At 60.0% G+C, this 57,671-nt stretch carries 42 protein-coding genes and 1 tRNA gene (1 of these 43 only partly in view); 10 read left to right on the forward strand and 33 right to left on the reverse strand.

What is annotated here, in order from left to right:
* Nucleotides 1–26 precede the first annotated feature (26 nt).
* From C1N84_RS17875 to trxA, 15 genes are all read right to left on the reverse strand, one after another.
* Nucleotides 27–103 (reverse strand) — tRNA-Arg (locus C1N84_RS17875).
* Between the two features lie 159 nt (nt 104–262).
* Nucleotides 263–997 (reverse strand): lipopolysaccharide N-acetylmannosaminouronosyltransferase, encoded by a 735-nt coding sequence (gene wecG, locus C1N84_RS17880; protein ID WP_021506979.1) that lies wholly within the window; start codon nt 995–997, stop codon nt 263–265.
* Nucleotides 998–1,025: 28 nt separating this feature from the next.
* Nucleotides 1,026–2,369, reverse strand: a complete 1,344-nt coding sequence (wzyE, locus tag C1N84_RS17885) for an ECA oligosaccharide polymerase (protein WP_394541683.1) — start codon at nt 2,367–2,369, stop codon at nt 1,026–1,028.
* Nucleotides 2,366–3,436, reverse strand: coding sequence for a TDP-N-acetylfucosamine:lipid II N-acetylfucosaminyltransferase (locus C1N84_RS17890; RefSeq protein WP_058771061.1), 1,071 nt, complete (start codon nt 3,434–3,436; stop codon nt 2,366–2,368). The genes wzyE and C1N84_RS17890 overlap by 4 nt, the downstream gene beginning before the upstream one ends.
* Nucleotides 3,433–4,686: a lipid III flippase WzxE gene (gene wzxE, locus C1N84_RS17895; RefSeq protein WP_394541684.1), complete on the reverse strand. Its 1,254-nt coding sequence runs from the start codon at nt 4,684–4,686 to the stop codon at nt 3,433–3,435. Before wzxE ends, C1N84_RS17890 begins: the two co-directional genes overlap by 4 nt.
* A complete protein-coding gene (gene rffA, locus C1N84_RS17900; RefSeq protein WP_058771059.1) occupies nt 4,686–5,816 on the reverse strand; it encodes a dTDP-4-amino-4,6-dideoxygalactose transaminase in 1,131 nt (376 codons plus the stop codon). The genes wzxE and rffA overlap by 1 nt, the downstream gene beginning before the upstream one ends.
* Nucleotides 5,816–6,511, reverse strand: a complete 696-nt coding sequence (rffC, locus tag C1N84_RS17905) for a dTDP-4-amino-4,6-dideoxy-D-galactose acyltransferase (RefSeq protein ID WP_211727041.1) — start codon at nt 6,509–6,511, stop codon at nt 5,816–5,818. Before rffC ends, rffA begins: the two co-directional genes overlap by 1 nt.
* Complete coding sequence (gene rfbA / locus C1N84_RS17910) at nt 6,489–7,370, reverse strand: glucose-1-phosphate thymidylyltransferase RfbA (RefSeq protein ID WP_021506985.1); 882 nt, start codon at nt 7,368–7,370, stop codon at nt 6,489–6,491. The genes rffC and rfbA overlap by 23 nt, the downstream gene beginning before the upstream one ends.
* Nucleotides 7,371–7,393: 23 nt before the next feature.
* Nucleotides 7,394–8,470: a dTDP-glucose 4,6-dehydratase gene (gene rfbB / locus C1N84_RS17915; RefSeq protein ID WP_264441789.1), complete on the reverse strand. Its 1,077-nt coding sequence runs from the start codon at nt 8,468–8,470 to the stop codon at nt 7,394–7,396.
* Entirely contained in the window at nt 8,467–9,726 is a 1,260-nt protein-coding gene (gene wecC, locus C1N84_RS17920; protein ID WP_264441790.1) for a UDP-N-acetyl-D-mannosamine dehydrogenase, read from the reverse strand. Before wecC ends, rfbB begins: the two co-directional genes overlap by 4 nt.
* A 2-nt stretch (nt 9,727–9,728) precedes the next feature.
* The gene (wecB, locus tag C1N84_RS17925; protein ID WP_058771055.1) at nt 9,729–10,853 is read right to left on the reverse strand and encodes a non-hydrolyzing UDP-N-acetylglucosamine 2-epimerase; all 1,125 of its coding nucleotides are present in this window, start codon (nt 10,851–10,853) and stop codon (nt 9,729–9,731) included.
* 10 nt (nt 10,854–10,863) lie between these two features.
* Nucleotides 10,864–11,913, reverse strand: coding sequence for an ECA polysaccharide chain length modulation protein (wzzE, locus tag C1N84_RS17930; protein WP_021506989.1), 1,050 nt, complete (start codon nt 11,911–11,913; stop codon nt 10,864–10,866).
* Between the two features lie 37 nt (nt 11,914–11,950).
* On the reverse strand, nt 11,951–13,027 hold the full coding sequence (gene wecA, locus C1N84_RS17935; RefSeq protein WP_021506990.1) for a UDP-N-acetylglucosamine--undecaprenyl-phosphate N-acetylglucosaminephosphotransferase: 1,077 nt from the start codon (nt 13,025–13,027) through the stop codon (nt 11,951–11,953).
* A gap of 280 nt (nt 13,028–13,307) precedes the next feature.
* Complete coding sequence (gene rho, locus C1N84_RS17940; RefSeq protein ID WP_021506991.1) at nt 13,308–14,567, reverse strand: transcription termination factor Rho; 1,260 nt, start codon at nt 14,565–14,567, stop codon at nt 13,308–13,310.
* A gap of 346 nt (nt 14,568–14,913) precedes the next feature.
* Entirely contained in the window at nt 14,914–15,246 is a 333-nt protein-coding gene (gene trxA, locus C1N84_RS17945) for a thioredoxin TrxA (protein ID WP_021313352.1), read from the reverse strand.
* Nucleotides 15,247–15,362: 116 nt separating this feature from the next.
* Here trxA and rhlB point away from each other — a divergent pair, with 116 nt between their 5' ends.
* Nucleotides 15,363–16,658 carry an ATP-dependent RNA helicase RhlB gene (gene rhlB / locus C1N84_RS17950; protein ID WP_031279615.1) on the forward strand — a complete coding sequence of 432 codons (1,296 nt, stop codon included), beginning with the start codon at nt 15,363–15,365 and terminating at the stop codon, nt 16,656–16,658.
* 6 nt (nt 16,659–16,664) lie between these two features.
* Nucleotides 16,665–18,149 carry an exopolyphosphatase gene (gene ppx / locus C1N84_RS17955; RefSeq protein WP_059010791.1) on the forward strand — a complete coding sequence of 495 codons (1,485 nt, stop codon included), beginning with the start codon at nt 16,665–16,667 and terminating at the stop codon, nt 18,147–18,149.
* 141 nt (nt 18,150–18,290) lie between these two features.
* Here ppx and rep read toward each other — a convergent pair whose 3' ends face one another.
* On the reverse strand, nt 18,291–20,312 hold the full coding sequence (gene rep / locus C1N84_RS17960; RefSeq protein WP_264441791.1) for a DNA helicase Rep: 2,022 nt from the start codon (nt 20,310–20,312) through the stop codon (nt 18,291–18,293).
* A gap of 166 nt (nt 20,313–20,478) precedes the next feature.
* On the opposite strand from rep, the gene ppiC reads away from it, so the two are divergent.
* Entirely contained in the window at nt 20,479–20,760 is a 282-nt protein-coding gene (gene ppiC, locus C1N84_RS17965) for a peptidylprolyl isomerase PpiC (protein ID WP_058758095.1), read from the forward strand.
* Here the strand turns inward: ppiC and C1N84_RS17970 are convergent, their stop codons facing one another.
* Both C1N84_RS17970 and pdeH read right to left on the reverse strand, forming a co-directional pair.
* Nucleotides 20,761–22,821: an AsmA family protein gene (locus tag C1N84_RS17970; protein ID WP_264441792.1), complete on the reverse strand. Its 2,061-nt coding sequence runs from the start codon at nt 22,819–22,821 to the stop codon at nt 20,761–20,763.
* Nucleotides 22,822–22,882: 61 nt separating this feature from the next.
* The gene (pdeH, locus tag C1N84_RS17975) at nt 22,883–23,656 is read right to left on the reverse strand and encodes a cyclic-guanylate-specific phosphodiesterase (protein ID WP_021506997.1); all 774 of its coding nucleotides are present in this window, start codon (nt 23,654–23,656) and stop codon (nt 22,883–22,885) included.
* 283 nt (nt 23,657–23,939) lie between these two features.
* Here pdeH and C1N84_RS17980 point away from each other — a divergent pair, with 283 nt between their 5' ends.
* Nucleotides 23,940–24,878 carry a 2-dehydro-3-deoxygluconokinase gene (locus C1N84_RS17980; protein ID WP_394541685.1) on the forward strand — a complete coding sequence of 313 codons (939 nt, stop codon included), beginning with the start codon at nt 23,940–23,942 and terminating at the stop codon, nt 24,876–24,878.
* A 396-nt stretch (nt 24,879–25,274) separates the two neighbouring features.
* Nucleotides 25,275–26,147: an alpha/beta hydrolase gene (locus tag C1N84_RS17985; protein ID WP_058758092.1), complete on the forward strand. Its 873-nt coding sequence runs from the start codon at nt 25,275–25,277 to the stop codon at nt 26,145–26,147.
* A 135-nt stretch (nt 26,148–26,282) separates the two neighbouring features.
* Here the strand turns inward: C1N84_RS17985 and C1N84_RS17990 are convergent, their stop codons facing one another.
* The 6 genes from C1N84_RS17990 to bcsE form a co-directional block, all read right to left on the reverse strand.
* On the reverse strand, nt 26,283–27,797 hold the full coding sequence (locus tag C1N84_RS17990) for a M16 family metallopeptidase (RefSeq protein ID WP_058771050.1): 1,515 nt from the start codon (nt 27,795–27,797) through the stop codon (nt 26,283–26,285).
* Nucleotides 27,798–28,039: 242 nt separating this feature from the next.
* The gene (locus C1N84_RS17995) at nt 28,040–29,320 is read right to left on the reverse strand and encodes a dicarboxylate/amino acid:cation symporter (protein WP_031279619.1); all 1,281 of its coding nucleotides are present in this window, start codon (nt 29,318–29,320) and stop codon (nt 28,040–28,042) included.
* Nucleotides 29,321–29,552: 232 nt separating this feature from the next.
* On the reverse strand, nt 29,553–31,565 hold the full coding sequence (hmsP, locus tag C1N84_RS18000) for a biofilm formation regulator HmsP (RefSeq protein ID WP_021507002.1): 2,013 nt from the start codon (nt 31,563–31,565) through the stop codon (nt 29,553–29,555).
* A gap of 204 nt (nt 31,566–31,769) precedes the next feature.
* Nucleotides 31,770–33,407 carry a cellulose biosynthesis protein BcsG gene (bcsG, locus tag C1N84_RS18005; protein ID WP_264441793.1) on the reverse strand — a complete coding sequence of 546 codons (1,638 nt, stop codon included), beginning with the start codon at nt 33,405–33,407 and terminating at the stop codon, nt 31,770–31,772.
* Nucleotides 33,400–33,588: a cellulose biosynthesis protein BcsF gene (gene bcsF, locus C1N84_RS18010; protein ID WP_010617915.1), complete on the reverse strand. Its 189-nt coding sequence runs from the start codon at nt 33,586–33,588 to the stop codon at nt 33,400–33,402. The genes bcsG and bcsF overlap by 8 nt, the downstream gene beginning before the upstream one ends.
* Nucleotides 33,585–35,129: a cellulose biosynthesis protein BcsE gene (bcsE, locus tag C1N84_RS18015; protein WP_211727036.1), complete on the reverse strand. Its 1,545-nt coding sequence runs from the start codon at nt 35,127–35,129 to the stop codon at nt 33,585–33,587. The genes bcsF and bcsE overlap by 4 nt, the downstream gene beginning before the upstream one ends.
* Before the next feature lie 198 nt (nt 35,130–35,327).
* Here bcsE and bcsR point away from each other — a divergent pair, with 198 nt between their 5' ends.
* From bcsR to bcsC, 5 genes are read left to right on the forward strand one after another with little or no spacing between them, the layout of a single operon-like run.
* Complete coding sequence (bcsR, locus tag C1N84_RS18020) at nt 35,328–35,522, forward strand: cellulose biosynthesis protein BcsR (RefSeq protein ID WP_021507005.1); 195 nt, start codon at nt 35,328–35,330, stop codon at nt 35,520–35,522.
* Entirely contained in the window at nt 35,522–36,253 is a 732-nt protein-coding gene (gene bcsQ, locus C1N84_RS18025) for a cellulose biosynthesis protein BcsQ (RefSeq protein WP_264441794.1), read from the forward strand. The genes bcsR and bcsQ (C1N84_RS18025) overlap by 1 nt, the downstream gene beginning before the upstream one ends.
* Entirely contained in the window at nt 36,250–38,865 is a 2,616-nt protein-coding gene (bcsA, locus tag C1N84_RS18030; protein ID WP_264441795.1) for a UDP-forming cellulose synthase catalytic subunit, read from the forward strand. Before bcsQ (C1N84_RS18025) ends, bcsA (C1N84_RS18030) begins: the two co-directional genes overlap by 4 nt.
* 15 nt (nt 38,866–38,880) lie before the next feature.
* Nucleotides 38,881–41,178, forward strand: a complete 2,298-nt coding sequence (gene bcsB, locus C1N84_RS18035; protein WP_394541686.1) for a cellulose biosynthesis cyclic di-GMP-binding regulatory protein BcsB — start codon at nt 38,881–38,883, stop codon at nt 41,176–41,178.
* Nucleotides 41,171–44,551, forward strand: a complete 3,381-nt coding sequence (bcsC, locus tag C1N84_RS18040; protein ID WP_264441797.1) for a cellulose synthase complex outer membrane protein BcsC — start codon at nt 41,171–41,173, stop codon at nt 44,549–44,551. The genes bcsB (C1N84_RS18035) and bcsC overlap by 8 nt, the downstream gene beginning before the upstream one ends.
* A 119-nt stretch (nt 44,552–44,670) precedes the next feature.
* On the opposite strand, the gene C1N84_RS18045 is transcribed toward bcsC, so the two are convergent.
* The 9 genes from C1N84_RS18045 to dppD form a co-directional block, all read right to left on the reverse strand.
* Complete coding sequence (locus C1N84_RS18045; RefSeq protein ID WP_031279620.1) at nt 44,671–45,675, reverse strand: glycosyl hydrolase family 8; 1,005 nt, start codon at nt 45,673–45,675, stop codon at nt 44,671–44,673.
* Between the two features lie 9 nt (nt 45,676–45,684).
* Nucleotides 45,685–46,131 carry a cellulose biosynthesis protein BcsD gene (bcsD, locus tag C1N84_RS18050; protein ID WP_264441798.1) on the reverse strand — a complete coding sequence of 149 codons (447 nt, stop codon included), beginning with the start codon at nt 46,129–46,131 and terminating at the stop codon, nt 45,685–45,687.
* Nucleotides 46,131–49,934: a cellulose biosynthesis protein BcsC gene (locus C1N84_RS18055; RefSeq protein WP_264441799.1), complete on the reverse strand. Its 3,804-nt coding sequence runs from the start codon at nt 49,932–49,934 to the stop codon at nt 46,131–46,133. The genes bcsD and C1N84_RS18055 overlap by 1 nt, the downstream gene beginning before the upstream one ends.
* Nucleotides 49,935–49,945: 11 nt before the next feature.
* The gene (gene bcsB, locus C1N84_RS18060) at nt 49,946–52,465 is read right to left on the reverse strand and encodes a cellulose biosynthesis cyclic di-GMP-binding regulatory protein BcsB (protein WP_264441800.1); all 2,520 of its coding nucleotides are present in this window, start codon (nt 52,463–52,465) and stop codon (nt 49,946–49,948) included.
* Nucleotides 52,462–54,567, reverse strand: coding sequence for a UDP-forming cellulose synthase catalytic subunit (gene bcsA, locus C1N84_RS18065; RefSeq protein WP_021507015.1), 2,106 nt, complete (start codon nt 54,565–54,567; stop codon nt 52,462–52,464). Before bcsA (C1N84_RS18065) ends, bcsB (C1N84_RS18060) begins: the two co-directional genes overlap by 4 nt.
* A gap of 61 nt (nt 54,568–54,628) precedes the next feature.
* Complete coding sequence (gene bcsQ / locus C1N84_RS18070; RefSeq protein ID WP_031279622.1) at nt 54,629–55,429, reverse strand: cellulose biosynthesis protein BcsQ; 801 nt, start codon at nt 55,427–55,429, stop codon at nt 54,629–54,631.
* Complete coding sequence (gene bcsO / locus C1N84_RS18075) at nt 55,420–56,052, reverse strand: cellulose biosynthesis protein BcsO (RefSeq protein WP_150059530.1); 633 nt, start codon at nt 56,050–56,052, stop codon at nt 55,420–55,422. The genes bcsQ (C1N84_RS18070) and bcsO overlap by 10 nt, the downstream gene beginning before the upstream one ends.
* Before the next feature lie 474 nt (nt 56,053–56,526).
* Nucleotides 56,527–57,537, reverse strand: coding sequence for a dipeptide ABC transporter ATP-binding subunit DppF (dppF, locus tag C1N84_RS18080; protein WP_159378045.1), 1,011 nt, complete (start codon nt 57,535–57,537; stop codon nt 56,527–56,529).
* Nucleotides 57,527–57,671: the 3' end of a dipeptide ABC transporter ATP-binding protein gene (gene dppD / locus C1N84_RS18085; RefSeq protein WP_021507019.1), read on the reverse strand. Its footprint extends 842 nt past the window's final position; only the last 145 of its 987 coding nucleotides appear in the window; its start codon lies off the right edge, out of view; its stop codon occupies nt 57,527–57,529. Before dppD ends, dppF begins: the two co-directional genes overlap by 11 nt.

Consider the following 57,671-nt stretch of genomic DNA (forward strand, 5'->3'; position numbering starts at 1 on the left):
ACCGAAGCTCTTGCGCACAAACTAAATGGCGCGCCCGACAGGATTCGAACCTGAGACCTCTGCCTCCGGAGGGCAGCGCTCTATCCAGCTGAGCTACGGGCGCGTAGCGCCGTTGCGGATGGGCATACTACGTATTTGACTCCAGGCTGTCCAGTGCTTTTTCATAAAAAAATCGCGTTTGCTTACGCTTTGTGCATTCCGTCGATAAATAACGCAATTTGCCTGCTTAACCTGCCGGAATTACAGCACTATTCCTGACGCGTTACAGATCGCCGCGCCAGTGATAGCGTAAATATTTCAGCAGTTTTAACTGACGACGCCAGCGTGATGGCTGACGTATCAGGCGATACAGCCACTCCAGCCCTAATTGCTGCCAGATGCGCGGCGCACGCGTGACGTGGCCGGTAAAGACATCATAGGTGCCGCCGACGCCCATATACAGCGCGTGCGGCCAGTGTTCGCGACAGTCGCGCATCAGCAGCTCCTGGCGCGGCGATCCCTGCGCCACGGTCACAATCTGTGCCCCGCTGGCGGCAATGCGCGCAAATAGCGCCTCGCGTTCGGCAGGGGCGAAGTAGCCGTTCTGGCTGCCCACTATGTTGACATTCCACTGACGGCGTAATTTATCGCAGGTTTCCTGCAGCACCTGCTCACGCCCGCCGATTAAAAACACCGGAATACCGCTGCGGCCCGCCTGTTCCATCAGCGCTTCCCACAGATCGGCGCCGGCGATGCGGTTCACCGTCAGCTGCGGGTATTTTTTTCGCAGCGAACGCACAATGCTGATGCCGTCCGGGTATTTGATCTCCGCTGCGGCGATCAGCGCGCGCAGCTGGGCATCCTCTTCCAGCGTCAGCATCTTTTCGGCGTTGATCGCCACCAGCGTGCCGCTGCGCGGCTTGCCGTCCGGCAGCAGAAAGTGAAGAAAGCTCGCCATATCGGCGAAAGCGTGTAAATCGATGCCGCGCAGGGTATAACGCGGATGATCGGTTTCCATGGTCGGTATTTCCCGTCAGGCCCGGAGGTTAAGCAGAGCGCGATAAAACTGGCTCCGCGCGCGGACGAATCAGCCCGGCACGCGCTAACAGCCAGAAAAGTAACTTCGCCAGCCCAACGCAGGCGGCGAAAATCAGGCAAAAGAACACTACGCGCGAGCCGAATGCATCCAGCCCTTCGCGCGCCAGCACGATCATATTGAACACCGCGCCAAAGCAGAAGCTTTGCAAAATGGCACCGCTGTAGCGGTTGACGGCTTCGCGCCCCTGCTGGTAGAGAGAATCAAACCCTTTCATCAACAGCCCGACCGCTATCGCCCCAAGGGGAATAAAGCCTGCGCCGCCCATGATCAGCAGCGAACCGAGCAACGTGGGCGAAATCGCCAGCCCGGAGTGGTTATTCAGCACTTCCCAGGTGAAATAGTTGGCGCTGTTGAGCACCATTGAGGGCCGATCCGGCCACAGCCAGCCCGGGATAAACACGTAGAAATCACGCCAGATCGGTGCCAGCCCCTGAAAATCGATTTTGTCGTAATTCTGCAGCAGCAGCGCAAGGTTTTCCCACGGCGAAAAGGTGTCGCGCGTCAGATAGAGAAACGTGTAAAACGCTTCATCACCCACCACGTCGAGATTGTAACGACGCAGCGCCAGCCAGAACATGCCGCCAATCGCCATCACGCCGGCCCCCACCAGCATCCACAGCGTAATCCAGCCGCGCGTAATGCCGATGAACAGGAACAGCGCAAAGGCGATGATGATATTGGCGCGCGTCCCGCCCACCAGCGCATAGGTCAGCAGACCAAACGCCACCGTGATCAGCAAAAACAGCAGCCACTGGCGCTGGGTAGGATTAAGGAAATAGCGGATCAGCATCGCCGGAATGAAGAAGTAGAAAAAACGCTTGAGCGCCACGCCGGACACTTCGCTGGAGAAGATCTGGTTATAGGCCGACAGCCGGAACAGCAGCAGGCCGTTATGCATAAAGAACACCGTGACGGTTCCCACCGCCACCAGCGCCAGCAGCAGGCAGGTCAGATGGGTTTCCACCCGGTTCATCGTCAGCCAGGGTTTGCGCGGCGCCGCCTGCGCAGGCCGCAGCCGCACTTTGTAGCTGACGTAATAGATGGCGTAGAAACTGGTGGCGGCCAGCAGCGCCTGCAGCAGATAGTCTGCCGGCACCACGCTGACGTTAAAGCGGAATACCAGCACGCTGGTCAGCGGGAAGCCAAAGTAAAAGGTCAGTAAAAACAGCAGGGTAAAGAACAGGTGGAAATTAAAACGCACCCGTTTAAATTCGCGCCAGGTCAGCTTCAGAATGAAGCCCAGCGAAAACAGATACACCACCAGCAGACCACTAAACTGCAGCAGGCTCATGTTGACTCCCTTTCACTCTCCGCCAGCGCGTGGCGCCATCCCGCCAGATAGCCCGGGGCAAAAAAGGCGATAGCGGAACGATCGCACTGTGCCAGCTGACGCTGCGCCTCCGCCACGCGCGTGCGATCCAGCGCATCAGCGCTAAATAACACCGGCAGCCCCTGCTCGCTCAGATCACGCCAGAACGGATTCTTGCGGTTAACCACAAACGGAATGCCGGCCTGAATCAGCAGGCACAGCGTACCGATGCCCTGCTGACGCTCGAACATAAAATAACCGAGCTGACAGCGACTCAGCAATTGCAGATAGGCAGTGAAGTCGATTTTGTCGCGCAGCAGCGTTACCTGGCCGCGCGGAAACAGGCGCTGCGCGGCGGCATCAATCTCATCGATGTACTCATAGTTGCTGGCCGGATAACCGAGCGGGATCACCACGTTAACCTGCTCACCAAACTGGCGGCGAATCGCCTGCAATCCTTCAATGTGCCGGTTGCTGCGATCGCCCGAGTTGCCGAGCAGAATGGTAAAGCTGTCGCTGGCGGCAGGTGCGGGTATCGCGGCCTCCGGCATACGCGTTGGAAAATAGAGCAGCGAAGTGGGCACGCGCGGATGGCGCTGCTGGAAAAAGTGCAGATCGCCGCGCGTGGCAAACACCTGCGCCATGCGCCCCTGGGCGATACGCCGCAGCAGATAAAACAGGCGGTACTTCAGCCCGGCGCCCTCTTCGTAGAGATCGGCGCCCCAGATGTGCCAGAACGCCTGCTGTCGCCGCAGCTTGCCGCTGAGCAGCGCCAGCCACAGGCGCGGATTGAACTGGCCGTGAAAGAAGAAGCGCTGACGGCGATCGGCGGCGCGAGCGATCACCGCCTGCGCCAGCGCGCGCTTGCTGGGATACACGTCTATCTGCAGCTGAGGATAGGCCAGCAGGGTATCCGGCGCGGCCGATACCACCATAAACTGACGCGGCGCGTCGGCTGGCGCTTCAACGCTCATGACGTCGTTAAAGAAGCGCAGCAGCGTGTGATTGTGATGCGGGATATCGGAGCCCAGCACGTGAAATAGCGTCATTTTTTCCGGCAATAAATCAAGAAAGCGCCACAGCAAAGGGCAAAGTAGAGCACGTAGGTCGCCATGTAAGCCTGCGCCGCGCCCGCCGTTCCGTGCAGTGGGATCAGCCAGTGCGCAAAGGCGGTCAGCAGCACAAACTGGCTGATTTCCGTGAGAATATAAAAGCGCAGTGAGGCTTTGGCGATCACCAGGTATCCGAAAACATAGGCGCCTACTTTAAAGACGTCACCGCACAACTGCCAGACAAAAAGATCGCGCATGGCGCTGAACTGCGGGGAAAACAGCAGCCAGATGGCGACATCGCGCAGCAGCCAGACGCAAAAGCTGGCCGCCGCCACCGCCGGCAGCACAAAGCGCAGCGCACGGCCAATTTCGCGCGCGATGTCAGCTTTATGCTCCAGCCGTGCCAGCGTTGGCAGCAGCCAGACGCTGAACGTGGCGGTGATAAATTGCAGATACGCATCGGAGATGCTGGTGACACCCTGCCACAGCCCGACCTGCGCCCAGCCCTGCTGCTGCGCCAGCAGATTACGCATCATCACCCAGGCTACCGGCAGGGTCACGGCCGTCATCAGCGCCATCAGGGTAAATTTGGCCAGATTACGCGCCAGCGCCGGCTGCCACTGCGGCATCAGCCAGCGCAGCGGCAGTTCCTCGCGGTGGCGTCGCAGCATCCACAGCGCCGGCCCGACCAGCAGCGCCGGCACCAGCGCCAGCCCGACCAGCGCACCGGCATAGCCACCCAGCCACCAGCACAGCACATAACCCACCACGCCGATCAGGCTGCCGGCGATCAGCGCCAGCGCGTTACCGCGCGCATCGCGAAAACCTTTCAGCAGCGCCAGTGTCAGGTTGGCCCAGGCAATGCCCAGCTGCAAAAAGGCGACGATACGCACCACGTTTTGCCAGGCCGTGTGGCCAAACAGCGTCCGGCTGATGGGCTCCGCCGCCAGCAGAAACAGCAGCGCCAGCAGCGTGGAAAACCCCAGCACCATTGCCGACGCGGTGCCGGTCACGGCGCGCAGCTGTGCCGGCTGCTGGCGGAACTGCGCGACATAGGTGGTTACGCCGTTGAAGATACCCGCGCCGGCCAGCACGCCGAGCACGGTAATCAGCTGGCGAAAGTTACCCGCCTGGCCGACGCCCTCGGGGCCGAAGCTCACCGCCAGCAGTTTCACCACCAGCAGACCAGCGACAATTTTTACCAGCGTGGACGAGGCAGTCCACACTGAGGCTCTGGCTAACGACATCAGGCAAAGAAGCTCAGCAGCGAACTGATTACCGTACGCTGGTTGTTGTCCGACAGGTTGTAGAACAGCGGCAGCCGCAGCAGGCGCTCGCTCTCGCGCGTAGTGAACGCATCCGTACCGTGGAAGCGGCCAAAACGCGCGCCGGCTGGTGAGGAGTGCAGCGGGATATAGTGGAACACGGTGAGGATCTCCGCTTCCTTCATCCAGTTAATCAGCGCCTGGCGATCCTCACTGTCGCGCAATTTGAGATAGAACATGTGGGCGTTGTGACGGCAACTGGCCGGCACCGCCGGTAACGCAATGCGCCCGCTGGCCGCCAGCGGCTGCAGCGCGTCGTAATAGTTCTGCCACAGGCGCAGACGCTGCTGATTGATGCGTTCCGCCGCTTCCAGCTGTGCCCACAGATAAGCCGCCTGCAAATCCGCCATCAGGTAGCTGGAACCAATATCGCGCCAGGTATATTTATCCACCTGTCCACGGAAGAACTGGCTGCGGTTGGTGCCTTTTTCGCGGATGATCTCCGCACGCTCGATCAGTTTCGCCTCGTTGATCAGCGTGGCGCCGCCTTCACCGCCAGCGGTGTAGTTTTTCGTCTCATGGAAGCTAAAGCAGCCAATATGGCCGATGGTGCCCAGCGCGCGCCCTTTGTACTGCGACATCACGCCCTGCGCCGCATCCTCAATCACATACAGCTGATGCTTCGCCGCCAGCGCCATGATGGTATCCATCTCGCACGCCACGCCCGCGTAATGTACCGGCACGATGGCGCGCGTTTTCGGCGTGATTGCTGCTTCAATCTGCGTTTCGTCGATATTCAGCGTATCCGGACGCACGTCGACGAACACAATGGTGGCACCGCGCAGCACGAAGGCGTTGGCGGTGGAAACAAAGGTGTAGCTCGGCATGATCACTTCATCGCCGGGCTGAATATCGATCAGCAGCGCGGCCATCTCCAGCGAAGCGGTGCACGAGGGCGTCAGCAGCACTTTTTTGCTGCCAAAGTGCTGCTCCATCCATTGCTGACAGCGCCGGGTAAAGCCACCGTCGCCGCACAGCTTGCCGCTGGCCATCGCCGACTGCATATAGTCAACTTCGGTGCCCACAACCGGGGGCGCGTTAAATGGGATCATCAGGCTTTCCTGTAAAACCAGTAAGCGGTGCTTTCCAGCCGGGCACCGCTGCGTAAATAGAGGCGCATCGCCGTAAGATTGCTGAGCTGGGTCGCGATCCGCAGACGTTCGAGCTGGCGCACCCGGCCCCAGTCGGCTGCCGCCAGCAGCAAACGCTGACCGACGCCGTTGCCCTGCGCCGCCGGCAGCACCGCCAGCAGACCGATACGCGCATCACCGGCGACTTCGCGCATGGAGACGAAACCCTGCAGCGCGCCCTGCTCGTCGCAGGCGATCAGACACTGGTGATCAAAAGTGCCGCGCACCGCGTTCTCAATCCACTGTGCGTAGAAGCGACCGCTGTCTTCAGCGTCAAACCAGGGAGCACGAAAACGGCTCTGGCTAAACGCCTGGGCCGCTGCCGCGCGCAGCTGCGGGATCTGCGCTTCGCGCGCGATGCGCACGCCGGTCTGCCGTTCGGTGCGTTTGATATTGATCGCCAGATCCGCTTCGCCTTCCACCAGCTGAAAACCGTGATGGCTCAGCGCATCTATCGCCGCGCTGTCCTGCGCCGGCACCTTAACCTGCCACAGCGTGTAAGGCTGCTGCAGCGCCTCGGCCAGCGGCACATCGCCGTCCAGCGTCAGCCGCGCCGTGGCGCAGCGGAAGAAGTCGCTCTCCCACGCGAGGGGATCAATACTGACGCGGACGGGCATGCAGAATATCCAGCAGATACTGGCCGTAGCCGGTTTTGGTCAACGCCTGTGCCGCTGCCAGCAGCTGCTCATCGCTCAGCCAGCCGTTGCGCCAGGCAATCTCTTCGAGGCAGGCAATTTTAAAGCCCTGGCGTTTCTCCACCGTTTGCACGAACACGCTGGCCTCAATCAGGCTGTCGTGGGTGCCGGTGTCCAGCCAGGCAAAGCCGCGCCCCAGCAGCTCCACCGCCAGTTCGCCCTGCTCCAGATACATCTGGTTGATGGCGGTAATTTCCAGCTCGCCGCGCGCCGAAGGCTGCACCTGCTTCGCAAACTCCACCACGCGGTTGTCGTAAAAGTAGAGGCCGGTGACTGCCCAGCGCGATTTCGGCTGCTGCGGCTTCTCTTCAATCGACAGCGCGTTGAAGTCGTCATCAAATTCCACCACGCCAAAACGTTCCGGATCCATGACCTGATAGGCAAAGACCGTGGCACCGTGGCTGCGCGCGGCCACCTTTTTCAGTTTCGGACTGAAGCCCTGGCCGAAGTAGAGATTGTCGCCCAGCACCAGACAACAGCTGTCGTCACCAATGAAGGATTCACCGATGATAAAGGCCTGCGCCAGGCCATCCGGGCTCGGCTGCTCGGCATACTGCAGCTGCAGGCCAAATTCACTGCCATCCCCCAGCAGCCGCTCAAAATGGGCGCGATCGTCCGGCGTGGTAATAATAAGAATGTCGCGAATCCCCGCCAGCATCAGCACCGACAGCGGATAGTAGATCATCGGTTTGTCGTACACCGGCAGCAACTGCTTGGATATCGCCCGGGTTATCGGGTGCAGGCGCGTGCCCGAGCCACCGGCTAAGATGATACCTTTCATCGTTGCTCCTCCTGCATGCGCGCTTAACGCGGGGTAGCCAAGCCCAGACGCTCGCCGCGATAACTGCCGTTGAGAATCGCCTGCCACCACTGCGGATTGGCCAGATACCACTGCACGGTTTTGCGGATGCCGCTGTCGAATGTCTCCTGCGGCGTCCAGCCCAGTTCACGGGAGATTTTACTGGCATCAATGGCATAGCGCAGGTCGTGGCCAGGACGATCGTGGACAAAGGTGATCAGTTCCCGGTAGCTGCTCAGCCCGGCAGCGCGCTGTTGCGGTGCCAGCTCATCCAGCAAATCACACAGCGTCTCCACCACCTCAATATTGCGCCGCTCGTTGTGGCCGCCAATGTTGTAGGTCTCACCCACTTTGCCGCTGCTGACCACGGTGTACAGCGCGCGGGCGTGATCTTCCACATAAAGCCAGTCACGAATCTGGCTGCCGTTGCCGTACACCGGCAGCGGCTTACCGGCCAGCGCATTGATAATGGTGAGGGGAATCAGTTTTTCCGGGAAATGGTAAGGCCCGTAGTTGTTGGAACAGTTGGTGACCACCACAGGCAGCCCATAGGTGCGCAGCCACGCGCGTACCAGATGGTCGCTGCTGGCTTTGGTCGCCGAGTAAGGGCTGCTCGGGGCGTACGGCGTGGTTTCGGTAAAGAAATCTTCCGTGCCGTGCAGATCGCCAAACACTTCGTCGGTGGAGATATGGTGCAGGATGAAGCCCTTCTTGCGCTCATCCGTCATGCCGTTCCAGTAATGGCGCGTCGCCTCCAGCAGCTGGTAGGTGCCGACAATGTTGGTTTCGACAAAGGCGATTGGCCCGTCAATCGAGCGGTCCACGTGACTCTCTGCCGCCAGATGCATGATGCAGTCCGGCTGATACTGCGCCAGCACGCGATCCAGCGCGGCGCGGTCGCAGATATCGACCTGCTCAAAAGCAAAGCGCGCATCCTGCTCAACCGGTGCCAGCGACGCCAGATTGCCGGCATAGCTCAGCTTATCCACCACCACCACCCGGTGGTCGGTATTGGCAATCAGGAAGCGCACCAGCGCAGAGCCAATAAAACCGGCACCGCCGGTGACTAAAAACTGTTTCATCGCCAGACTCCTTTGGTATCCACAATCCACGGCTGCGTCACCTGTTCAGGGGTGACGGCGCGGAACTGCGCATGATCGACCAGCATTACCAGGATGTCGGCGTGTTGCAGGGCATCAGCCAGCGACACCAGCGTAGCGCGTTCGGCGAGCTGCGGCGGAATATCCGCCACATGCGGCTCGACCACCCAGGTGCGGCCGCTGTGCCAGGCCGCAATACGCTGCGCCACCGACATCGCCGGGCTTTCACGCAGGTCATCGATATTAGGTTTGAATGCCAGACCGAAGCAGGCGATGGTCACGTCCGTGGCACGCTTGCCGCTGGTCGTCAGGCACTCGGCCAGCGCCTGTTTAACCTGATCCAGCACCCAGCCCGGCTTGGCATCGTTAACCTCACGCGCGGTCCGGATCAGCCGTGCCTGCTGCGGGTTTTGCGCCACGATAAACCACGGGTCGACCGCAATGCAGTGCCCGCCAACGCCCGGTCCCGGCTGCAGGATATTGACGCGCGGATGGCGGTTCGCCAGCGCAATCAGTTCCCATACGTTGATCCCCTGTTCGGCGCAGATCAGCGACAGTTCGTTGGCAAAGGCGATGTTCACATCTCGGAAACTGTTTTCCGTCAGCTTGCACATCTCTGCGGTGCGCGCGTTAGTTTCCACACACTCGCCGCGCAGGAAAATGCGATACAGTTCGCTGGCGCGCGCTGAACAGGCCGGCGTCATGCCGCCAATCACGCGGTCATTTTCCAGCAACTCGACCATCACTTTCCCCGGCAGCACGCGCTCCGGGCAATAAGCGATAAACACGTCAGGTTGCTCGCCGTGCTGCGGGAAGCGCAGATCCGGGCGCGCCGCCGCCAGCCATTGCGCCATCTGTTCAGTAGCGCCCACCGGCGAGGTTGATTCGAGGATCACCAGATCGCCGGCCTTCAGCACCGGCGCAATCGACAGCGCAGCCGCCTGTACGTAGCTGAGATCCGGCTGATGATCGCCGACAAACGGCGTCGGCACGGCAATCAGAAAGGCGTCGGCAGCTGCAGGCTGGGTGGTGGCGCGCAGGTTGCCGTTGTGCACCGCTGCACGTACTACGTCGCCCAGCTCAGGCTCGACGATATGAATTTCGCCGCGATTAATGGTTTCCACCGCGCGCGCATTGATATCCACGCCGATGACCTGTTTCCCGTGCGAAGCAAAAACGGCTGCCGTCGGCAGCCCAATGTAGCCCAGTCCGATAACGGAAATGGTTGAAAAACGCATAGTTAAACTCTGTGTTGTTTAAGTGCCTGCAGGATGCGCGCGCAGGCATGGCCGTCGCCATACGGATTGTGCGCGCGGCTCATCGCCTGCCACGCCTCGTCGTCCTGCAATAGCAGGCTGACTTCAGCAACAATTTTATCCACGTCGGTGCCGACCAGCTTCACCGTACCGGCCGCGACCGCTTCCGGCCGCTCGGTGGTTTCGCGCATCACCAGCACCGGTTTGCCCAGCGACGGCGCCTCTTCCTGGATGCCACCGGAATCGGTAAGAATCAGCCAGGCGCGATTCATCAGCCAGACAAACGGCAGGTACTCCTGCGGCTCAATCAGAATGATATTGTTGATACCGCTCAGAATTCGGTTCACCGGCTCGCTGACGTTAGGGTTGAGGTGCACCGGATAGACAATTTGCAGCTGCGGATGCTGACGCGCCAGCTGCGCCAGCGCGCTGCAGATGCGTTCAAAGCCTTCACCAAAGCTTTCGCGCCGATGGCCGGTAACCAGAATCAGCTTTTTACCGGCCTCAAGGAACGGGTAACGTGCCGCCAGGCGGGCATTGAGATCGGCATCATCCAGCACGCGATCGCGTACCCACAGCAGCGCATCGATCACCGTATTGCCGGTGACGAAAATGCGCGCATCGGGCAGATTTTCGCGCAGCAGGTTTTGCCGGGAATTTTCTGTCGGCGTGAAGTGATAGCTGGCGAGATGGCCGGTCAGGGTGCGGTTGGCCTCCTCCGGCCACGGTGACATCAGGTTACCGGTCCGCAGACCCGCCTCAACGTGGCCCACCGGAATCTGATGGTAAAACGCGGCCAGGCTGGCGGCAAAGGTGGTAGTGGTATCGCCGTGCACCAGTACGACATCCGGCTGGAAGTCTGCCAGCACGGTCTTCATACCCTGCAAAATGCGGCTGGTGATCTCGGTCAGTCCCTGTTCGGGCCGCATAATATTGAGATCATAGTCGGGCTGCAGCCGGAACAGGCGCAGTACCTGGTCAAGCATTTCACGATGCTGTGCCGTCACGCACAGGCGCGATTCGAAGGCAGCATCCTGCGCCAGTGCCTGCACCAGCGGAGCCATTTTGATCGCTTCAGGGCGCGTGCCAAATACAGTCAGAACTTTCACGCGGATTCTCTTAGTGACGGTTGGCGAATGTTGCACGCGGACGACGCACCAGCGCTACGCCGGCACCCACCAGCGCACCGATCGCGCCCCACATCACCATCATAAACAGGCGACGTGGGCTATCGCGGCTGACCGGCTCTTCCGGCGTGCGCAGGTAACGGTAGGTCTGGAACGGTTTATCCAGACGCGGTCCGGCCTGCAGTGTGTTGAGCATCGCCCTGTTTTGATCATAGCTTAAATCGTAAGCAGGTCCGCTGGCTTGCAGGGTATCCAGCTGCGCCTGCAGCATCTGCTGCCCCAGCAGGAAGCGATCGCTGTCCGGCAGCGCTTCACCGCTGACCGGCGCGCGGTTCTCTTTAATGCCCTGCTGGCTGGCCACTTTCAGCGCCTGCTCGATGCGCTGGCGACGGCGATCAAACACCGCCTGTGCCACTTCCTGCTGACGGCTGACCTGCGCCTGCAGCTGCACGCTGCGCGCCTGCCACGCACCTTTGAGCTCATCATTGAGATGGCGCGCGGCGCGTTCGCTGGCATAGGCAATGTACTGCCGCAGCAGATTGTTAGCGTCGCCGGCGGTCTCCGCAATCAGCTTAATGTTATCCAGCGTATTGTGGGTGGCATCGGCCGGGGTGAACTGAATGTTGGTGATCAGATCGTCGAGCAGCGCGGCATCGTTGTGTGCATTACCGCTTTTGCGGCTCTTATAGTAATCAGTCTGCAGCCAGAAATCGCGACGCGTATCCCACGACGCCAGCTGCATGGTGAACTCCTGATAGACCTCATCCATCACCGTCGGTGCTGGCGTATTCAGGCTGACGGTCTCGTTGCGCACATCCAGATTATTGAGAAACTGCTGCTGCACAAAGAATGCGCCCAGCATATTCACCGTCGGCCGATCGGTCACCGCCGTGGCGCTCCAGGATTGCTTCATTAACATGGAAGCCAGCCACGCCAGCAGCGCAAACAGCAGCGCCAGGCCAATAATCCAGCCTTTGCCGCGCCACAGCGTGCAGCCGAGGCCGCGTACATCCAGTTCGTTCTCCACAACGACAGAGGTCATAACAAAAGTGTCCTTATCCGGGTACTTATCTGGGTAATTATTTTTTCTCTTCGCCGCTGCTTTGCCAGCGACGTTTGATACGACGGATTTTGCGCGCGACGCGCCATGCATGTTTCAGGCAATAACCGTAAAGGAGGAAAGCAGCGAGGAACAGCGCCAGCATGACCCACTCGGGAATAAATGCCAGATATTCGCCCAGCACGCCGATCCCGGCCAGCAGCGCGGCGGCCACGGTAATCAATAAAAAGGCCTGGCGGGAGGTAAAACCGGCCCGCATGATCAGGTGATGGATATGCTGACGATCGGCCGAGAACGGGCTCATGCCCTTGCGCAGGCGACGATACATGATCGCCACCATGTCCATCAGCGGAATAGCAATCAGCCACAGGGCGGTGACTGGCGTGATGGGATGGCTGAGGCCCTGCGTCGTTTCCAGCAGAATCCAGATGATGGTGAAGCCGATCATGGTACTGCCGGCATCACCCATAAACACTTTATAACGGCGGCCTAAAAAGCCGAGATTAAGCAGAATGTAGGGAATAGTGGCGGCGATCATCGCGAAGCACCACATCGCCAGGCTGGTCTGTCCGTCAAAATAGAGGATGATGCCCATCGCGGCGAAGGTGACGCAGGATAATCCACCCAGCAGACCATCAATACCGTCCACCATATTGAAAGCATTGATCGCTGCCCATACCGCGAACAGCGTCAGCACATAGCCGAAAGGCCCGACGATCAGCTCGACCGGACCAATGATAAACCCCAGGCTCAGTAAATAGAGTTTTGCCCCGACCATCATCACGATGGCGATCGCCGCCTGAACCACGGCACGGATTTTGACGCTGATATCAAAGCGGTCATCGAGCGCGCCGACCAGCACCAGTACCCCGGCGCAGAAGAGGTACAGCACGGCGTGCGGCAGATAATAATTTGAGATGGCAAAGGCGAAGCAAATCCCCGCATACACGGAGATACCGCCGACTAACGGAATGGCACCATGGTGTCGTTTTCTGGAATTCGGCGTGTCCACAAGCCCAATTTTTTTAGCCGCTTTACGAGCAAAAAACAGGAACGCTAAAGAAAAAAGAAAAACTAAACCAAGCTCAGTACTCATAGTGAGTAAATTCACGTTAACGCTCTCAGCTAAAATCATGGACAACAATAAGCAATTTTCCCGCCATTGCTGTATATCCCTGGTCTGAATTCTGTCGCAGCGCGTGCGTTTGCTGAAAAAACCGCCGCTTTGCTGCCTCAGTCAATATGTCTGCTTCCTGACAGGCATAATCCTAATGCCCACAAATGAAAAACGCCACGTTAAGACGTGGCGTTAGTCATAAATCCTGGCAATTTGTGCCGTTAGCCGGCTGGCTCAGGCCGTTACCGACGGCAACAGATTACGAGCGTTTCATCATATCGAAGAATTCGTCGTTGGTTTTGGTCATTGCCAGTTTATTGATGAGGAACTCCATTGCATCAATTTCACCCATCGGATGGATGATTTTGCGCAGGATCCACATCTTCTGCAGCTCTTCCTGAGAGGTGAGCAGCTCTTCTTTACGCGTACCGGAACGGTTGTAATCGATAGCCGGGAACACGCGCTTCTCAGCGATTTTACGTGACAGGTGCAGTTCCATGTTACCTGTACCTTTAAACTCTTCGTAAATCACTTCGTCCATCTTCGAACCGGTATCAACCAGCGCGGTGGCGATGATGGTCAGGCTGCCGCCCTCTTCCACGTTACGTGCCGCACCGAAGAAACGCTTCGGACGATGCAGGGCGTTGGCGTCAACACCACCGGTCAGGACTTTACCCGACGCCGGCACTACGGTGTTGTAGGCGCGCGCCAGACGGGTGATGGAGTCCAGCAGGATGATAACGTCTTTTTTGTGCTCGACCAGGCGCTTAGCCTTCTCGATCACCATCTCTGCAACCTGCACGTGACGCGAGGCCGGTTCGTCAAAGGTAGACGCGATAACTTCGCCTTTCACCAGACGCTGCATTTCGGTTACTTCTTCCGGACGCTCGTCAATCAGCAGCACCATCAGCACGCAGTCAGGATAGTTGTACGCGATGCTCTGCGCGATGTTCTGCAGCAGCATGGTTTTACCGGCTTTCGGCGGTGCGACGATCAGACCACGCTGACCACGACCGATTGGCGATGCCAGATCCAGCACGCGCGCCGTCAGGTCTTCGGTCGAACCGTTACCACGCTCCATGCGCAGACGGTTGTTCGCGTGCAGCGGCGTCAGGTTTTCAAACAGAATCTTGCTACGGGCGTTTTCTGGCTTGTCGTAGTTAACTTCGTTAACTTTCAGCAGCGCAAAATAGCGTTCACCTTCTTTCGGTGGGCGGATTTTGCCAGAAATGGTGTCACCAGTGCGGAGGTTGAAGCGGCGGATTTGGCTGGGAGAAACGTAGATATCATCGGGACCGGCGAGGTAGGAGCTGTCTCCGGAGCGGAGGAAACCAAATCCATCCTGCAGTATCTCCAGCACACCATCACCGAAGATGTCTTCGCCGCTCTTCGCGTGTTGTTTCAGGATGGCGAAAATAATGTCCTGTTTGCGCATACGCGCCAGGTTTTCCAGCCCCATATTTTCGCCGAGAGTAATCAGCTCAGAAACCGGCGTATTCTTTAATTCGGTAAGATTCATAGTGATGGGTTCTTAAACTCGGGGTAATTCTCGAAATGTTTGTCGTGAATGGTATGGCAAAAATTCCATGCCTGTTAATGGCTCTTTTTCAACGCTGCTCGACGGTTATCGTCAGATGTGGCGATAGGAAGCGAGGAGACGGTCGAAAGGTGATGCCGAATGTGCTAGCCGTCAGATTGCCAAACCACGAAAACGTTCAATGCGAGCTGGGTCTGACAAGGGAAAACTTTAGATGCAAACTACAAGGTAAGTGCGTAATGCAGTGAGGTCAACTTAACACGCCTGAAGGGAGACGTCCAGCAGTGGCGAAAAAATTCACCACTGCCGAACAAACACCGCGCCGGGCTTAGGCCAGGTTAGCGTTCAGGAACTCTTTCAGCTGACCTTTAGACAGCGCACCCACTTTGGTCGCCGCCACTTCGCCGTTCTTGAACAGCAGCAGGGTCGGGATACCGCGAATACCGTATTTTGGCGCAGTACCTGGGTTTTCATCAATGTTCAGCTTGGCGATGGTAAGCTTACCGTCGTACTCTTCTGCGACTTCGTCGAGAATCGGGGCGATCATTTTGCAAGGACCACACCATTCAGCCCAGAAATCTACCAGCGTCACACCGTCGGCTTTCAGCACGTCAGTGTCGAAACTGTCATCGGTCAGGTGAACGATTTTATCGCTGCTCATGTTTAACTCCAAAGATTATGCCTGGCGAATTGGCGTAAAATATACCAACGTAGGTTGACTTTATTTCATCGGATACGCTTTCGTAAAGCGATAGTAAGCTGATATTCTACCACACTATGAGCAAAACACACTTAACAGAACAGAAGTTTTCCGACTTCGCCCTGCACCCACAGGTAGTGGAAGCCCTTGATAAGAAAGGCTTTCATAACTGCACGCCGATTCAGGCGCTCGCGTTGCCTTTTGCGCTTTCAGGGCGTGATGTCGCGGGTCAGGCGCAAACCGGTACCGGCAAAACGATGGCGTTCCTGACGTCAACGTTTCATTATCTTCTTTCTCATCCTGCTGCTGAAGGCCGCCAGGTTAATCAACCACGCGCGCTGATCATGGCACCGACGCGTGAGCTTGCGGTGCAGATTCATGCCGATGCCGAGCCGCTGGCACAGGCCACCGGCCTGAAGCTGGGCCTGGCCTATGGTGGCGATGGCTATGACAAGCAGCTGAAAGTGCTGGCAGACGGTGTCGATATTCTGGTGGGCACCACCGGACGCCTGATTGACTACGCCAAACAAAATCACATCAACCTCGGCGCCATTCAGGTCGTGGTATTGGATGAAGCGGATCGCATGTTCGATCTCGGCTTCATTAAAGACATTCGCTGGCTGTTCCGCCGCATGCCGCCGGCCACCCAGCGCCTGAGTATGCTGTTCTCGGCCACGCTTTCTTATCGCGTACGTGAACTGGCGTTCGAGCACATGAACAACGCCGAATACGTTGAAGTTGAGCCCGAGCAGAAAACCGGCCACCGCATTAAAGAAGAGCTGTTCTACCCTTCGAACGAAGAGAAGATGCGTCTGCTGCAGACCCTGCTGGAAGAAGAGTGGCCGGACCGCGCCATCGTCTTCGCCAACACCAAGCACCGCTGTGAAGATATCTGGGGCCACCTGGCTGCCGATGGCCACCGCGTGGGCCTGCTGACCGGCGACGTGGCGCAGAAAAAACGTCTGCGCATTCTGGACGACTTCACCAAAGGTGATGTGGATATCCTCGTTGCCACCGACGTCGCCGCGCGCGGCCTGCACATCCCGGCAGTTACGCACGTCTTCAACTACGACCTGCCGGACGATCGCGAAGATTACGTGCACCGCATTGGCCGTACCGGTCGTGCTGGCGCCAGCGGTCACTCCATCAGCCTGGCCTGTGAAGAGTACGCGCTCAACCTGCCGGCGATTGAAGAGTACATCGGTCACGGTATTCCGGTGAGCAAGTACAACAGCGACGCCCTGCTGAGCGACCTGCCGCCACCGAAACGCCTGCAGCGTAACCGCTCGGGCAACGGTCCACGTCGCGGTGGCAACAACAGCAACCGTCGCGGCGGTGCCCCGCGCAACAACAACCGTAAACGTTCGGGTTAAGCACACATGCTAAGCGCATCGTCACTTTATGCTGCGATTGATTTAGGTTCTAACAGCTTTCATATGTTGGTGGTGCGCGAAGTGTCCGGCAGTATTCAGACCGTCGCGCGAATTAAACGCAAGGTGCGTCTGGCGGCAGGTCTTGATGCGGCCAACCATCTCTCGGCTGAGGCGATGCAGCGCGGCTGGCAGTGCCTGCGTCTGTTCTCCGAGCAGTTGCAGGACATTCCCCCGGAACAAATCCGCGTGGTGGCAACCGCCACGCTGCGCATTGCCAGCAACGCGCAGGATTTCCTGACTCAGGCGGAACAGATTCTCGGCTGCGCGGTGAACGTCATCAGCGGTGAGGAAGAAGCGCGCCTGATCTATCAGGGGGTTGCGCACACCACCGGCGGCTCTGACCAGCGGCTGGTGGTCGATATCGGCGGCGGCAGCACCGAGCTGGTGACCGGCGAAGGTGCGCACGCCACGACGCTGTTTAGCCTGTCGATGGGCTGTGTGACCTGGCTGGAGCGCTTCTTCAGCGATCGTCATCTCGCCAAAGAGAACTTTACCCAGGCCGAACAGGCCGCACGTGAAATGATCCGTCCGATTGCGCCGGCACTGCGAGAGAAAGGCTGGCAGATTTGCGTGGGCGCGTCCGGCACCGTCCAGGCGCTGCAGGAGATCATGGTGGCGCAGGGCATGGATGAGCGCATCACCCTGAGCAAACTGCAGCAGCTCAAGCAGCGTGCCATTCAGTGCGGCAAGCTGGAGGAGCTGGAGATTGAAGGGCTGACGCTGGAGCGTGCGCTGGTGTTTCCCAGCGGCCTGTCGATCCTGATCGCCATTTTCCACGAGCTGAGCATTGAGAGCATGACGCTGGCCGGCGGCGCACTGCGCGAAGGGCTGGTGTACGGCATGCTGCATCTGCCGATTGACCGCGATATTCGCAGCCGCACGCTGCAGAACGTTCAGCGTCGTTTCGCCATTGATGTTGAGCAGGCGGGCCGCGTGCGCCAGCTGGCAGAGAGCTTTTTCCGTCAGGTGAGCAGCAGCTGGAAGCTGGATCAGCGATGTCGCGATTTACTCCTCAGCGCCTGTTCAATCCACGAAATTGGCCTGAGCGTCGATTTCCGCCAGGCACCACAGCACGCCGCGTATCTGATTCGCCATCTCGATCTTCCTGGTTTCACCCCCGCACAGAAAAAAATGCTGGCCTGCCTGCTGCAGAACCAGAGCGGCAGCATCGATCTGGCGCTGCTGACGCAGCAAAACGCCGTGCCACCGCGCATGGCAGAGCGGCTGAGCCGTCTGCTGCGGCTGGCAATCATCTTCTCCAGCCGGCGACGCGACGACACGCTGCCGGCGGTGCGTCTGCAGGCGGATGATGATGCGCTGCATCTGACGCTGCCGGCAGGCTGGCTGGCTGCGCATCCGCTGCGCGCCGAGCTGCTGGAGCAGGAGAGCCATTACCAGTCGTATGTGCACTGGCTGCTGACGATTTCCTGATCGAACCTGCTGCTGCTGCATTGAAAAACGCCCGGCAACTGCGCTTTTACGCGAGTGAAGTTTGCTTTGCCGGGCGCTTTGCCTCTGCGGCGCGCGCAACGATTTTCGCCAGAGGCCAGGCTTGCGGCTGTGACGAAATAATCACCCCTTCTTCGCGTTCTCCAGCATCGCACGTAAGCCGGCGACGCGCGTTTGCCCGGTTTTCACCCGCTCTTCGGCGCTGATCACCTTTTTCTCACGCTCCCACGCCACATCATCCTGCGGCAACTCCAGCAGGAAGCGGCTTGGTTCCGGACGCACCAGCTCGCCGTACTGACGGCGCTCGCGGCACAGGGTAAAAGTCAGCTCTTTCTGCGCGCGGGTGATGCCCACGTAGGCCAGGCGACGCTCCTCTTCGATGTTGTTCTCATCGATACTGCTCTGATGCGGCAGCAGCCCCTCTTCCATGCCCACCAGATAGACATAGGGGAACTCCAGCCCTTTCGAGGCGTGCAGCGTCATCAGCTGGACCTGATCGAGCTCTTCATCGCTCTCGCCGCGCTCCATCATGTCGCGCAGGGTAAAACGCGTCACCACCTGCGCCAGCGTCATCGGCTCGTTAAGTTCGTCGCCCTTCAGCATTTCGGTCATCCACTGAAACAGCGTATTGACGTTCTTCATGCGCATTTCCGCCGCTTTCGGGCTGGGGGAGGTTTCGAACAGCCAGCTTTCGTAGTCGATGCCGCGAATCAGGTCGCGCACCGCATTCACCGGTTCACGCTCGGTGAGCTGAACGATGTCATTCAGCCAGTGGGTAAAGCGCTGCAGATGCTCCAGCCCGCGCCCGGAAAGCGTCTGTTCCAGCCCCATATCAAAGCTGGCGTTAAACAGGCTTTTGTTGCGCAGATTGGCCCACTCACCCAGCTTCTGCAGCGTCGCGGGGCCGATCTCGCGGCGTGGCGTGTTCACGATGCGCAGAAACGCGCTGTCATCTTCCGGATTGGTCAGCACGCGCAGATAGGCCAGCAAGTCCTTGATTTCCGGCCGCGAGAAGAACGACGTGCCGCCGGAGATGCGATAAGGAATACGGTTCTGCATCAGCAGCTTTTCAAACACGCGCGACTGATGGTTACCGCGATAAAGAATCGCGTAATCTTTGTACTGGGTTTTATTAATAAAGTGATGGGCAATCAGCTCGCCCGCCACGCGCTCGGCTTCGTGATCTTCGTTGTTGGCGCTCAGCACTTTCAGCTCGCTGCCCTCGCCCAGCTCAGAGAACAGCCGCTTTTCAAACACGTGCGGATTGTTGGCGATGAGGATATTGGCGCATTTAAGAATACGCTGCGTCGAGCGGTAGTTCTGCTCCAGCTTCACCACTTCCAGCGCCGGAAAATCCTCTTTCAGCAGCACCAGGTTCTGCGGCCGCGCGCCGCGCCACGAGTAGATAGACTGATCGTCATCGCCGACCACGGTAAAGCGCGCCCTAGCACCGACCAGCAACTTCACCAGCTCATACTGGCTGGTGTTGGTGTCCTGATACTCATCCACCAGCAGATAGCGGATGCGCTGTTGCCAGCGTTCGCGCACCTCCTGATTCCGCTGCAGCAGCAGGGTCGGCAGCAGAATCAGATCGTCGAAATCCAGCACGTTACAGGCTTTCAGATGCTGATCGTACAGCGCGTAGCAATGGGCAAAAATCTGGTCGCGCTGTGATTTGGCGAGGCCGGCCGCGCCCTGCGGATCAACGAGGTCGTTTTTCCAGTTGGAGATGGTGGAAATCAGCTGCTGCAACAGGGTTTTATCTTCTTCCAGCCACTGTTTGGTCAGGTCCTTAAGCAGCGCCAGCTGATCCTGATCGTCGAACAGCGAGAAGGTCGATTTCATGCCCAGCGCCTTGTATTCGCGCTTGATGATCTCCAGGCCCAGGGTGTGGAAGGTTGAGATCATCAGGCCGCGCGCCTCTTTGCGTCCCAGCGTTTGCGCCACGCGTTCTTTCATCTCGCGCGACGCCTTGTTGGTGAAGGTCACCGCCGCGATATGGCGCGCCTGATAGCCGCATTCACGGATCAGATGGGCGATTTTATTGGTGATCACGCGGGTTTTACCGGAACCCGCACCGGCCAGCACCAGACAGGGACCGGTGACAAATTCGACAGCACGTTGTTGGCCGGGATTAAGACGCATAGAAAAACATCACTCAATTTAATCAGACAGGAAGATTTACATCGCGCCGTAGGGTGCGCATTGATGCGCACCTGAGCGCAAAGGTCGCCATCAATGGCGACCCTACAACTGACGTGCACTACGCTATAATGCGTCGAATATTATACATACATAACGGAACACCATCATGGCGAAAACCGCGGCGGCTTTACATATCCTGGTGAAACAGGAAGCGCAGGCGAAAGCGCTGCTGGCGCAGCTGGAAAAAGGCGCGAACTTTCAGCAACTGGCAAAAAAACACTCGACCTGCCCGTCCGGGCGTAACGGGGGCGATCTGGGGGAGTTTCGCAAAGGGCAGATGGTGCCGGCGTTTGATAAAGCGGTGTTCACCTGTCCGCTGCTGCAACCTTACGGACCGGTGAAAACCGCTTTTGGCTACCACATCATCAAAGTGCTGTGGCGTAACTGATCACTTTTTGCTTTTCATCTGCTGGAGCACGTTGCTGCACTGATTATCATCGGTGTCGCTTGGTGAAATCAGCGCCAGCAGTGCAGCTGCCGGCGCGACCACTGCCCCCAGCGCGACGGCTGCGGCACCGCGCGCCAGCAGCGGACCGGCTTTGACTCCGGCATCCGGGTTTTTGAAGGTGCCGCGCACATACAGCGGCGAACGCAGCGTAATGATACGAATGCCCTTGCTCTCCGGATTGATCGACAGATCCAGTCGCTCATTAGCAAAGTTAGCGTTGCCGGTGACGTTGATCACCGCGTTCTCGGTATCGAACACGAACAGCCGCGGCGTCGCCAGTCCCTGACGGATATTCAGGTCGGTCGCGGCACAGTTGATGCGCACCTCATCGTCGCCAAACAGTTTACCCACCACATAGTTACCAACGTTCAGCCCGGCAATCTCCATCAGGCTGCGGCTGATCAGGCCATCGTTCATCAACAGTTTCAGCTCGCCATTGCTGGTGCCCAGCAGGTCGGCCACCGAATTGCCGGTGCCGGTCAGGCTGGCATCCCCGTTGAGCTGGCCGAGACTACGCTGCATGGCGGTGACATCCGGGAACAGCTGACGCAGCTGCAGCTTGCGCGCATGCAGGTCGGCACGGCCGCGCATCGGTGAGCGATCGCCCTCCAGATGGATGGTCGAATTAATGCTGCCGCCGGCCATGCCGAAGCGCAGCGGATCCAGCAGCAGGTCGCCATTTTTCAGCTGCAGATGGGTATAGAGATCGCTGAGCGGCAGCTTGCTGCTGTGCTCGATACGTTTGCCGCTGAACTTCACGTCAGCGTCCATCACATCCCAGTTTTTGGTATCGAACTTGTCATGTGGCAACACGCGATCCGCCGGCTGGGTGCTGGCCTCACCGCGCTGCGCTTTGGCCTGCGCCGTTTTTTCACTGCCCTTGCCGGAGTTAACCCCAATCAGCGGCCCAAGGTCCGCCATACGCAGCTGGTTCGACGTCAGCTCGCCGCTCAGCGTCGGACGCGGTTTACCCTGACGGTAGCTGAGCGAACCGTGGATATCGCTGTCACCAATATGACCGTTGAATTTTTCGTAGCGGAACAGCGGCCCTTTCTCTTCATTGAAACGCGCAATCAAGTGGCCGTCAGTTTCATACGGTGGCGTGTCCGGCAGCAGCACGCCGGTTAAGCCGTACAGATTTGCCAGCGTGTCACCGGAGAAGCGCAGCCGCACATCCAGCCCGCCGAGATTGAGCGGATCCTGCAGGGTGCCATCCACGCGCACACGTGTGGTGCCATTGCGTACGTCGAGCTGCAACGGGAACGGCGTGGTTTTGCTGCGCAGCGACAACATACCGCCAATCTTACCGTCGCCGTCGAGTTTCTGGTTGTTGTAGGTCCCGCTTGCCTGCCAGCCAAACACAAAATCGCCGGCCCCTTTTTGCTGGTCGTTACCGCCCGCGACCTGCGCGTACGGCACCGGTTTGCCCAGCGGATTGATCTTCACCGTGACATCGGCTTTGTTGATGGCGTCGCGATAGCGCAGCTGTCCCTGATCGAACAGGATGTTATCAAGGCGGAATGACCATGCCGAAGGCGGCGCGTTGGGGTCGCTGTTTTCGCTGCTGGCGAGGTTGAAGGTCCAGTTATTTTTCTTATCGGCGGTCTGCACCAGTCGCGCATCCGGCTGCTGCATCTTAATCCACGGCAGGTAAATTTCTTTGTGCAGCAGCGCCAGCGGCGCCAGCGTGGCTTCCACCCGCTGCAAATGCACCATTGTCACTTCCGGCACGCTGGGCGGATTACCGAGCATGACATCGTCAGCGTGCACCTGCGGCCACGGCACCCAGCTGCGCCAGCCTGGCTCTTCGCGATTGCGCACCCAGGCCACGCCAAGATCGCCGCGAATAGCGAACGGTCGGTTCAGTTCTGCCGAGACTTTCTGGTTGATGGTTGGCTTCAGGCGGTTCCAGTCAAAGGTGGCGATAATCACCACGACCACCACAACCAGCAACAATAAAATCCCGATCACCCAGCTAATTATTTTTCCTGTACGCGACATTTTGCCTCCTCCTTGCCCTTCCACGTCTCCTTAAAGATAGTCGAGACGCGGCAGAACGGAATCACGGAAGCTCAAGTACCAGGTTTTCCAGCTGGTTAAACGGCAGCGGACGTGAAAAATAATAGCCCTGTGCGGCCATGGCGGGCGAGTTGCGTACCTGCTGCCACTCCTCCTCGTTTTCCACCCCTTCGACGATCACGCCGTTACAGTAACGGTTAATCAGCGCCAGCAGCATGGAGAACAGCGAGCGCCCTTCATCACTGGCGCGCAGCAGCATAAACAGCTCGCGCGAGAGCTTGATGTAGTCGTAGCGCAGTTCGGTCAGCGCGGAGAAGTTGGCCATGCCGGACCCAAAGTCATCCAGCCACAGCGGGCCCAGCTCCGGCATCTGCGCCACCATCTCTTCCTGCGGCAGCGCGTGATGCTCGGTCAGTTCGAAGCGCACCCACGGCAGCTGGACGATCAGCGCGCGCACGGGCGCATGCTGCTGAATGGCCAGTAACGTGGGTCCATCAATATTGACGGAGGCCACCAGTTGGCGCTGGCTGAAGAAGGAAGCCCACTGTAATAACAGTTCAAGCTGCTCCTGGACGATGTCGAGACGCTGGGCAATGGTAAGCGCCTCGAAATAGTCTTCGGGTGACACGTTTTGCTCAGGTGCGGCGGGATGCACCACGGCGGTAAGCAGTTCAATAGCCAGTAAGCGGCCAGAAACCTGGTAAATCGGCTGGAAAGTGTAGCACCGTTGGCACTGCTGCCAGTAGAGACGGGTTTCCTGTTGTTGCTCAAGTTCGGGAGAAAAAGGCAGCCGATGACTCAAATTCTTCATCACCATGGTGTTTTCCTGGTTGGTATTGAGTGCCTGCAAATAGCATCTCAGTGGCAAGTATCGGCTCTCCCCTGGATAACTTTATTGGTCTGCGCAGCCACACGAGCTGTTGAGTCTAGCAGCGTGTCTGCGGCTTAATCGGCAAAACAACCCCCGGTTTGGCCGCTAAATCGGTGCAGAAGCGCGGTTTTACGCCTTAAGGCAAATTAAAACAGCGTTTTAAAAAGCATTGACGACTGCCATACCAGACGCGAGACTAGAGCGCAGCATTCACTACAGGCCAAACACCATGACGCAGAAAACCATCGCCATTATTGGCGAATGCATGATTGAGCTGTCCGAAAAAGGTGAGAACATCAAACGCGGCTTTGGCGGCGATACGCTGAATACCGCGATCTATCTGGCACGGCAGAGCGATTCCAGCCAGCTGCGTGTGGAGTATGTCACCGCGCTTGGCACCGACAGCTTCAGCGACCAGATGATCGCGGCCTGGCAGCAGGAGCAGGTGCACACGCAACTGGTGCAGCGCCTGCCGGACAAAATGCCCGGGCTTTACTTCATCGAAACCGATGCCCACGGCGAGCGCACCTTTTGGTACTGGCGCAGCGATGCTGCCGCGCGCTTCTGGCTGGATAGCCCGCAGGCCGGGGCCATCTGTCAGCAGCTGGCGCATTACGACTATCTCTACCTGAGCGGCATCAGCCTGGCGATCCTGCCTGAGGCCAGCCGCGAAAAGCTGATGGCGCTGCTCAGTGCCTGCCGGCAAAACGGTGGCACCGTGATTTTTGACAACAACTACCGGCCGCGTCTGTGGGCGGATAGCGCCAGTGCGCAGCAGGCGTATGCGGCGATGCTACGCCACACCGATATCGCCTTCCTGACGCTGGATGATGAACACCTGCTGTGGGGCGAACAGCCGCTGGCGGACGTGATTGCGCGCACGCGCGCCGCCGGCGTGCAGGAGATTGTGATCAAACGTGGTGCCGACTCCTGCCTGGTGGCGCGCGGCGACGAGCCGCTGCGGGACATTGCGGCCATCAAACTGGCTCCGGCGCAGATTGTCGATACCACCGCCGCAGGTGACTCCTTCAGCGCTGGTTATCTGGCGGTGCGCCTCGCGGGTGGCAGCGTGGAGCAGGCCGCAGCGCGCGGCCATCTCACCGCCAGTACGGTGATCCAGCATCGCGGCGCGATTATTCCGCCCAGCGCGATGCCAAAAACCGTTTAATACCGCACACGAGTGTCGCGCCGCGCTGCCTGCTACGCGTCGCGACAATTTCCCCTCTGCCCTGACGGCAAATTGATTATTACGCTGAAAAATATCACCGCGAAAATTTGGCTTAATGACACAGATTCACCGGGCAATTTTTACTAATGACGCACGCCATCCAGCCGCCTCTCTGCCTGACGCTCACCACTTAAATGCCGCTAATCAGACTGATTTAAATTCAATGCATTACGACGATAAACCCGACCGCCAGGCATAGTCCGAAACTGGCGACGCCGGCGGTTTTCGGCTGGACGATCGCGCGAAAAAAGACCATGTTTTAATCAACCACAGCAGGAAGCTGTCAGGTCGACCGCGAACACAATAACGACAACATGACTCGCTCAGGACAGATTTATGCACACAGAAATTATCAATATCTGGCCGCACGGCGACGCGCCAGGCGCGAGTGACTCGCGCGCTCAGCCGCAGATCGTCGATTTGGCCAGAGAGTTCGAACCTTACGACCGCGCCGCCACCGGCGTGCGCTGCCCGGAGATGGCGATCTGGCATCCGGAAACCTCAAACGGTATCACCCTGCTGGTGGCACCGGGCGGCGGGTATCAGCGCGTACTGATCGACCGCGAAGGCAGCGCCCTCGCCACCTTTTTCACCTCGATGGGCTACACGCTGGCGGTAATGACTTATCGCCTGCCGTACGACGGCCATCATGAAGGGCCGGATGCGCCGCTGGCCGATGCCCAGCGTGCGGTGCGCGTGCTGCGCGAGCGCTCACAGCGCGGCCTGAACGGAAAGTACATCGTGATGATGGGCTTTTCCGCTGGCGGGCACGTGGCCGCCAGCCTCGGCACCCGTTTTGGCGAAAAAATCTATCCATTGCAGGATCAGGCCGACAGCCTGTCACCGCGGCCTGATGCGATGGTGCTGCTCTATCCGGTCATCAGCATGCGCGACGGTCTGGCGCATGAAAGTTCACGCACCCGCCTGCTGGGCGCGTGGCCGGATCAGAAAAGCATTGATGCTTATTCGCTGGAGACGCGCGTGCACGGCCAGACGCCGCCGACGCTGCTGATCCACGCCGCTGACGATGAGACGGTTTCCGTTAATAACAGCATGGTGTTTTTTAGTGCCCTGCGTGAGCACAAGGTGCCGGCGGAAATTCACTTTTATCAGAAAGGCGGCCACGGCTTTGGGATTCGTGGCGTGGCGGATCTGCCGCTGGCCAGCTGGCCGATGCTGGTGACCGAATGGCTGCGCGCAAAGACCTGATGCCCCTGCTACGTTGAACCGCAGCGCCGCTGGCGGCGCGCGTTCATCCCGTTCGCTTACGTAAGCTCCTGAGGATGAACACTCGTGCCGCCTTGCTGCAGCGCACCTTACTTGCGGGGACTCATGCGCCCTGTGTTATGACGAGGGTTGAGCCGGATCGGTCGCGCTCGCGCTGCCATTATTTTCGGGTTTAGCTTCGTCCGGGGTAGCAGCGGCGGCAGGCGCATCCGGAACCTTCATCACCTTGTCCCAGCTGTCCTGCAGCATCCTGACGTTGGTTTCGGGCTCACCCTGCGGCTGAATCAGCACCATGGTGAGCTCCTGCGTTAACTGCTGGCGCAGCTCCTGGTTGAGCTGGTCGCGCGTTAACTCACTGAGAAACGCCTGACGCAGTTTCTGGTACTGCTCCGGCGCGATATCCACCACGGAATTCTGCTGCGAGCGCAGACGTTGCCCCATCAGAATATCGGTGTCGGTGCGCGCGTAGGTAGCAAACAGTTTGTTCAGTTCCAGCAGCTTTTGCGCCATCAGCGCATCAAACTCCTCCTGCGGCAGACCTTTGTCACGCACGGTGGCCAGCTCACGCGCCACCTGGTTCAGGTTCTGCGCCAGCGACGCGTTAGGCGAATCCATGTTTATGGCGCACTGCGCACGCTGATACAGCACGCGACAGTCGAAACCAACCTGCACGTTTTGCGCTTTGCTGTCGGCCAGCGCGCGCTGGACGTGCCAAAACAGCGCTTCGCGCGCCAGATCGCTCTGCCAGTAGCGCTGCAGATTCTGCGAGTCGCGGATCGGCTGCCATGGCGTATCCCACACCAGCGACAGGCGATCCTGCATCATGCCGCCGTTAACCAGGTTGATTGGCTGATGCGGCAGCGGCGACAGCGTGGGCAGCGCCGCGGGCGCCACCCGTTTGCCTTGCAGTGGCGAGAACGCTTTGTTGATCTGCTCCGCCATGCTGCGGCTATCCACGTTGCCCACCACGTACAGCGTCATGCCGTCCGGCGTGTACCACTGCTGGTAAAAGGCATTAAGCTGCGCGATATCCACCGGCGCGCGCGGCTGTTCGCCCGGATCATGCGCCAGCATGGTCGACCCTTTCAGGCGATAGCGCCACCACACATCCTGCGTATTGGGCGGCCAGGTCGCGATGGGATCGGTGGCGGTCAGCGCGGTCGACACCACCTGCTCATTGATGGTCATTTTACCGGCGGTGGCCGCCAGCCAGCTGAGCGCCTCTTTCAGCAGCTCCGGCCGGTTGTTCGGCAGGCTGAGATTGTATTGAGTGAAATCATAAGACGAGATGGCCGGCGGCAGCGGTCGCTGTGGATCCATCGCCTGTTGCCACAGTGCGCGCTGCTGATTGGTATCCAGCGCGGTGTTATGTACCATCGCCAGACGCGGTAAAAGATGGCTGAACCCGGTTTGCTGGGCGCTTTCCACCAGCGAACCGGTATTAACTATCAGGCGCAGCTCGATGCGATCGCTCGGACGTTGTGGTGTGGTCAGCAGCTGCCAGCTGAAACCATTGTCCAGTTTGCCTTCCTGCCAGGCGGGATCAGGCTGAAGTGTTTCGGCGTGGACGCCGAAGCCAGATGCCGCAAGCAGCCATCCGCCAACCAAAAGCCGAATTCTGGTGCCCTGCATGTGAACCCCTACTCAAACAGATAAACGCTCGTGCGCGCCATAGGCGGCCGCTTTTCAGCGAACCACGGCGGCAGGCTGCCGCCACGTTTATTCAACGACAGACTCTTTGACCACAGGAAGGCCAGGATGTCGCGCGACGAGGAAAAAAATCGGGAAAAAAATCAATGGGGTTATTATGCAAATGCCCGCTGTCAGGGCAAGCGACAGCGGGCATTTCACGACAAATTAACGCAAATAGAGGATTACGCGCTGGTCTGTGAAGCGTTATTGACCTTTTTCGCTGAAGAAAGCGTCGCTTTCATCTGCGCTTCATCGAGCTGGCCGACCCACTTCGCCACCACCACAGTTGCCACACCGTTACCCACCAGGTTGGTGAGCGCACGGGCTTCCGACATGAAGCGGTCAATCCCGAGAATCAGCGCCAGACCGGCCACCGGCAGATGTCCCACCGCCGACAGCGTTGCCGCCAGCACGATAAAGCCACTGCCGGTCACCCCTGCCGCGCCTTTGGAGGAGAGCAGCAGCACCACTAACAGCGTGATCTGGTGGAAGACATCCATGTGGGCGTTGGTCGCCTGAGCGATAAACACCGCCGCCATGGTCAGGTAAATCGACGTGCCATCGAGGTTGAACGAGTAGCCAGTTGGAATCACCAGCCCGACCACCGATTTCTTACAGCCCAGCTTCTCCATCTTATCCAGCATGCGCGGCAGCGCCGACTCGGAAGAAGATGTACCCAGTACAATCAGCAGCTCTTCTTTGATGTAGGCAACAAACTTAAAGATGTTGAAGCCGGCCCAGCGGGCAATAATCCCCAGCACAATCACCACGAACAGTACGCAGGTGATGTAGAAGCAGATAATCAGCTGACCGAGCTGCACCAGCGATCCGACGCCATATTTACCGATGGTGAACGCCATGGCGCCGAACGCACCAATCGGCGCCAGACGCATGATCATGTTGATCACGCCAAAAATCACCTTCGAGAAGCTCTCGATGACGTTGAACATCACGGTGCCGGCGTTACCGAGGCGATGCAGCGCAAAGCCGAACAGGATAGCGAACAGCAGCACCTGCAGGATGTTACCGCTGGCGAAGGCACCGACCACGCTGTTCGGGATCACGTCCAGCAGGAAGGCTATCACGCCCTGCTGCTCAGCCTGCTGCGCGTAGACCGCAACCGCTTTGGCATCCAGCGTCGCCGGATCGACGTTCATTCCCGCGCCCGGCTGGATCACGTTGACCACCACCAGACCGATAATCAGCGCGATGGTGCTGACAATTTCGAAATAGAGCAGCGCTACTGCGCCGGTCCGTCCAACTGCTTTCATGCTCTCCATGCCGGCAATACCGGTCACCACCGTACAGAAAATCACGGGGGCGATGATCATCTTGATCAGCTTAACGAAGCCATCGCCAAGCGGCTTCATTTGCGCGCCTAACTCAGGGTAGTAGTGGCCTAACAGGACGCCGATGCCGATGGCAACCAGTACCTGAAAGTAGAGGCTTTTGAACAGTTTCATAACAGGTGTCCAGGTATAGACGGCATTCACCGCCATTGTTATGGAGAAACGCATGCGGCAAGCCGCCTGGAAGCGTATGACCTTACCGATGGCGAGGAAAATAACACTCTGTTAACAGGATTAGTATACCCTTACATTCCTTACAAAAGTTACAAAACTCTAACTATGAACTGAAACGCTTCAGCACCCCATAACGGTGCAATTCTGCAAGGAAAATCAATAAATAAGGTGATTATTCAGACGGTGACGAGCTGGCCAGCCAGCGCTGGTTAAACACCGATAACGGCAGGGCTTCAGCATATAAGTAGCCCTGCCCAATGGTAATTCCGCGCGCCAGCAGCCAGTCGCGCTGCTCGGCAGTTTCGACGCCTTCGGCTATCACGTCGAGGTGGATGATATCGGCAATCGCCGCCACGATGCGCACCATGGTGTCATCATCCGGCAGCGCGGCGACAAAACTGCGATCCATTTTTAGCTTATTAACCGGCAGCGCTTTGAACTGATGCAGGTAGTTGAGGTTGGAGTAGCCCATGCCGAAATCATCCAGCGCGACCGCCACCCCGGTTTGCTGCAGCGAGCGCAGCAGCGCCATCGCCTGTTCAGCATCGCCAATCTGCGCGGTTTCGGTGATCTCCAGCACGAAGTTACCCGGCGCAATGCGATGGCGCTCCAGCAGCCCCTGCAGGTGGCTCACCACGCTGGCATCGCGCAGCTGTACTGCGGAGATATTCACGCTAAGCGGAAGATTGATGCCGTGGCGCTGCCAGCCAGCGATAATGCGGCACGCCTCTTCAAATACCCAGCGGCCGAGCGCGGAGATGACGCCAATCTCTTCGGCACTGGCGATGAACTCTTCAGATAAACCATAGCTGCCGTCCGGCATTCGCATGCGCAGCAGCGCTTCTGCGCCGGCCAGCTCGCCGGTGGCCATATTGATTTGCGGCTGCAGATAGAGCGCAAACTGGCCATCCTGCAGGCCCTGCAGGATGTCGTGCTCCTGGGTTAAGCGCTTCTGCGCCCGCTCGGTCAGCGCCGGGTCAAAGAACAGAATCTGGTTTTTACCCTGATGGCGCGCCGACATCATCGCCGACGTGGCGCGCGCCAGCTGTTCGCCTGCGGACACGGTGTTGTCATCGTGCAGCGCCAGGCCAATGCTGGCGTTAGGGCGCAGCTGCAGCTGATACAGGTTCACCGGCTGGTTGATGCGTAGCATCAGGTTGCGCGCCAGCCGCATGGCGCGAAACGGGTTGTGCGCGCGCTTCATCAGTAGCGCAAAGTCACTCGGTCCGGTCTGTGCCAGCAGCGTATGGTCATCAATGGTACTGCGGATTTTTTCCACCAGCGTCAGCATCAGCGTATCGCGCTGCTCATCGCTCAGGACGCCATTGGCTTCCTGCAGGGTTTCGATGCGGATCACCATCAGCCCCCACGGCTGCTGGCTGTGGCGATGGCGGATGTGCTGATCAAGCAGCGCCAGAAACAGCGCGCGGTTGGGTAAATCGGTCACCGCGAAATGGGTGGTCAGCCGGCTCATCTCATCGTGAATCGACTCCAGCACCTGCTGATTGCGGTTGTAGCTGCGAATCAGCATGCCGATCTCATCGTCGCGATGATTGTGCGGCAGCGCCAGCTTATGAGTGAGAATGGCGGGCGGCGGCAGCTCCTGCAGCTCACGCGAAATATTACGCAGCGGATGCACGATCAGCCGGTTGATACACCAGCTGATCGCCACGGACAGAATCAGCGCCAGCAGCAGATAGGTGGTGATCATGGTGGACAGCGTGCTGAGCAGGAACTGATAAACGCGCGACGAATCAGCCTGCAGCACCAGATAGGCAATCGGCTTCGGCAGCCCGCTGCGCTCGACCGAATAGAGCGGCAGCGTAATCTGCACCGGCAGTTCGAACAGCCGGGCGACAAAGCGCGGCACCGGCTTCTCCGGCGCGAAGTCGGCGTGCAGCGCCTGGAAGGCGTTCGGCAGCACCACATCGGCGCGCGACAGAATGCCCGCCGGCTTAAGGGTATTCAGAATGCGTTCGGCCTGCGGGATATCGGCTTTGAGCACCGCTTCGGACAGCGGCTGACGCACGGTATGCGCGACGTTCTCCATCTGCTGGGCGTAATCCACCCTGCGCTGCTGCACAAAATGGAATAACTGGATGACGATAAAAATACAGATAGTGACCAGCGCCACGGCGGACACGGTGGCCATCTGCTTTATCGTTAACGAACGACTGACGCGCAACAAAACCTCTCCTGGCCGCCGGGGGCCGTGACAGTTGCCGGAATGCGCAGCAAGTATATCCCAGGTCAGCATTTTTTTGCGCCGGGATAAAGGCGAAAATCACGCAACTGCCCCGCTTTGCGCGCGGTTTCAGCATTTTGTCAGCCATTAGCGGCGCAGAGACAAAACGGTGCGCGCCAGCCCGCACCGTTTGCCGCTCAGGTTTTACTGCGGATAGGCTACCCAGTCGCCGCCGTTAAGGCGAATCCACGGTTTGCCCTGATACATCATCACCACGGCGTTATCATTTTCCGACACCACCGGCGTCTGCGGCAGGTTATCCGCCAGCACCGACATGTTGACGTTCGGTGCGTTAAACACCTGACCGTCCACCACCCGCGACACCAGCTCGGAAATCGCCAGCAGGCTGACAGGCGTATCGATGGTCAGCGGCTGGCCCTGATGCGGCGCTTTCATGCCCACAAATTTAATGCCAACCGGCACGTGGGTGATGCCCGGGCTCGGAATGTCGCGCAGCCCGGACATCTGCATTTTATCCCCCTGCAGTGCCGCACCGTGTTCCGGCACCACCAGCACCATCACCCGGCGTCCCGACTTCTCCAGATTGGTCAGGAAGGTATCGAGCTGGTCGAACAGCACCCGTGCGCGCGGCTGCCACTCGGCGGTACGGGTGCTGCCCAGCTCGCGCGTACCGTCGTGCAGCGGAATCAGGTTGTAGAAGGTGGCGCTGCGCGCATCGCTGCTTTTGCTGCGGTCATCAAGCCAGCGCTGCATCAGCTGCCCGTCGTTGTACACCGGCGAACCATCAAAAGACGTCAGCTCTGGCGCAATCCCGGCCTGCGACATCAGCGGCGCCTGCATGTTGCCGTCCTCGCGCAGCTCTTTCAGGTAGTTACCGAACACGCCGGTATGGTCCATCATCAGCTGCTGCTTAAAGCCAAGCTTCGCCAGATTATCAAACAGATAGCAGCGCTGGTCGGTGGCTTTATACAGGTTACTGTGTGAGGTCTGGCCGCAGCTGGCACGCAGCAGGCGAATACCGGCCGGACCGCTGTAGCCGGTGGCAGAGTTGTAGTTGTTCAGCACGATATCAAAGTGCTTCCACAGCGGATGGTCGCGCAGCTGCGCCACATCAATGTCCGACCACGCCAGCGAACAGATGTTGATCACCAGAATATCGAACGGCTGGGAATCGGCGGGCAGCGCATCCGGGAAGTGCGTGACGCGCTGGCGTTCGCTGTCGTAAAAGCGATTCAGCCACGCGGTGAGGTTGGCGCTGGTGGGCGGTGCGCTTTGATCGAGTCCCGCCGCGGCCGAGCTGGCGGCCGGTTTGTCGTTCAGCGCCACCGGCGGTGCGGCGGCTTTGCTGGGCAGCAGGCTGACCGCCGGGCCGGCGAGCGTCAGCACGTTCAGCCAGATCAGCGCCAGCGACACCAGCACGGTGACGCGAATCCACTGCGCCACGAACAGGTAAATCACCAGCAGCACAAAGGCCGCGCCGATCATCTCCCAGTTAATAAAGCGCTGCAGCAAATCCAGCAGATAGGCCGGCGAGAATCCCGCCACCTGGCTTCCCTGGCTGAGCAGCGAGTTCAGACCCGGCAGCCAGGTATCGTGCCAGAACAGCGCGAAGCCAATCGGCAGCGAAACCCACTGGCGCAGACGATACAGCCGCGCTGACGGCAGCGGAAACAGCAGCCACGCCAGAAACACCAGATTACTCAGTGCATGGAAGTTGAGATAGCCGTACCACAACAGACCAAATTTGATCAGAAAGTAAAAGTTCCAGCCGCCGAGGCCGCGCCAGCGCGCCGCGTGCAGCGTCGAAGGTGTGTTATCCATGTTTATCCGTTTTGGTCGATTGGCGTTGCCACTGCCCTTCCGATTTGAGGGCGCGGGCAGGTAACAGGCGCATCAGCAGGCTGGTGCTGCGCTGCGGCAGCCAGCGTCGCCACAGCGATTTCAGGAACAGCAAAATCAGTAACAGCAGGATCGCCACCTGCACACCATCCATCAGCGTCATACGTGCGGCTCCCCGAGGTCGATGATGATTGGCTGCGGCGTCTGAGGGCTGCGCGGCGCGGCCGCTGCCGGCGCGGCTGGTTGCGCAGCGGCCGGTACCCTGAGCGGTTCGAACTGCGCCACCGGCGTCAGCTGCCGCACTTTATTCACCTCCGACAAAATCTGATTGTCGGCAAACCACACCATGCGGTTGCTGAACAGCTCGTCGTGCGGCAGGGAAAATATCGATTTCAGGGCAATGTCCAGGTCGTTAAAGCGGCAGGAAGAGAGGAATAAATAGAGCCGATCGTCAACCAGCGTCACCAGGTCGCCAAAACGACGTGGTTTACACAGCGTCAGCACCTGCGGCGGCGACAGCTGCGGCACCGGGCGCAGCGCCACCATCAGCCCTTTGTCGTTTTCCGGCAGCAGCGTATTGTTCATCAACTGCTGTACCGCCGCACAGAAACGCTCCAGCGGCAAATAGCCTTTCTGCTGCAGCGGCTGTAGCGCCTGCACCAGCGCCGGCAGATCGGCCGGCACGTGGCGGGTAAACTGCTGGCCCTGCACGCCTTCCAGCGCGGTCAGCAAGCGCGACAGCGGCGCCGCCGTTGGGACAATGCTGTTAACGCCGCACGCCAGCAGCAAACGTTCATCACTGTAGCGCAGGCTGGTACCGAGTTCCCGCACCACGATTTTCAGCGCGTTGCCGCGCGATCGCCGCAAACCATGGACCATGCTCGCCAGAGTCGGCACATCCTGATTGTGGGCCAGGCTAAAGATGACCGTGGCGGCGTTAGCCTGCTGCCCGCGCGCATACACGCTCTCGTTATCGCTGAACAGTTGCCACTGCGCAGAAAGCGGCGGCGCCCCTTCCAGCACATCCTGCTGGGCCAGAAACTGGTTTTCATCATTGAGGCTCAGCGGCTGCGACGCGGCGGCTTCAGCCTGCGCAATAAACTGATTATCAATACAGTTCAGGCGGATAGCGCGGTCGGCCAGCAATTTATCGGCGGAATACCACCAGTTAATTCGATATTGCCAGCTATCCTGCTGAAATTCTAAATGGGCGACACCATCAAGCTGACGAAAATAACGCTGCAGATGATTTCGCAGGGGAATAATTGCGGTTCCGCAGGTGATCATTAGCAGCGTCATTTGTTTTTTTAACAGAACCCGGCGCAAGCCTTTTATCCACACGGTCAGTTCATCCGGGGATAATTTGTTCCACAGCGCCGCCTGACTATAAAACATGACCAGACCGCTACGTTTATTCATTACGCGCGCCATATCGCTGGCCAGATGTTGCAGGCTGGCTTTATTGGCAGGCAGCGAAAATAAGGGAATACGTGCCGGACCGCCGGGCGGATCGGGCGTTAACAGCGCCTGCGGGGGTTCATCCGCGCTCACCAGCGTGGCCGCCTTTTGCTGGCTAACCACCTGACGTAACAGCGTTCGTGCGTCTTCGGGCCGCTGGCAGGTTATCCAGTAAAATCCCGGCGACTGCAGGGCGATTAATTCCTGTTGTACCTGCTGCAGGCCAAGCGTATAAAGATTTTTCATATTAGCGTCGCGATCTGTACAATCCAGGCTAGTTTAATATAGACGGCAACGATTGGAACTGCTGAAATAAAAAAAGCTGCGCACGCGCCAGACTGTTTGACTTTGCCGGGTCAGAAATCGCTGGCTGCGGTTTTATACGCGACAAGAAAAATATCACCCCTCTTTATCCGTTGTCGTTTCTTTGGTGGCAAAAAAGTAATGAAAACTGAAAATGCTTTTTCACTGATCGCTGTCGGCAGCGAAGATCAGGATGATATTAACGCCCTGAGTGACGCCTTTTCACTGAAGGCGTTTCGCTATATTGATATTGCCCGTGAAGCGCGTCTGCAACAATTGCTGTCGCGCTGGCCGTTGTTGCAGGAATGCACGCAGGGACCGGAGTCACCACGCTAATGCCGGTTCTCGCCTTACAGGGGCTGCGCGGCGGGTGCGGCGCGACGGCACTCAGTGCCGCGCTGGGCTGGGCGCTAAACGCGCTGCAGCAGTCGGTGCTGCTTATCGACCTTTCGCCAGCCAACCAACTGGCGGCCCACTTTAATCTGCCGCTCGACACGCCGCACGGCTGGCTGCGTGCGCAGCTGGATAACCAGCCGTGGCAGCACAGCGCGCTGCGCTATCAGCCGGGGCTGGATTTCCTGCCGTCTGGCACGCTCACGCATCAGCAGACCTTATCCTTAAACGCAGCGACAGCCGAAATTGCACAACCGCTGCTTAAGGCTTTGCCGGCCCTGAAACAGCGCTATCAGTGGATTATTTTCGACCTTCCGGCGGATCTGCTGCCGTGGCAGCAGGCTTTCATCCCGGCCGCCGATCGGCTGCTTCAGCTGTTAACGCTGGATGCCAACTGCCAGCTGCGCCTGCACCGCGCGCACTTTTCGCCGCAGACGCTGTTTCTGATTAACCAGTTCAACGCCAATAGCCAGCTGCAGCAGGATCTGCATCAGCTGTGGCTGCGCTCGCTTAAGAAACTGATTCCACAGGTGATTCATCGCGATGAAGCGCTGGCAGAAGCGCTGATGATGAAACAGCCAGTGGGCGCCTGGCGTCCGCATGCGCTGGCCAGTGAAGAGATCAATACGCTGGCCAACTGGCTGCTGCTGCATGTTGCCGGAGGTGGCGCATGAATGCGCTGCGCTGGCTGCTGGTGCCGCAGGCCTCGCAGGCATTGCAGCAGCGCGCGCACCTGGCGCGTCAGCACGGTGCCGGGCGGTTAACGGTCGCGCTGCATCTTCTGTGGTGCGTGCTCGCCTGGTCGCTGCTGCGGCTGGAAACGCCGGCGTGGCGGCGCGTGCTGCAGCAGCGTCAGCGCTACTTCCCGCATATCTCTCCGCTGCGCCCGCGTTCGCTCGATATTGTGCGCTATGCACTCCAGAGCCTGTGGCTGCTTATCATGCTGCCGCTGGACGGCAGCGCGCGCAGCGAGCGTAAACGTTTTAACGCCTTTGGCTCGCTGTTCCGCTGGCGCCAGCAGCTGTATCAATGGCTGGCGCAGCTGCCGGCGCGGCTGGAGCACAGTGGCGTGCCGCAGCGCAGCGAACGCTGGCTGCAGCGTCTGCCACGGCGCGTGCGTCAGTTGCTGTTCATCGTGGTGGCGATCGCCGCCAGTCTGCTGGCGCTGCTGTGCATCTCGCAGCCGTTTGATATCACCACCCAGTTTGTGTTTGTGCTGCTGCTGTGGGCGCTGGCCATGCTGGTGCGCCGTATGCCGGGCCGGCTGGTGACCATCATGCTGATCGTGCTGTCGCTCACCATCTCCTGCCGCTATCTGTGGTGGCGCTATACGGAAACCCTTAACTGGGACGATCCGCTCAGCCTGACGTTTGGCCTGCTGCTGATTGGCGCGGAAACCTACGCGTGGACGGTACTGGTGCTGGGCTATTTCCAGACGCTGTGGCCGCTCAACCGCCAGCCGGTCTCTATGCCGCCGGAGATCGCCAGCTGGCCCAGCGTCGATATTCTGGTGCCGACCTACAACGAGCCGCTCAGCGTGGTCAAACCCACCATCTATGCTGCGCTGGGCATCGACTGGCCGCAGGATAAACTCAACATCTATATTCTTGATGACGGCACGCGCGAGGAGTTTCGCGAGTTTGCCGCCAGCGTGGGCGTCAATTACGTGGTGCGCCCCAGCCACGAACACGCCAAGGCCGGCAACATCAACCATGCGCTGAAAACCACCTGCCGCAGCGAATACGTGGCGATTTTTGACTGCGACCACGTGCCGACGCGCTCATTCCTGCAGCTCACCATGGGCTGGTTCCTGAAAGATCACCGGCTGGGCATGCTGCAGACACCGCACCACTTCTTCTCGCCAGACCCGTTTGAGCGCAACCTCGGCCGTTTCCGCCAGACGCCGAATGAAGGCTCGCTGTTTTACGGTCTGGTGCAGGATGGTAACGATACCTGGGATGCCGCCTTTTTCTGCGGCTCCTGCGCAGTGCTGCGCCGCAGCGCGCTGGATGAGATTGGCGGCATCGCGGTAGAGACCGTTACCGAAGATGCGCACACCTCGCTGCGACTGCACCGCCGTGGATACACCTCAGCCTACATCCGCATTCCACAGGCCGCCGGGCTGGCGACCGAAAGTCTGTCAGCGCATATTGGCCAGCGCATCCGCTGGGCGCGCGGCATGGTGCAGATCTTCCGTCTCGATAATCCGCTGTTTGGCAAAGGGCTGAAGCTGGTACAGCGGCTGTGTTACGCCAACGCCATGCTGCACTTTCTTGCCGGTATCCCCCGGCTGATCTTTCTGCTGGCGCCGCTGGCGTTTCTGCTGTGCCATGCCTACATCATCTATGCGCCCGCGCTGGCCATCGCCATCTACGTGCTGCCGCACATGGTGCATACCAGCCTGACCAACTCGCGCATCCAGGGGCGCTGGCGCCACTCGTTCTGGAGCGAGGTGTATGAAACCGTGCTCGCCTGGTACATCGCCCGCCCTACCACCGTCGCGCTGTTTAATCCGCACAAAGGCAAATTCAATGTGACCGCCAAAGGGGGCCTGGTAGAAGAGCGTCATCTCGACTGGGTGATCACCAAACCCTACATGCTGCTGGTGCTGCTGAACATTGCCGGTATCGGCATGGGCTTCTGGCGCATGGCACACGGCCCGGCCAATGAGCTGCTCACCATCTGGGTCAGTCTGGTGTGGGTGGTTTACAACATGATTATTCTCGGCGGCGCGGTGGCGGTGTCGGTGGAAGCGCGTCAAATCCGTGAAGCGCACCGCGTGGAGATCGCCATGCCGGCGGCGCTGGCACGCGCCGATGGTCATATGCTGCCGTGCACGCTGCGCGACTACTCTGACGGCGGCGTGGGCGTCGAACTGCGCGAGCCGGATGCACTGCGCGAGAACGAAAGCGTCTCGCTGCTGCTGCGGCGCGGACAGCAGGAGTTCAGCTTCCCGTGCCAGGTACAGCGCGTATTTGGCCGCCGCGCGGGTATCCGCCTGCACCAGCTCTCCACCCGCCAGCACATCGAATTCATTCAGTGCACCTTTGCGCGCGCCGATACCTGGGCGCTGTGGCAGGACGGTTTTCCGGAGGATAAACCGGTGCAGAGCCTGGCGGACATTATGCTGCTCGGCTTCAAAGGCTATTTGCGGCTGGCGGAGTATGGTCCGGCACCGCTGCGCCGCCTGTTCCGTGGCCTGACCGCCGGACTGCACTGGCTGGCAACGCTGTTGCCGCACAACGTCCGTCCGCGACCGGCAACGCTCAACACTGATTTTACCTAAGCTGATGATATGACCATGACGAGAAAACTGAGTTGGTTCACCGCCCTGCTGCTGGGCACGGCGTCTCTGGCGCAGGCGGCACTTCCGGCGGCGCTTCCTGCTGCACCGCCTGCGGCAACCTCTGCGCCGCTGTCCGACGTGAACCAACCGCTCGATGCCAGCGCCCCGCTGCGCGATAGCCAGCTGCTGTTTACCCAGGTGGCACCGCCGCCGGGTAGCATGACGCTGCGCGGCACCGTCCCCACCAGCCAGATTGAGTTCGGCGTGCGCAGCGACGAAGTGGTCACGCGCGCGCTGCTGACGCTCAACTACCGGCCTTCGCCGGCGCTGCTGCCGACGCAGTCGCAGCTCAAGGTGTATCTCAACGATGAACTGGTGGGACTGGTCACCGTCACCGCCGATCAGCTCGGCAAAGAGAACCAGACGCAGCTGGCGATCGACCCGCGCTACATTAGCGATTTTAACCGCATCCGCCTGGAACTGGTCGGCCACTACGCCAACGTGTGTGAAAATCCGGCCAACAGCACCATCTGGCTGGATATCGGTAAAGCGAGCAAACTGGACCTGACGCTGCAGAAGCTGCCGCTGAAAAACGATCTCTCCCATTTCCCGGAGCCATTCTTTGACGCGCGCGACAACCGGCCGCTGCAGCTGCCGATGGTCTTCAGCGGCCAGCCGGATGTGCAGCAACAGCGTGCGGCAGGCCTGCTGGCCTCGTGGTTCGGTAGCCAGGCGCAGTGGCGCGGCCAGTCCTTCCCGGTGCTGTATAACCAGCTGCCGGAAGGACAGCATGCGGTGGTGTTCGCCACTAACGATCGCCGGCCGGACTTCCTGCAAACGCTGCCGCCGGTGGACAAACCCACCGTGGAAATGGTCAGCCAGCCGGACAATCCCTATCAGAAGATGCTGCTGATTCTCGGCCGCGACGATAACGATCTGATCACCGCAGTAGAGGGCATTGCGCAGGGTGAACTGCTGCTGCGCGGCGAGCGCGCCACCATCGACAGCGTGAAACTGCTGGCCCCGCGCCAGCCGTACGATGCGCCAAACTGGGTACGCACCGATCGCCGCACCACCTTTGGTGAACTGACGCAGTATCAGAACCAGCTGCAGGCTGATGGCCTGCAACCCAACCCGATTAGCCTGACGCTCAACCTGCCGCCGGATCTGTTCCTGGTGCGCGCACGCGGCATTGATATGGACCTGATCTATCGCTACACCTCACCGGTGCAGCAGGACGGCTCACGGCTGGCGGTGCATCTCAATAACCAGTTCATGCAGGATTATCCGCTGACCAGTAAAGATGGCGCGGGCCAGCAGCTGATGCGCATTCCGCTGATGCAGGGCCTGCAGGACAACAGCCGTCAGCTGACCATTCCGGCACTGCGTCTCGGTGTGGTGAACCAGCTGCGCTTTGATTTTGACTACGCCAATACCTTTATCGGCGGCACTGCCGATGGCCGCTGTGAGACCGTCACCCCCGTCGCGCATCATGCGGTGATCGACGATCGCTCCAGCATCGATTTCTCCGGCTATCGTCACTACATCGAAATGCCCTCGCTCGGCGCGTTTGCCAGCGCTGGCTTCCCGTTCAGCCGCTTCGCCGATCTGGCGCAAACCCTGGTGCTGGTGCCGGCAAAACCGGAGAGCGGCGAAGTCAGTACGCTGCTTGACGCGCTGGGGGCGATCGGCGCCCAAACCGGCTATCCGGCACTGCGCGTGCAGATGAGCGATGACTGGCGCAACGCGAAAGACCACGATGCCGATCTGCTGCTGATCGGCAGCATTCCGCCGGATCTGCAGGCGGAGACGGCGATCAATCTGCTGGTGGATCGCACGCGCAGCACCCTCAACATGCCATCGCGCCCGGGCAGCGCGCCCAACGTGCCACTGTCAGCCAGCGAGCGCACCGCCGAAAGCCAGACCGGCATCAGTTCGCGCGGTCCGCTCGGCGCTCTGGTTGGCTTCCAGTCGCCGTTTCACGATCAGCGCAGCGTGGTCGCGCTGCTGGCTGACAGCCCGCGCGGCTGGGATTTGCTGAATGCAGCGCTGCGCGACAGCGGCAAACGCGCGGCGATGTTCGGTTCTGTCAGCATCGTCCGGGAGTCCGGCGTCAACAGCGTGCGCGTGGGCGATACCTACTTTGTCGGGCATCTGCCGTGGTGGGAGCGGCTGTGGAATCTGCTGGCCACCCATCCGGTATGGCTGGCCGTGTGTGCCGTGCTGGTGGTGATCCTGTTCGCCCTGATGGCCTGGCGCCTGATGCGCATGGTGAGCCGTCGTCGCCTGGCTGAGCTGGATGACGATGAATAAGTTACCGCTTGCGCTGCTGATCGCCAGTGCGCTGGCCGGCAGCGTGGCGGCCGCACCCGGTCCGCAGGTGGCACCGGTAGCGTGGCTGCTGATGCAGATTCGTACCGGCGAATCCACCAACAAATACGATTTGGTGCAGCAGTCGCTGTACCGGCTGGAAAAAATCGATCCGGATAACCCGCAGGTGCTGGCGGCGCGCATTCGTATGGCGCTGCGTCAGGGCGATCAGGCCAAAGCGCAGCAACTGTTCGATGCGCTGCAAAAGGCTGCGCCGGATGACGCCGCCACACGCGAATCTGCGGCAGGTTTGCGCCTGATGAGCCCCGAAGGACGTCAGCAGCTGCAGCAGGCGCGGCTGCTGGCCACCGCCGGACGGCTGTCGGAGGCCAAAGTAGCGTGGGATGCGCTGTTTCACGGCGTCTTTCCCGATGTAAACACCGAACTGGAGTACTGGCGACTGGTGGCGCGCCTGCCGGGCCAGCAGCCGCTCGCCTGGCGTCAGTTGCAGGCGCTGGAGCAGCGTTATCCGGGCAATATCGGCGTCGAGCTACAGCTGGCGCGCATGGCGTTTGATAATAATCAGCCGGATCAGGCGGTGACCCAGCTGCGTCAGCTGGCCAACCGCGACGGCGGCCGCGATGCCGCGTCTGAACTGTGGCTGCAGCAGATCCAGAACCAGCCGGTAAGCGAGCGCAGCGTTGCCAGCCTGCAGCAGTATCTGCAGGTGTTCACCAGCGGCGATGCGCAACAGCGCGGAGCGGATGAGCTGGCGCGTCAGCAAAAAATGCTGGCCGATCCGGCCTTCCGCCAGCGCATGCGCGGCCTGGCGCTGGTCGAAGCTGGCGGCGGCGCAGCGGCAATCGGCGCATTACAGGCGGCGCTGAAGGCCAATCCGGACGACGCCGAACTGCTCGGTGCCATGGGCCAGGCGCAGGCGCGTGCCGGTCACCGTGCCGCCGCCATCAGCTGGCTACAGAAAGCGATTCAGGCGGGCCAGGCCAGCACGCAAATCGGCAAGTGGCAGTCCCTGTTACAGACCAATCGTTACTGGCTGGCCATCGACAGCGGCGACACAGCGCTGAAGCAGGGGGATTTATCCGGCGCTGAACGGCAGTACCGCAGCGCGCAGGCCATCGACAGTAATGACAGCTGGGCGTTCATCGGCCTCGGTGATGTGGCGCAGGCGCGCAAAAACAGCGCGTTAGCCCGGCAGTACTGGCAGCAGGCGCTGCGCCTTGACCGCAGCAACGGCACGGCGCAGCAGCGCCTGAGCAATTTACGTATTGAGAGCCTGCTGGCCGACGCAGACACGCTGGCGCAGCAGCAGCAATGGCCGCAGGCGGTAGCGAAATACCGTGAGGCGGCTCAGGCGCGACCGGATGATGTCTGGCTGGCCTGGCGGCTGGCCAATGCGCTACGCAGCAGCGGTGACAACCAGGCAGGCGCGGCGGTAATGGCCGCGATGGTGCGCCAGCAGCCGCAGCAGCCAGCCGCGCTGTATGCCACGGCACTGTGGCAGTCATCCGGCGACGACAATGCCGCCGCGCTGGCCACGCTGCACCGTTTACCCACCGCCCGCTGGGACAGCAACATGCATGAACTGGCGGACCGCCTGGCGCAAAACCAGGCGTTCGGGCGTGCCGGGGAGCTACGCGCCCGCGGTGATGAAGCCGCCGCCATCCGCTTGCTGCAACAGCAGCCGGCCTCGTCGCGCCGCGATATTACGCTGGCCGACTGGGCGCTGGAGCGGGGCGATGCCACAACAGCGCTGGCCGGTTATCAGCAGGTGCTGCAGCAGGACGCCAGCAACAACGATGCCGCGCTCGGCCGCATCGAGGCGCTGCTGGCGCTGCAGCGCACCACCGAAGCGCGCGCAGCGCTGCACAGCCTGCCGGACAGCGTGGCGCAGCAGAGCCTGAACAGCGGCCGGCGCGTGGCACTCGCCTGGCAAAACAGCGGCGATCTCCTCAAAGCGCAGCAGCTGTTCAGCGCGCTGAAAACCCGCGCCGCTGCTGTCGCGCCGTCACAGGAAAAAGCGCTGGTGCTGCGTGATGCCGCGCGGCTGGAGAGACAGCAGCGCCAGCCCGCGCTGGCACAGCAGGATTACCGCGCGGCCATGGTCGCCAGCGGCATCACACCTGCGCTGCCAGACGATAACGCCCGCTATACCCGGCTGACGCGCACGCAGGCCCAGGACGACTGGCTGAAGCGCAGCATCCGCAGCGACGCCGCTGACCTGTATCGCCAGCAGGACACCACCGTGACGCTGGAACAGGACTACTCGCGCGATAAGGGCAACGGAGGCACCTCCGACTTTACCGCCCATACCACCATGCTGCAGGCGGAAACCCCGCTGGCCGATGGCCGCAGCTTTGTGCGCGTTGATCACGTACAGGTTTCTGCCGGAACATTTTCCACCACTGATGGCAGCCATAGTGAACAGTTCGGCAGCTGTAACGACGCCAACGCCGGGGGCTGCCGGCGCGATTTCACCCAGCGGGACGAAGGCACCGCGCTGGGCGTCGGCTGGCACAACGATCGCTGGTCAGCCGATATCGGCACCACGCCGCTCGGTTTTACCGTCACTAACTGGGTCGGCGGCGTAAGCTGGAAAACCGACATCGACGATCTCGGGGTGACTTTTACCGCTTCACGTCGCCCGATCTCCAGTTCGCTGCTGGCTTACGCCGGCGCGCGCGATCCGGCCACTAACGGCGGCAAAAACTGGGGCGGCGTCGTCGCGACCGGCGGCGGCATCGGCCTGAGCTACGATCGGGGCGGCGCGCACGGGGTGTGGGCCGATCTCAGCGCCCATCAAATCAGCGGTGAAAACGTGGCGGACAACAGCCGCGAACGGCTAATGGCAGGCTATTACTACAAGCTGATCAATAGCGACAACCAGCGCGCCACCATCGGCCTGAACAGTATGCTGTGGCACTATCAGAAAGATTTGAGCGACTACACCTTTGGCCAGGGCGGCTATTACAGCCCGCAGCGCTACTTCTCGCTGGCGGTGCCGCTGACCTGGCGTCAGCGCACGGAAAACTGGTCGTATGAACTCGGCGGTTCGGTGTCGTGGTCACAGTCAACCACCGACGCTCAGGCGCGCTACCCGGTGAATCCAGGCTTTACGCTGGCCAGCAATCCGTCATCGGACAGCAGTTCCGGACGCGGTTTCGGCTATACCGTGCAGGCGTTGATAGAACGGCGCATCACGCCGCACTGGTCGCTGGGTTTGGCCATGGACATTCAGCAGGCGAAAGATTACACCCCAAGCCACGGGCTGCTGTATGTGCGCTATTCAATGGCCGGCTGGAACGGCGATATGGATATGCCACCACAGCCACTGGAACCGTATGCGGATTTTAAATAAGCACACGGGAATGAAAAGGTCGCCATAAATGGCGACCCTACAAGATAGTTGCGTGTTTTTTTCAGGGTGCGCATTGAGACGCACCGGCATAAATCCCGCCTCGAGCAGGCAGCATTCGACTATCGCTTCTCCTGATAAGCCAGCCAGGTCAGCAGTTGCAGGCTGGCGGAGAAATAGTTTTGCTCCGGCGCTAAGCGGTCGCTGAGGTAGCCGGTTTGGTTGAGCGTCAGGTCGCGCACCGCGGTCAGGCCACCTTCCATATTGTAAGGTGCCGGGGTATTGGCCAGCACATCAAACCACGCTGGCGTGGTGTCGCGCGCGTAGCCCTGCCAGACGCGCTGGAAGGGCACCAGCCGCAGGCTTTGCGGATCGTACCACCAGATATTCAGCGGAATACGAATCGCGTCATAGCTGAAGCGGTTGGAATAGCCGACCGCCGGCGCGACGGAGCCATCGGCGTTCAGCGCCACCCAGTCCAGCGGCAGGCCGGTTTTGCCAAACTGCATGTCGCCCAGCAGCGCAAGGCCATCATCAATCAGCGTGTTCCACACGCGCAGATGGCTGTGCTGCGCAAACTCCTGCCATGCGGCGAACAGGAAATAGGAAGGGTTAAGCACCACATAGCTGGTTTTATTGAAGCCCTGCGCGCCCGGCAGCATCACCTTGCGGCCGGCGTAGTCGATCACCGTTAGCTTGATGACCGCGCGCTGAATGCGATCCGACGCCTGCTGATAATCACCGCCCCACTTCTGCGCCGCGCGCTGCAGCGCCCAGGCGATCAGCACATCCCCGTCCGAAGCATCATTTTTATCGGCGATGGGATCGGCTGCGCCCGGCGTATAGCGCCAGTAGAACAGGTCATTCTGCGGATTGCGCAGATGGGTACGCGTCCACTGCCACAGCAAATCAAAGGTGGCGCGATCGTTATACGCCACCGCCAGCAGCATGCCGTAGCCCTGACCTTCGGTGTGGCTGACGTTGTTGTTGGCCGTATCGCTGATGCGGCCGTCGCTGCTCATAAAGCGGCTTTTGTAACTGCTCCAGCCATCGGCGGCCGCCTGAGCACTGAAAAATATCACCATGAAACACAGCATCCACTGACGCCAGAACCGCATCACTCTCATCACAGCTTCCTATTGGTATCGATAATGCAGCGTGCCGCCGTCGATTTTTACCAGCGTCAGCGGTACCGCCGCGCTACCACCCTGCGCACGTAGCCACTGCGCGTACACGCCGGCCAGCACTGCGCTCAGCGCCAGCTGCCAGCGTTCTGCATCAAGCTGGCTGTCGCCCTGCGGCAGGGCATGGTGCTCAAGCATAATCGCGTTCTGCTGCGGCTGTAGCTGAACAAAGCCCCAGTTAAAGCGCGCCAGCTGAAGATTAATTTCGCGCTCCAGATCCTGCACCGTACGCGCCTCCGGCAAAGGATAGCGCGTTGCCAGCAATTCGCCCACGCCGTTAAGGAAGGCTTCCGCCTCCGCGCCAGCGTTGTCCAGCATGCTCTCAATCATCACGCTGACCAGATCAAACCAGCCCGGCTGATACGGATGGCTGATGCGTGCACCCGGTTGATCACTCATTAGTTATCTCCAAACAGATAACGGAAGTACAGATTGGCTGTGCTTTCGTTGTAATCGCCAAAGGTGTCATAGCCGAGCTGGCCGCCGATGGTGACATCTTTATTAATCTTATAATCGGCACCGGCGTGCAGGTTATAGCCGATGCCGTTTTTGCTCTCACCGCTGTAGTAGGCGCTTTTGACAAAGCCCTGATCGGCGAGGCTTTGCAGCTGGGACTGCAGCGACGGATCGTTGGGGAAATACGCGCTCTTGTCCTGGCTGTAGGACTGATAGCCGACCGAACCGCCAACGTTGACTTTCAGGTCATCAAACTTGCGGCTGAAGTCGACAGGGAACGACACCGCGGCATAATTCTGCGGACTGAAATAGCCGCCCTGACCGTAGCTGAAGTAACTCAGGTTTTTGGAGAAATCCATCCACGACAGGCTCATGCCGACCTTCAGCTCGCGGTCGTCGTAGTGGTAAGGCCGCACGTAAGCGCCCGCCGTGGCCTGCACGCTGTTGTTGCTCGCCACGTTCTCGCCCATATAGCTGTACGCGCCACCGCCGACGTAGAAACCCGCGTCGCCGTTATCGAAGCTCAGCATGGCGTTGCCGCCGTTTTTGGTGACGCGCCCCCAGCGCTTGCCGCTGGTCTTGTCCTCCACGCCAACGTACGACAGCAGGCTGTCGGTCATGGCGCGGCGTTCACCGGTGAGGATCAGCGTCAGGAAATCGGTCAGCTTCGGCGACCACTGCACGCCGCCCACCAGCGTACTGAGATCCTGGCCGAGCGGCGTGCTGCCGAGGTCGATTTTGTAGCTGTCGCCCTTCAGCGCCATATTCAGTTCCACGCCGGTGGCCTTTTGCGAATCGGTCGACGAAGACGGCGTGTCGTCTATTTTGGCCGCGCCGGATGCCACCACATTGCCCTGCACCAGCGCGTTGCTGCCGAAGCGACGCCATGCATCACCGGCCGCACTGCCAGCGGTGAGCGACACCGGCGTCATAGTAAAGTCGAAGCGTGACTCGCCGAACGGCACGGTCGAGAAGGTCAGCGGCGCTTTGGCTTCGGTCAGCTTGCTGAGCCCCGATTCGCCGTCGCGTCCGCGCACCTGCATCTGTCCCTGTACCCAGGTGCCGGTTTTCTCCTGCAGATTGTCCATCATCTCGTCAATCTGGCGCAGCGTCTGGCTCTGCCGTACCGCCGGGGTGGTGCTCGCCAGCGTGACGTCCTGCGCGCTGCTGCTGGTGGCCGGTGCCGTTTGCCACGGCATCACTGTGCCATAGCTGGAAGGCGAACCGGACACCGGCGAGGTGCTGCGGTTGATAAACGGATTGTCCGCCAGCGCCAGGCCGCCGACGGTCGGCACGCTGCCGCTCTGTGCGCCCTGCAGACCAATCAGCTGGCCGCGCGCGCTGCGCAGGTAGCTCATCGCCTGGCTGTGCTCGCCGTTGGCTTCCGCCACGCGTGCCAGCAGTAACAGGCGATCCGGCGTCTGCTCATTGCGCAGGCCGCGGGTTAAGGTGTTCGCTTTGTCGATGTCGTTCTGCGCCAGCGCCACATCAATAGCGCCAGTGCGCGCATCCTGAGTGGGCGTATCCTGCGTTAACAGATAGTCATACACCACGCCCGCTTCTTTGTTCATCTTGCCGGACTGATACAGACGCGCCATGGCAAACATCAGATCGCGGTTCTGCGGATCGTGCTGCAGCGCACCCACCAGCTTGTCATAGGCGGCGGCGTACTGCTTCTGCTCGCGCAGGCGATCGACTTCATTGATGAGATAACCGTTGCGGATGCCGGCCAGCTGCGTGGGCGTACTGCGCGCCTGCAGCTCCGGACTGCTGAGGAAGCTCTGCGCTTCTGTCGTCAGTCCCGCCTGATTCAGTACCGCCACCTGCGCGGCGTAATCACCGGCGTTGCCCTGCACGCCGCGCTGCATGTTGCCGCGCACCACCGTCACCGCCGTGGTGAGATCGCCGGCTTTGGCCAGTTTCTGTGCCAGATTACCGGCATCGACCGGATTGGCGGGCGGCGTGGCGGCCAGCGCGCGCAGCGTATTGGCCGCTGCCGCGTCAGAGCCCTGCGCCAGATAGCGATCGGCGGTGGCCATTTGCAGATTGAAATTCACGCGCTGCGCCAGTTCGCGCATCTCGCTGTTCTTGCTGCCGTTGGGAATGCGCGCCAGCAGCTGGCTGGCCTGCTGCCAGGCACCGCTCTCGCTGGCGTTGAGCGCACCGGCATACAGCTCGCTGGTGCTGGCACCGCTGCGCAGGGTCGGCTGCATGACGTTGGCGGCCAGTAAATTATCGCCCTGCGCGCGGTAGATGCGCGCCAGATCGAGTCGCAGCCAGCCGTCGCTGGGATAGCGCTGAATGGCGCTGTTAAGCGTGGCGATGGCCGCACTGCGGTTGCCTGCCGCCAGCTCGCGTTTTGCCTGCGCACGCAGCGGATCGCTGCTGTTACCGCGCGGTGCCACGCTCTGGCGCACGCTGTCGGGCAATGATGCCAGCAGGGTATTGGCTTCGGCGCTGCGGTTTTGCTGGCGCAGCACGTAAAACAGTCCCTCTTTGGCGCTGCGGTTATCGGCATCGCTCTGCAGAATGGCCCGGTAGGTTTGCTCCGCCTGCTGCAGCTGATTGCTGCGGCGCAGCACATCAGCGCGGAACAGCTTCGCCGATACGCCTTTTTCACCCTCGGCCTGCGTCAGCGGCTCACTCAGCGCCAGCGCCTGCGCGCTGTCACCGTTTTTCAGCGCCTGCTGGGCATTCGCCAGCTGCGCATAAAAGCGGGCGTCGGCCGCCTGCTGCTGACGCTGCTGGCTCTGATCGCCGCCCAGCTGGGCGGCACGCGTCAGATAATCGGCGGCTTCGGCGTAGCGTCCGGCGCGCTGCGCCACGTAGCCCATACCGGCCAGCGCATCGGCGTCCTGCGGGTTGGCCTGCAGCACTTTTTCAAAGTTGTTCTGCGCACCGCTGACGTCGCCGCTGTTCAGCGCGCTAAAGCCCGCGCCCTTCTCCGCGCCGCCAACATTTTTTCGGTAGTAATCCACCACTGCGCTGTCCTGCGGATGGCGCTGCTGCCAGGTCTGGTACAGCGCGGCGTCCGACGCCTGCGGCGCCAGCCACAGCAGCGCCTGACGCAGCGAGCGATCGGCCTCTTTATTACCGTCCGCCATGCTGGCCAGCACATCAATGCCCTGGCGGCGCGTCGCCTCCTGATAGGTCAGCGCTTTGCCCAGCGCCAGCTGAGCGCCGGTATCCTGCGGATGGTCGGCGGCAAACTGCCGCAGCGCCTCCACCGCCTGGGGCAGCAGCGTGCGGTCGCCGGCCATGGTTAGATAATATTCTGCCGCCACGCTCGGCGGCGGCTCGTTGCCGCTGAAGGTGTTACGCCAGGTTTGCAGCGCGGCGGCGATGTTACCGCTGCGCGCCTGCTGACGCGCCAGCGACAGCTGCGCCTGCGGAATGCTCTGCAGCTGTCGCGCGTTGTCCAGCTCCGTCAGATGCGGGTCGTTGGGCGATACCGCACTCAGGCGGGCGCGCCATTGTGCTGCATCGGCCGCGCTGCCGCTTTGCTGTGAATAGAGCGCCAGCAGATACAGCGCCTGGGTATTGTTCGGCTCCACCATCAGGATTTTTTGCAGCGAGGCTTTCGCCAGATCGTCATGCGCTTTCTGATGCCAGTAGGCCGCCTGGTCGAACAGTGCCTGTAACGCCGGATTGGTGCTCTCCGCCGCCAGCAGCGGCTGTGAGAACGTCAGCGCGCCGCCCAGCAGGAACGCCTGACGAATACCGGCACTTATCAGCTGTTTTTTCATTATTTTTATCCTTACTTCCGGCCGGAGTGGCTATCGTCTTGCGGGTGGAGACGGCGCCACGCGTGGCGCTTCAGCATCACCCAGGCCGCACTGCCGATCAGCGCCGACAGCAGCAGCGCCGCCAGCGCCATCAGTACCGAGTGCTGGTTGGCATACCACACCACCATCATGTACCACGGCATTTCACCGCTCGGGAACTGCGGCCCGACGCGGAAGCTGCGGATGCCGTTCTCATCGGTGATGATGGCGGTATCACCGCGAATGCCGGCGTTGATGCGCGCCGAATTCAAATCATCGTGCAAACGCAGCAGCTGCTGATCGCTGGTGGCGACCGTCATCACCACCAGACGATCGGCGCTCCACGGTGAGCGATAGCTGACAAAGCCGCGCCACGCTTCATTTGAGGAGAAGTAGCGATCGGCATCCAGCTGCTGGCGAGACCAGTCACCGGTCAGCCAGCCGCGCAGCTTATCGACGGTGGTCGGCTCTTTGACGCCCAGCGTGTTGCCGCTGGTCTGGTAAGCGGTGCCGGCCAGCATCTGCTGCGTGAAGGCGCTGTGCTGCATGGTGCTCACTGCCAGCACATCGCTGTGCTGCAGGCGCGTCAGATTGGTGCCACCGTTCGGCAGGCCAAATAACACCTGGTTCTGCACCAGCGGCACGCCGGTGGCGTTACCGGCGCGCGCGGCCATGTCCAGCAGCGTCGCGATCTCGGCATCACCCGGCGCCTCCGGCAGCAGCAGCGTGGTCTGCGAAAAATCCGCCAGCCGCGAGAACGGGAACGAAGCACCGACGAAGTACGACAGGTTCGGCAGCATGGTGAAGTGGCGCGTGTGGCTCAGATCGATCCACGAATCCTCTTCGATACGGCTCTTGATGTTGTTGTTGAGCAGCACGCCGCACGGCGCATCCGCCTTTGGCTTGATGTTGAAGTAGAGCGCCAGCTGGTTGTCGCCGTAAATCAGGTATGGCTCCAGCTTCAGCGTGTACTGCTCCTGGCGTGCATCCCCGCCCAGCCGGTGCCAGGCGCTCTCCAGTAGCCCGACTTTGTTCACCGTCAGGTTGCGCAGGAAGGTGCCGTTCAGCGTGACGTTGAGGAACGAATTGTTTTCATCGATCCAGCTTTCGGACGGGAAACGGTAGTGCAGATTGACCGGAATCGCGTCGCCGTCCCACAGGAACAGATCCGGCGCCGCGCGGAAGTTAACCCGCAGCGCATCGTGCCAGATACCGGTGGTGGTCAGGCTCTGATCTTTACGCAGCAGCTCGCTGAGACGCACCGGGCGGCTGGTGTTAATCCAGCGCGGTGCGTCGTACGGTTTGCGCGTGCCAATCGGCTGCGGCGGTACGTTCAGGCTGCTGGCATCGGTGGCCAGCGGCTGCGTGGTCAGGCGGTTGGCCGCCTGGCGCAGCTGGGCATCATCTGCACCGACCACCAGCAGCAGTTTGTACACCGGATTGTTGGGGTTATCGATCACCTGCAGCAGCGGACCCTTCGCCGCGGGCAGAGTCACGCTGCCGATTTTGTCACCCGGATGGCCGATCAGGATACCGTTGTGCTCGGGCAGATCGCCGCGCACCACCGGGAAACGGATGCCACGATAATCCGACTGAATACCCAGCCAGGAAGCCACCAGCGCGGCGGCGCTGACGCTATCCGGCGAAACGTTAGCGGCAAAACCAAAGGTCACGCTGGCGGGCGTCATGCGCTGCACATCAATAAACGGACGCGGGAAGTTGCGCAGGCTGGTGCCGATGTTGAGCTGCTGGCCTTCAAGGCTGAGCGTGGTTTTCGGCAGAATGGTGACCTGATATTGCTGCGCACTCTCTTTTTCGCACAGCAGCTTGTCGGCATCGTTAATTTTAAAGCTGAGGTTATTACTGGAAACCACCATCGCCGCCGGAATATCCAGCTGATAGTCACTGACATCGCTGTCGCTGGCACCCAGCGGCAGGGTGCCGAGCGGCTGGCCGTTGAGCATCAGCTGCAGCGACGTGTTGCGCGCCGCCAGCGCGGCAGAGACGCGCAGCGACAGGTTGAGCCGCGCATTAGTGATCACCTCATCGCCCGGCAGGGTAAACAGAATACCGGACTGCAGCTGGCCGCCGGTCAGGGTGATGCCGCGCGGCTGTCCCATCTGCGCCACCGAAATGGTGCTGCTCACCGGCTGGTTTAACAGCGCGCCAGCGGGCTCAGCGGCAGCCGGTGCCTCCGCAGCCACCGGCGGTATGACGATGTCAGGCGCCGCCGATGCTGCTGGCGGTGCTGCCTCTGCCGGCGGTGCTGACTCTGCCGGCTGCGCGGGTGCTGTATTTTCCTGCAGCGGCGCTGCATCGCCCGGCGTGTAAGGCGCGTCGCCCGCGGCCTGCTTCAGCTGCGGATCGGCACTGCCATCCAGCCCCTGAGGCGGCGGTACGTCGGAGAGCGCGGCGCTGTCCTGGGTTACCGCCGGCGTCTCTGCCCAGGCAGGGGCGAGCAGCAGCGTGGTGGTCAGCGCGCTGGCCAGCAGCGTGTACGTCAATGTTTTCATGCTGCGCTGTCCTCTTTGGCCGTTGCCTGGCCATCACGCTTGCGCGCCTCACGGCGATCTTTCCAGCTCAGCCAGAACAGCTCAAAGACGGTACGGATGATGGTGCCGAGCGACACCAGCGGATTGTCCTGCTTATATTCCGGCTGGATCCACGCATCGGCCCGCGCCAGCACCACGCGCACCAGTTCACGGCGGCGCGCCAGCGGCATCGCGCCAAAGCGCAGGCGAATGGTCTCCTCATCACCGGAGATCTTGCTCACCGGAATGGTGATGGCACCCGATTTCAGCAGCAGATCGATCTCTTCGATTTCATCGTGCTCATGCCGGTTGTCTGGCGCATCCAGCTGCGCGCCGCCCATCGACAGATCGCTGGTTTGCGTGCGCGAAGAGATGCCGCTGGCATAGTGAATCACCGCCGGGATCTGCACCTCGATACGAATGGTTTTACGCACCTGTTTGGTTTCACGCGCCACGGCAATCGCCGCCATCAGGATGATCAGGCTGAACACCGCCCAGCCGACGTTGAGCGCAATCACGTAAGGATCGACACCGAAGTAATCATGCGCCACGGCGCGCACCACGCCGGCCACGATGCCAATCGACAGCAGCGCGGCAACGATGACGTGAGGCCGCACGATGTGGAAGTCAAAGAAGCCCTGGTCCAGCAGGCCGCCTTTATCCGTCACGTTGAATTTGCCGTGCTTTGGCGACAGCAGGGTCAGCAGCGTCGGAATCACCAGGTGGAAGCACATTACGGTTTCGTAGATTTCACCCCAGAAGGTGTAACGGAATTTGCCGTTCATGCGCGAGTTGACGTACAGCGACATCACCAGATGCGGCAGTACGTAAGCGAAAATGAGTGACGCCGACGAGTGGATAATATTCAGGTTAAACAGCAGGTAAGCCAGCGGCGCAGTGAGGAACGCCACGCGCGGCAGGCCGAACTGGAAGTGCAGCATGGCGTTGAGGTAGCACAGACGCTGCTGCCACTTGAGCCCACGGCCCAGTAGCGGATTGTCGACGCGGAAAATCTGCGTCATGCCGCGCGCCCAGCGGGTACGCTGAATCACGTGCAGCCCCAGACGTTCGGTCGCCAGTCCCGCCGCCAGCGGAATTGCCAGGAACGCCGAGCCCCAGCCGAGACGCTGCATTTTCAGCGCGGTATGCGCGTCCTCGGTGACGGTTTCCACCGCGAAGCCACCAATCTGTTCCAGCGCGCTGCGGCGAATCACCGCACAGGAGCCGCAGAAGAACGTGGCGTTCCAGTTGTCGTTGCCCTGCTGCACCGGGCCGTAAAACAGCGAGCCCTCATTCGGGATGCTGCGCGCGGCGCGCAGGTTACGTTCGAACGGATCCGGCGAGTAAAAGTAGTGCGGCGTTTGCAGCAGCGCCAGCTTCGGATCTTTCAGGAACGGACCGACGGTGGCCTGCAGGAACGTGCGCGTTGCCACGTGGTCGCAGTCAAACACGCAAATCAGCTCGCCTTTGGTGATTTTCATGGCGTGATTGAGGTTGCCGGCTTTGGCGTGGCGGTTATCGTCACGCGTGATATAGCCGACGCCAACGTCGGCGGCAAATACCGCGAACTCGCTGCGTTTGCCATCATCCAGCAGGTAAACTTTGATCTTATCGCGCGGGTAGTCGATACACTGCGCCGCCAGCACGGTATCCCGCACCACGTCGAGGCTTTCGTTATAGGTCGGCACGTAGACATCGACCGTCGGCCACAAGCGGGTATCATCCGGCAGCGGTTCGATGGTGCGTTTTAATGGCCAGCTGGTTTGCAGGAAGCCGAGAATTAAGATCAGCCACACGTACAGCTCGGCCAGATATAAGCCGATACCGAGAATCGCTTCAATCTCGGAATTAAACTGCAGCGTTTCCGTGGTGCGCCACCAGATATATCGGGTCGACATCAGCGCGGAAAGAAAAACCATCACAATGGTTATTTTACGGCTTTTACTGAAGCCCAGTAAAAACATCATGCCAATACTGATCAAACCAAAAATATACTGTTTCTGGCTGTCCATAGGCGTGATGACGATTACCGCAGCGACCGGTGCAAGCACCAGCAGCAGCAGGTAAAACCCGAGTTTACTCATGATTCACCCTGAAGAAGCTGTGTTGTTATTATTTGAACCAGGCCGCTGGCGGCCGGGCTTGTTAATAATGACTGCGGATCGGTGCCTGAACTTCGCCGTTGCCTACGTTGATATTCAGGATATTCGCCACCCGTTTTGCCACCAGTTCAATATCAAACGCCGCTGCTGAAGCCGGGCTGAAATCATAGATTGACTGCTGCGAGGCATTGGCCTCAGCCACGCTTTCATCGCGGTGCACCACGCCGAGTAAATTATCGCCCAGCCGCTGCTGCATAAATGCGGTCACTTCACGGCTGATATTCCGGCGATTATCACTTTGGTTGAGCACGAAATAATGACCGTGCTGATTATTTAATGGCTGGCCAATCATGCGATGGTTTTCAATTTGCGGCAGCAGCGCCACCGAGGCGGTATCCGCCAGCATCACCACTAAATGCATATCGGCCAGCGCCTGCATGGCTTTCAGCGCCGGACCGGGCCCTGGCGGAAAATCCGCAATAATCACCAGACCCGGATAATTCAGGACGGTATCCAGGCCGCGTTTTAAGAAATGGGCATCGTGCGCCAGGTTGTGTTCGAAGCGCTCACGCTGCGCTTCAGTCACCTCACCGTAAGGCATGACAAAGATGTTGCTGCCGGTGGTGAGGATCGACTGACTCCAGTCAGCCTGCTCTTCCGAGCGCGCCACAAAGCCGCGGCTGTCGTGCAGCGGTACGCCAAAATGCAGGCGCAGCGCATTTTGTACGTCAAAATCGATCGCCAGCACTTTGCTGCCGGCACGCGCCAGACTCCAGGCCAGGTTGGCCGCCATGGTGGTTTTTCCTACTCCCCCTTTTGGCGAGCACACACAAACTAATGGCATAGCGCGATCTTCTCCAGTAACGGTTTGAGCAGTGTTTCTTTAGATAAATGAACCGGTTCCGCCGCACGCGAGCGGAACAGTGCGCCAAAGCGCGAGGGCGTAGCAGGCTCCGGCTGCACCACGGCGGGCGCAGTGGCCGGTGCTGCGGCAGCAGGGGCGACCGCCTGTTCAGCGACCGGCGCGCTGACCGGCGGCGGTGGGAACAGTGAAGTGGCCGCCTGACGCGCTACGTGCGTGGCTGCCGGTGCCAGCGACGACACGGATGCGGCAGTGGGCGCGCTGCTTGCCGGTGGAAACAGCGCGCTGCGCGGTGTTTCTGTATCGGGTGCCGGCGCGCTGGCGGCGAGGCTCTGCAGCAGCGATGCCTTTTCACTGCGGGCGACGGGCGCCGGATTAAGAGCCTGTGGCGGCGCGACAAACTCATCGCCGCGAATCGGCTGCGGCTGCGGCAGATCGACGCGCTGGCCGCTACCCAGCTCCGGCTCATCATCCGTCGCCAGCTGACGGATGATCGCCCACTGGCTGTGATCGGCTTCCAGCGATTGCCCGGACATATCCTTAAAAGCAATGTCCAGCGTTTGCGTTTTTTCCTGGAAACGCTGCAGATCGTCGTAGTTCTTCATGATCAGAGCCTGTTAAAGCGGAGGGGTAATTTCCGCGAATATAACACACACGTTAAGACACGGTGAGAGAATTCTGATTATTAAAACCGCAGATTCGACAAAAGAGTTTTATCTGAAAGATTGAAAATATACAGATGCAAAAAGCATGCACTGATTAATTGAGCAGGATTAATAAAAATCGATTAACGGAAATAGCAGCCGGAAGATAATTAAGCTAATACACTGATAATAAACAACTTACTATTGAAATGTGCAGTTATCTCTGGCCGTGACGGCGCTCACACAATGCGGCACGGATTCAGAATTTGCCTTAACCTTTTCGCTGTGGTTCAGGACCAGCGATTTAAAGATTCAGTCGCGTAATACATTTCTGCCATCGCAGGCGATTAAGACACGTCAGGTTAATTTTACTCATGTATCAGGCCACCAATAACAAAGGCTCCCGCAGGAGCCTTTCGCACTGGCTGGCCGTAATTACGGCATCGCCACCGGCTGATTCTCATCCTGGTCGACGGCGAAGCAGGCGATTTGCTGCTCACCATACTGCTTCAGTTTCGGCTGCAGCTGCACGCAGGTACCGAAACGACGGCGGCAGCGTGCGTTGAACGCACAGCCCGGCGGCGGATTCAGCGGGCTCGGCAGCTCACCGGTCAGTTTGATGCGCTCGCGGCGTTCGTCCGGATTGAGGCGTGGCGTGGCCGACAGCAGCGCCTGAGTATACGGATGGCGCGGGTTGCTGAAGATCGCCTCTTTGCTGCCCTTTTCCACACAGCGTCCGAGGTACATCACCATGACTTCGTCGGCGATGTGCTCCACCACCGACAGGTCATGCGAGATGAACACATAGGAAAGGCCGAGATCCTGCTGTAAATCCATCATCAGGTTGAGCACCTGAGCGCGCACCGAGACGTCGAGCGCCGAGACCGGCTCATCGGCAATCAGCACGTCCGGATCGAGCATCAGGCCGCGCGCAATAGCGATACGCTGGCGCTGACCGCCGGAGAACATGTGCGGATAGCGATCGTAGTGCTCGGTTTTCAGGCCCACTTTGGCCATCATCTCCAGCGTTTTTTCCCGCCGTTCCGCTTTGCTCAGCGCGGTGTTGATCACCAGCGGCTCTTCCAGAATCTGGCTGATTTTCTTACGCGGATTAAGCGAGCCGTACGGATTCTGGAACACAATCTGGATTTTCTGCCGGCGCAGCTTTTGCGCCTGCGGATCGTGTTTCAGCAAATCCTGCCCGTGCCAGTACAACTCGCCGGCGGTCGGCGTTTCAATCATCGTCAGCAGGCGTCCGAGCGTGGATTTACCGCAGCCGGATTCGCCCACTACCGCCAGCGTTTTGCCACGCTCAAGGTTAAAGGAGACGCCGTCCAGCGCCTTCACCAGGCGCTCCTGGCCGAACAGGCCCTTTTTCACCGGATAGTGTTTTTTCAGGTCAATCGCCTGCAGCAGGTAATCCTGCTTCGTGTTATCAAGACTCATAAGTCGGTCTCCCGGCATCATCCAGTGGGAAGTGACATTTGGACTGGCGGCCCGGAATATCGCGCAGCTCAGGTTCTTCAGTACGGCAGCGGTCGGTCACGTACGGGCAGCGCGGATTGAGCAGACAGCCGTTA

It is taken from the genome of Pantoea sp. SGAir0418 (genome assembly GCF_043529865.1).

Excerpts from the sequence above, each read along its gene's own strand:
- wecG (WP_021506979.1), bottom strand. The coding sequence starts at position 997 with ATGGAAACCGATCATCCGCGTTATACCCTGCGCGGCATCGATTTACAC.
- wzyE (WP_394541683.1), bottom strand. The coding sequence starts at position 2,369 with ATGAGCCTGCTGCAGTTTAGTGGTCTGCTGGTGGTGTATCTGTTTTCG.
- C1N84_RS17890 (WP_058771061.1), bottom strand. The coding sequence starts at position 3,436 with ATGACGCTATTTCACGTGCTGGGCTCCGATATCCCGCATCACAATCAC.
- wzxE (WP_394541684.1), bottom strand. The coding sequence starts at position 4,686 with ATGTCGTTAGCCAGAGCCTCAGTGTGGACTGCCTCGTCCACGCTGGTA.
- rffA (WP_058771059.1), bottom strand. The coding sequence starts at position 5,816 with ATGATCCCATTTAACGCGCCCCCGGTTGTGGGCACCGAAGTTGACTAT.
- rffC (WP_211727041.1), bottom strand. The coding sequence starts at position 6,511 with ATGCCCGTCCGCGTCAGTATTGATCCCCTCGCGTGGGAGAGCGACTTC.
- rfbA (WP_021506985.1), bottom strand. The coding sequence starts at position 7,370 with ATGAAAGGTATCATCTTAGCCGGTGGCTCGGGCACGCGCCTGCACCCG.
- rfbB (WP_264441789.1), bottom strand. The coding sequence starts at position 8,470 with ATGAAACAGTTTTTAGTCACCGGCGGTGCCGGTTTTATTGGCTCTGCG.
- wecC (WP_264441790.1), bottom strand. The coding sequence starts at position 9,726 with ATGCGTTTTTCAACCATTTCCGTTATCGGACTGGGCTACATTGGGCTG.
- wzzE (WP_021506989.1), bottom strand. The coding sequence starts at position 11,913 with ATGACCTCTGTCGTTGTGGAGAACGAACTGGATGTACGCGGCCTCGGC.
- wecA (WP_021506990.1), bottom strand. The coding sequence starts at position 13,027 with ATGAGTACTGAGCTTGGTTTAGTTTTTCTTTTTTCTTTAGCGTTCCTG.
- rho (WP_021506991.1), bottom strand. The coding sequence starts at position 14,567 with ATGAATCTTACCGAATTAAAGAATACGCCGGTTTCTGAGCTGATTACT.
- trxA (WP_021313352.1), bottom strand. The coding sequence starts at position 15,246 with ATGAGCAGCGATAAAATCGTTCACCTGACCGATGACAGTTTCGACACT.
- rhlB (WP_031279615.1), top strand. The coding sequence starts at position 15,363 with ATGAGCAAAACACACTTAACAGAACAGAAGTTTTCCGACTTCGCCCTG.
- ppx (WP_059010791.1), top strand. The coding sequence starts at position 16,665 with ATGCTAAGCGCATCGTCACTTTATGCTGCGATTGATTTAGGTTCTAAC.
- rep (WP_264441791.1), bottom strand. The coding sequence starts at position 20,312 with ATGCGTCTTAATCCCGGCCAACAACGTGCTGTCGAATTTGTCACCGGT.
- ppiC (WP_058758095.1), top strand. The coding sequence starts at position 20,479 with ATGGCGAAAACCGCGGCGGCTTTACATATCCTGGTGAAACAGGAAGCG.
- C1N84_RS17970 (WP_264441792.1), bottom strand. The coding sequence starts at position 22,821 with ATGTCGCGTACAGGAAAAATAATTAGCTGGGTGATCGGGATTTTATTG.
- pdeH (WP_021506997.1), bottom strand. The coding sequence starts at position 23,656 with ATGGTGATGAAGAATTTGAGTCATCGGCTGCCTTTTTCTCCCGAACTT.
- C1N84_RS17980 (WP_394541685.1), top strand. The coding sequence starts at position 23,940 with ATGACGCAGAAAACCATCGCCATTATTGGCGAATGCATGATTGAGCTG.
- C1N84_RS17985 (WP_058758092.1), top strand. The coding sequence starts at position 25,275 with ATGCACACAGAAATTATCAATATCTGGCCGCACGGCGACGCGCCAGGC.
- C1N84_RS17990 (WP_058771050.1), bottom strand. The coding sequence starts at position 27,797 with ATGCAGGGCACCAGAATTCGGCTTTTGGTTGGCGGATGGCTGCTTGCG.
- C1N84_RS17995 (WP_031279619.1), bottom strand. The coding sequence starts at position 29,320 with ATGAAACTGTTCAAAAGCCTCTACTTTCAGGTACTGGTTGCCATCGGC.
- bcsG (WP_264441793.1), bottom strand. The coding sequence starts at position 33,407 with ATGGATAACACACCTTCGACGCTGCACGCGGCGCGCTGGCGCGGCCTC.
- bcsF (WP_010617915.1), bottom strand. The coding sequence starts at position 33,588 with ATGACGCTGATGGATGGTGTGCAGGTGGCGATCCTGCTGTTACTGATT.
- bcsE (WP_211727036.1), bottom strand. The coding sequence starts at position 35,129 with ATGAAAAATCTTTATACGCTTGGCCTGCAGCAGGTACAACAGGAATTA.
- bcsR (WP_021507005.1), top strand. The coding sequence starts at position 35,328 with ATGAAAACTGAAAATGCTTTTTCACTGATCGCTGTCGGCAGCGAAGAT.
- bcsQ (WP_264441794.1), top strand. The coding sequence starts at position 35,522 with ATGCCGGTTCTCGCCTTACAGGGGCTGCGCGGCGGGTGCGGCGCGACG.
- bcsA (WP_264441795.1), top strand. The coding sequence starts at position 36,250 with ATGAATGCGCTGCGCTGGCTGCTGGTGCCGCAGGCCTCGCAGGCATTG.
- bcsB (WP_394541686.1), top strand. The coding sequence starts at position 38,881 with ATGACGAGAAAACTGAGTTGGTTCACCGCCCTGCTGCTGGGCACGGCG.
- bcsC (WP_264441797.1), top strand. The coding sequence starts at position 41,171 with ATGAATAAGTTACCGCTTGCGCTGCTGATCGCCAGTGCGCTGGCCGGC.
- C1N84_RS18045 (WP_031279620.1), bottom strand. The coding sequence starts at position 45,675 with ATGAGAGTGATGCGGTTCTGGCGTCAGTGGATGCTGTGTTTCATGGTG.
- bcsD (WP_264441798.1), bottom strand. The coding sequence starts at position 46,131 with ATGAGTGATCAACCGGGTGCACGCATCAGCCATCCGTATCAGCCGGGC.
- C1N84_RS18055 (WP_264441799.1), bottom strand. The coding sequence starts at position 49,934 with ATGAAAAAACAGCTGATAAGTGCCGGTATTCGTCAGGCGTTCCTGCTG.
- bcsB (WP_264441800.1), bottom strand. The coding sequence starts at position 52,465 with ATGAAAACATTGACGTACACGCTGCTGGCCAGCGCGCTGACCACCACG.
- bcsA (WP_021507015.1), bottom strand. The coding sequence starts at position 54,567 with ATGAGTAAACTCGGGTTTTACCTGCTGCTGCTGGTGCTTGCACCGGTC.
- bcsQ (WP_031279622.1), bottom strand. The coding sequence starts at position 55,429 with ATGCCATTAGTTTGTGTGTGCTCGCCAAAAGGGGGAGTAGGAAAAACC.
- bcsO (WP_150059530.1), bottom strand. The coding sequence starts at position 56,052 with ATGAAGAACTACGACGATCTGCAGCGTTTCCAGGAAAAAACGCAAACG.
- dppF (WP_159378045.1), bottom strand. The coding sequence starts at position 57,537 with ATGAGTCTTGATAACACGAAGCAGGATTACCTGCTGCAGGCGATTGAC.